Here is a 52,818-nt window from a genome sequence, read left to right as displayed (position 1 = left end):
AGCTACACCCGCATGGTGTGTGGCGCGGTTTTTAGCAGTCACCCCCTAAGGGCGCAAGCGGTTTTTGACCCGAAATTCAAATTAATTTTCCGATTTTCGCATGGGTAGAAACCGCGCCGGATTTCAGAGCGTCAAGGTTCTGGTTTCGGGTGTGAAAGCACAGCAGCCGAGCGCGCAAACGGGGCGCGTGAACCGGCGGGGCTGTGATCACAATAAACGATGAGAAGGGGGCAGGGAGAGGGCGGAAACGCACGAGATGTATGCTGCGTTTCCGTTCCGGGTGCGCGGATTTATTCGCGGGGCAGCTCGTAGCGTTCTGCCAGTTTGGTCAGGGCGGCAACGGTTGCCTGTTCGACGGTCGAGCCAAAACCGGTGACGCGGCCAGCCAGAATGACATAGAGAGAGTCAATGTGAAGCTGGATCACCAGAAGCTGCTTTTCATTGGCGGTGGTACGGTCGGCGACAAAGCTTTCCATTGATTTGGCAATCTGGGTCATCAACGGATATTGGAACGTACCGCCAAGCGCCTTGACCGAATAGGCGAGGTCGGAGCTGGTTTCAACAGCAGCGCCGCGTTTGGTCTTGTCGCCAAGTGCGCCAATGATCAGGCGGCGACAATCCATCAGATCCTTGCCGATATCACGGACAAAGGTTTCCGAGCTGCGCTGCACGACCATTTCCAGCTCTTCGAGCTGTTCGGGCGACAGATTGATGTCAAAGCCTTTGACGAAGTTCACGGCCCGGCGCTTCAGGTCGGTTTGGGCCGGAATGATCTGTACATTCTTTTTTTTGGGCTCGTTCGGCTTCACGATGGCTCCGCTTCCCCAGTCAAAATGGCTCATTCGTCAAGGCTCCTACGGTCAGGGCCATCAAACTGGACCTGCCTGCGGCGTCGGTCGGGGCCAAAATACGTTCCGGTATTAATGAAACGTCTTGGACGGGCGATGACCGAAACCAGTCGACTATAAAGTGCCTTGGCATTGAACGGTTTTGCAAGGAATTCTGTAATGCCAAGATCGCGGGCCGTCGTCACATACCGGTGTTCGGAATGCGCAGTCAGCATAATCACAGGAATGAACCTGTTGGGCGAATTGGTCGAATTGCGCATGACGTCAAGGAATTCAAGGCCGTCCATGCCGCGGAGTCGCCATTCGCAAACAACGATATCAATCTTTTCAGTGCGCAAGACGTCGAACGCGTCATTCGGCGTTTTGACACGCTGAATGTGACTGGCTCCGAGATAGGCCAATGTGTCGTAGACTACTTGAGCTGAAATCTTGTCCCCGTCAACGATCAGAAAACTGATTTTACTAAAGTCGATTTTCGCGTTCATCCGGCCTCGTTTCCTGAGCATCATCACGAAATGGGTCGCTGTTCAGGGACTCACAGCAGCAATTCATCTCGGTTGCTGGTGTTAAATCCTTATACCTTTGTCTGGTTTCCAGCAAGGTCTAACCGCCTCATTCATGGCCTGGAAATCTGACAAATACTGACGCGGGGCCAGTGGTTAGGCACAAACAGATAGCATTTCGATCATTATTCTTATTGGTGCTCGTGTCCGAGAGACAATCCAACCATATTGGGGATGTCGGGCAATAGTAAAGGGCCTGATAGATTATTTCATGAGTTCGGTTGTGCCGTCATCATCAATGACTTGTACGGCAACACCGGATTCCTCGAACATTTCGGTGGAAATTTTCATGTCCTGTTCCCAACGTTCGAGAAAATCTGCGGTCAGTTTGGTCTTGTCGACAAAGACCTCTGCGATGCCGGCCTGAATGATGGCGCGTGCGCAATCGCAGCACGGGAAATGCGTCACATAAAGCGAACAGCCGTCAAGCGATGTGCCGGTATAGCTGGCATTGTAAATGGCATTACGTTCGGCATGTTCGGTATAGGCGTATTTTTCAGGGCGCTGATGGCGGCTTTCGACTTCGTCATCAACGCCGCGTGGAAAGCCGTTATAGCCAACCGCACGGATTTCCTTTTTGGGGCCAATGACAACCGCGCCCACCTGGGTGCTGCGATCTTTTGACCAGTCGGCGATATGGGCCGCAAGACCCAGAAAGCGGTGGTGCCATTTGCTCATTGGATAAAGCCCCGTTTGCGTCGATGTAATCAGAAGACCCGCATGCCGTCGGGCAGGGGCAATTATATTTCCTGTACCCTTTTAAGAGGGGGCTTCTTGTAATTGTCCAGAGAAAAATCACATTTTTGTAAAGGCATTTAGTGAAAAGTCCCTGTTCAAATAGGGGCTGATTGACTATTAAGGGGTTACCCCCAGAAAAATATCAGGACGCCTTGGCGCCTCGCCGCAGATGCAGGCCGAAGCGGCAGGGCTCACGTGTAAACCAAATAACAAGAGGTAGTAGCCGATGCGCCGTCAACGTAAGGCGAAAATCATCGCGACCCTGGGGCCGGCGAGTTCCAAGCCAGAAATCCTCGAGAAAATTGTAAAAACGGGCGTCGACGTATTTCGCCTGAATTTCTCGCATGGGGAACACTCAGAACATCTGGCCCGTTTTGAAGCTATCCGCGCTGTTGAAGAAAAGCTTGGTCGTCCGATCGGGATTTTGATGGACCTTCAGGGTCCGAAAATCCGCGTCGGCACCTTTGCTGATGAGCAGATTACGCTGGAAGCCGGTGATACGTTCAAGTTCGATATGGACAAGACGCCCGGCGATAACAAGCGCGTTGCCCTTCCGCATCCGGAAGTTTATGCAGCCCTTAAGCCGGGTGCGAACCTGTTGCTTGATGATGGCAAGCTGCGTATGCGCGTTGAAAAATGCGATGACAAGTCGGCTGAATGTACCGTTATCACCGGTGGTCCGCTGTCGAACCGCAAGGGTGTGAACCTTCCTGACGTGATGCTGCCTTTGTCGCCGCTGACCGATAAGGACCGTGCCGATCTGGTTTATGGTCTGGAAATGGGCGTTGATTTCGTCGCCCTGTCCTTCGTACAGCGTCCGGAAGACGTCGCCGAAGCCCGCAAGATCATTCAGGGCCGTGCGGCCATCGTTTCCAAACTGGAAAAGCCGCAGGCAATTGAACATCTTGATGAAATCGTCGAGCTGTCGGATATGGTGATGGTTGCCCGTGGTGACCTTGGTGTCGAATGCCCGCCGGAAGATGTTCCGATTCTGCAGAAGCGGATCATCAAGGCCTGCCGCGAAGCTGGCAAGCCGGTGATTGTTGCGACCCAGATGCTTGATTCGATGGTATCGAACCCGGCACCGACCCGCGCAGAAGCATCCGACGTCGCGACCGCCATTTATGACGGTGCCGATGCGGTGATGCTGTCAGCGGAAAGTGCGGTTGGTAAATACCCGCTTGAAACCGTTTCGATCATGGATCGCATTCTGGTCCGTGTTGAACAGGACGAGCTTTATTACCGCATGCGTGACGCCAACCGTCCTGATCCGGAACATAACGCACCGGATGCGATCAGTGCTGCTGCCCGTCAGGTGGCAACCACGATCGGCTCCAAGGCGGTTGTTAACTATACCACGTCCGGTTCGACCGCATTCCGTGCCGCGCGCGAGCGTCCGGAAGTGCAGATTCTTGGTCTTACGCCGCGTATTCAGACCGCACGTCGCCTTGCACTTTGCTGGGGCGTTCATCCGGTCTTTACCCGTGATGCGACCAACTTTGCCGAGATGGTCGGGATTGCCTGTGAAGTTGCCCAGCGCGAAGAATTCGCGAACCCGGGTGATTCGCTTGTGATTACCGCTGGTGTGCCGTTCGGTACGCCGGGTGCGACCAACATCCTGCGCATCGCATGGGTGAGCAATTAATTTGCAGGCAATCTGATTGCCAGACACGATGAATGGCGGGCGGCCTTGATGGTCGCCCGTTTTTTTTTGTGTTTTCCGGGCCGAACCGGGAAGGTGCAGGGGGCTGTTTGGAGGGCGAATATCAGCGGATTGCATAGGTCTCTGTATTGTTAATGTTTTTTTGAGTCTTTGCGTCGATAGTCTATCTGTAATCAAGGCTTTGTCTGATGGCATAGGTTTTGGTCGTTGGGGTTAAGATTTTTAGACGTCTTGTCAGGTTGTGTATCGTTGTCAGTTCTGATTAAACTGTTCTGACAAAACATAAAAATACAGGGATCACTCATTGTTGATTCCGGATATGCCGCCAGGCAAGGGACCAGGGGAATAGCTGCGATAATGCTGAGTTGGATGTTCAATCGGCAGAAAAACACGGGTGACGGGGGGCTTGATGACAAGGCCTCTGCGAAGCTTCGTGATCTTGCTGAAACTGTCCGTACAGTCGCACCCGATGCATTTTCTGCAGATGCAGGTCATGCGCGTGGGCGGTCGATCCCGCGCAAAAACGCCAGCGAAGAATTTTCAGAACAAAGCGCGCTTGAACATGCGGCCCGCCTTTCATCGGAAATGGCGCATGTTGATGATGACGATGATGCACCGGATTTTGACAGCGATGTCCGTATGGATGTTGCACGCCGTTTGCGCCGGCATCTTCATGATGTCAGCCCGTCCGAGCGCCTTGAAATGGTCGAGGAATTTGTCGCGGCCATTGCCAATATGGGGGAATGCTATCGCCCGCAGGTGATTAATCTGATCGAACAGGAACTGGGGCATACCCCCTATATGACCCGTCAGGCGGCAAGCCGCCTGCGTCAGGATATTCAGTCGATTGGCCGGGTGTCCATCGGGGAATATATCGAACTTCTGAGTGATTCCGATTTCCTTGATATCATGCGCGGTCGTGGCGAGTTCGTTTTGACCGCGGCCGAGCGTGTGCGCGAAGAACAGGAAGCCGCAGCCAAGGCGCGCCTGATCGCGCTGCAGGCCGAAAAAGAAAAAAGCAGCCTTTTGAACCGGTTGCTGTCATCGGATGATGCGCCACGCAATGTTGTCGCGATGGCGCCGCAATTCACCGAACGCAAGCCCGATGCACCGAAATCCCCGGCCAATGATCTTTTGGGTGGCCAAAGCCGGATTTCGCGTCAGGCCCAGCGTCGTATTGCCCATTTCATTATGGCGTCGCTGTTCGATACCCTGGTTGAACAGGGGCGGATGCGCACCGAGGTTGCCCGTGCACTTCGTCAGTCTGTGCGCCAGCGCATTGAAAAGGCCCGGTTCGAAAACCGGATGCCTGCTTATGCATCTGATAGTGCTGCTGCAATCGATGTGACTGACGACGTGATGCTGGAACATGAAAGCGACACGTCTTCGCATCAGAAGATGACAATTGATCAGTATATCCTTGATGCGGTGTCACGTAATGATGACGCGCTTGTGGTGCAGTCACTTGCCCATTATGCACAAATACCGGTGAATGCGGTTTCCAAAATCCTTGATTCGGGCAGTGCCCGTGCGATCACCGCACTGGCATGGCGCGCAGGCATGACGGCACCGTCATCGGTGGTCCTGCAAATCAGCAATGGCATCCCGGAAGCCAGTATCGAAAGCCCGGCTGCGGGTGGTCGTTACGCCATGGCGTCGACGGATATGGATTGGTATATCGACTTCTTTAACGATACCAAGCCCGCCGTATCGCGCCCGCGCAATGACAAAGAAAATGTTGCACCGTCGGCGGCGACAAAGCGCACGACAAATCCGAATATCCGCCCGCGCGAAGGCCGCAACAATGGTGGCCTTGAAGGTCTGGTCTCTGACAGACGATCTATTAAGGATCGAAAAGGGGACTGAGGGCCATGAGCAGCAATCACGGCATCTCGTATGACGCGTTGAAATATGCGCTGACGATCAAGCAGAGCTATCAAAGTGGCGAACCCTTGACCGTGACCGGTGCTGCCAAGCAGCAGCGTTTGCTGATGCCTGAGCATTTGCTGAGCAATGATCTTGCCCTGATGCAGTATGACGATCCGCTTGCCCTTGCGGTGATTGCGACACGCGACCCGGAAAGCCCGATGGCGCTTGCAGCAGCCATTCGTATGGGGCCGCATGCCAAATGCAAGGAACTGATTACCGGCGTGTTTGAAGTCGTTGCTGACGCAACCAAGCACGAACTGGTCGCCGATTGCGCCAAGCTTCTGTCCAAGAATGCCTTTAGTCCGGATGCCTTCCATCTGGTTCGTACGCGTGCATCCAATCACGTTGTCGAAATCCGCGAAGCATATCGTCGGGCAATGGCCGAAAATCTGCGTGCGCTTCTGGATGGCAAGATGGCGGCACGTGAATTTGTCGAGGAATTCATCGAGCTTGCGTCAAACGGCAATCTGCGGATTGATATTTATCGCCGTCTGGTGATGAAACTGATGCGGTCCGATGCTGTGCGCCCAAGCGTGAAATTTATGCTGCTGGAACGGCTTGATCGTTTTCCGCAGATGGTCAAGCTTCAGATTGTTAACGAAGTTAACTCGGCCCCAGATACGCCGGAATATCAGACCCTGAAGCAGGAATTGCGCTGGATCTACGAGACCAAGCAAAAGCAGCAGGCACCGCAAGTTCCGATCAATGCCAGCAAGCCGCAGCCCACAGCAGCCGAACTTGTTGCACGTTCACAGATTGATTTCGGTGCCGCCGCAGGTCTGCATCAGCGTAACAGCATCATCAAACCGGCCGAGCCGACACTTCGTCGCAACAGCAATCCACTGACCATGCGCAGTGGCGGTTTCAGCACCCGCGAACTTTCATCCTGGCTGAACTAGGGGAGCCGGTTGCCCGGGCAATGCCCTAGCTGACCAGCCGGGAAGTTGTCTGTGCTGTTTCATGCGGGCCATGAAGGCCAAGCTGCTTTTCCAGATAAACTGTGCTGATCACTCGTAACAGGGATGCGAAGTTTGGGATGTCACCGCGTTGTGCCACCACTTCGTCGTAAATCTTGCCCAGAAATTGCGGCGTGGTGAAACCTTCGCCAGACGAGATTTCATCAAGGATTTGCCAGAAGCGCAATTCAAGACGCAGACTGGTGACAACACCGTTGATCCTTACCGAGCGGCTGACAGACTGGTAAAGTTCGGGTTCTGTCCCGGAATAGATTTGACACATTTGGACGGCCTTTCCTGTGGTGTTTGATGCTCCGTTTATTATCGGTGTTATGTCCGGGGCTTTATCCGCCCGGCAAAGCATCTTTCAGCAGAAGTCCATGGTCAGGTAAAAATCGCCCAAACGCAATTGGCGATTGGGCGATTTGTCGTCACAACGAGATTTCAGTGCCAAGAGCCGCAAGGAATGCCGCCATCCATTTCGGATGGGCAGGCCATGCCGGGGCGGTCACCAGATTGCCATCGGTAACGGCATCATCAATGGCGATATCGGCATAGGTGCCGCCCGCCAGTTTGACTTCGGGTGCACATGCCGGATAGGCCGACACAGTGCGGCCCTTGATGATGTCCGCTGCGGCAAGAAGCTGGGCACCATGGCAGACCGCAGCAATCGGTTTGCCAGCATCATTGAAGTCACGCACCAGTCGAATGACATCTTCGTTCAGGCGCAGATATTCAGGGGCACGGCCGCCCGGGATCAAAAGGGCGTCATAATTTTCGGCGCGTGCCGATGCAAAGTCCGCATTCAGTGCGAAATTGTGACCGCGTTTTTCAGTATAGGTCTGATCGCCTTCGAAATCGTGGATGGCGGTTGCGACGGTATCGCCAGCCTTCTTGTCGGGGCAGACCGCATCAACCTTGTGCCCGACGGCAAGCAGGGTCTGGAACGGCACCATGGTTTCGTAATCCTCGGCGAAGTCGCCAGTGATCATCAGGATGTTCTTGGCAGACATTTTGTATCCTCCCGGTTGGTTTGTATCCGTCTTTCAAGGATACAAACCATACGCCTGCAACGGGCGTGACGGGTAACAGCGGGCTACTACACGGTTCACAACGGACCGCGTCGGAAGGGCACACAAAAAAAGGAGGCCCGAAAAATCGGGCCTCCTTTCAGAGATGCGGATATTGATCCGATCAGCTTTTGCTTTCCGGTGCCTTTTTGGCAGCAGCGGTTTTTGCCGCCGGCTTTGCCGCAGTTGCACGGGTGCGGGTTGCCGGTTTCTTGGCCGGTGCCTTTGCCGCCGCCGGTTTGGCTGCTGCGAGCTTGGCAACGCTTGCCGTTTCCGGTGATTCGATGACGTGCAGGTCGCGCTGCGGGAACGGGATCGAGAAACCGGCTGCTTCAAGTTCGGTTTTCGATTTGCGGGTCAGATCAAAGAAGGTCGGCCAGAAGTCCGCCGTTGCGACCCAGCCGCGCGCGGTCAGATCGACCGAGCTTTCGCCGAGGGTTGCCACAAAGCTCATCGGGGCCGGGTCCTTGAGAACGCGTTCGTCCGAAGCAACAAGGTTCTTGAGGAATTCCAGCGCGCCATCAACATCGTCGTCATAGGAAATGCCAACCTTGATATCCATGCGGCGGGTCGGGTTGCGCGAATAGTTCTTGATCGAGCTGTTCCAGATCTGCGAGTTCGGCGCAGAGATGAAAACACCATCCGGAGTCTTGAGCAGGGTGGTGAACAGCGAAATTTCAACCACCGTACCCGAAACAGACCCGGCCTCGATGAACTCATCAATCTTGAGCGGACGCAGGATCAGGATCATCACGCCGGCTGCGATGTTTGACAGCGTTCCCTGCAAGGCAAGGCCGATGGCCAGGCCAGCGGCACCAAGAACAGCGATGATGCTGGTGGTTTCAACGCCGAAGTTTGACAGGATGGCGATCAGGACAAAGATCAGGATCGCATAGCGCACAATGCTGGCTGCCAGCGGCTTAAGCGTGGCGTCTACGAATTTCGCATTTTTAAGAGAATGGCGGACAAGTGCCGATGCGCGACCGGCAAGCCACCAGCCAACTGCAAGAATGACAATTGCGCCCAACAGATCCATGCCAAAGCCGAGCGCGAACTCCTTTAGCATCAGTGTGATCTTGGATACATCGGTTTCGATCATTTAATCCTCGTCCGCTCTGTGTCTTGTTGTATTGATTGATAGTCATACGTCTGTATGAAAGAATAAGCATTACAGGTTTATGTGTTCTTGAAAAGTGTGTAGAGAAATACAATTCTTTCTACAGGTATGGAACAAATCGCGTTTTCGGTCGTTTTGAGACATAATGTCACCATCTTTGGTGATAAAGTATTATCTGAATAACAACCTTCACGACAGGGGTAAGACATGCAGCTTCGTCCGTCTCTTCTTTGTGCACTTGGTGGCGTTGCGCTTCTGAGTGCATGTAGCAGCGTAGATAATTCCGGTACTTCTGTAATGTATGGCGGTAACCCGCTTACCTACAGCAGCTCCGTATCTTCCGCGATTTCCGGTGCTGAACCGACCACCGCTTTTGGCAAGGCGCTTAAGGCAGAATATATTGCCTATGCACAGCGTGAAGCTGACGAGTGGTATGACTTCTTTGATGCTGACTTCTTTGCGAAGAAAGCAGGCAAAGTTGTCGAAGACGAAAATATTCTTCCGGAAGACCCGGCCAACTGGCGTTTCTCGGACGAGGAAATCGCCCAGAAACGTGCAGTTCGCGATGAACTGATTGCGTTGCTCGATAGCGGCAAACGCGAAGAAAAGCCTGATACCGCAGCTGTTGCGCAGGCCCGATTCGACTGCTGGGTCGAGGAAAGCGAAGAAGGCTGGCAGGATGATCTGATCAGCCAGTGCTGGAAAGACTTCGAAGCTGCGATGGCAGAACTTCGCGCCGTAGAACCGGCACCGATGGCAGCACCGGTTGCTGCCAAGGAAGCACGTCTGTTCACGATCTTCTTCGATTTCGATAGCGTTGCAATCACCCCGGTTTCCGAGCGTGTTCTTGATGCGGCTGCGGAACAGTGGGCATCGTCGATGGGCAATGTTGCAATCGTCGGTCACACCGATTCCTCGGGTTCGGCTGCCTATAACCTGAAACTGTCCGAGCGTCGTGCAAAAGCGGCTCTTGATCAGCTGACCGGTCGTGGCATCAAAACCGACATGATCGATAGCGATGCGGTTGGTGAAGGCGAACTTCTGATCCCGACTCCGGATGGTGTTCGTGAGCCGCGTAACCGTCGTGTGACAATTTCTGTCGACTAAGTACGGTCATTTACCAAATCTTTGGCAACGAGGTGGCAATATGCCACCTCGTTGTTTTTATATGTGCTTTTATCTGCTCGATGAAAATTGCAGGAATTACAGTTGTAATTTGGATTAATCTGCATAATCTCAGCGAGAGATTTCGACACGTAAAAGTGAGAGGCGGGGATAGATGCTGAAGGCCATCAAGGCGGTCTTTTCGCGACGCTCGGGGGGCGTGACACTTGCACTGGCGATTGCGTCAGTTTCATTTGCTCCGGCTGCTGTTGCAGCGGATAAAACCCCAATCGTTCCATTCGAAAAATATTACGCAGATCAGCGCGGTGACGGAAAATACCTGCGCTTTAATGCATTTTCCGGCGAAATTCCGGGTAAGCGGATCAAAGCATTGTTGCGATCCGGACAAGTTATCGGGGACCGCATCCTTCTTTCAGAAGATGTCGCGGTCTATTTCCCGGATGGCTATATCGTTCAGTCGCAAGCCAGATTCGGCAAATATGTTCCCAAAGCAAACATCAAGACGGAAGGCGTTTCCAAACGCGATCATTTGACGGAAAACCCGCGTTACGCGCTGGTTGAGCGTTTTGATACGATTCTCGGACGTGAATGTGCGCGTACGGAATATGCCAATGGTTTTGCCGCCTTGCGGATCAAGCCGGACGGGGTGATGTCGCTGGTTCTCGAAACGTCGGGTCTTTATGACCAGATCGTTGATGAGAAAACGACCACCTATAGCGTGACCAGCGCCGTGCAGCCGGACTTTATCGGCAACCAGGGGCTTATGCCCGAATTGATGGCGCAATGCCGCCGCGGTTAAGTGCGCGGTAACAGAATATAGAATTAAGCAAAAGGCACCGGAACACCGGTGCCTTTTTGTTTTGGGTCCCGATCGGAAGGCGGGATCGGAGCCTGATCGCGCCGGGCCTTAAAACAGCCTGGGAATTTCGATGGCGGGGCAGCGGTCCATTACCGCGACCAGGCCATTTTCCTGGGCCTTCAGGGCTGCTTCCGGGGCGATGACGTCAAGCTGCATCCAGACCGACTTGGCGCCGATGGCAATGGCCTCGTCGATCACACCCGGCGCGTCATCACTGTTGCGGAAAATATCGACCATATCGACCGGTTCGTTGATATCGGCAAGGGTCGCGGCAACTGTTTGTCCGTGAATTTGCCCGCCTGCCTGACCGGGATTGACCGGGATAACGTGATAACCGCGATCAAGCAGGAATTTCATCACCCGGTTTGACGGACGTTCTGCCTTGGGGCTGGCGCCGACCAGGGCAATGGTTTTGGTGGTTTCAAGCAGGGTCTTGATGGCGGTATCGTCGGGATTGGCAAACTGGGGCATTTGATCGATCTTTCATCGCGGCTTTGTTGGTATCTATCTGATGATAGTTATATCTTCGGGATTGCTATGCAACTGTTTGGCGTCGGGTATTGCGTTTTAGGCGGCTTCTTTTGCATCCTCGCGGAAAGTTGATGGCAAGTTTAAATGACGCGGGACTTCAAATGGGGTTTGACTGGGATAGAACCACATAACAACAGGCGTTGCTTGCATGTATCCATGGCTTGATCCGTCCGGGCGTTTTTCCGCATTCAAACTGGCAGTCTTTGTTGCCCTCCTTGTTCCGGGGGCTTGGTTGCTTTGGCCCGTGGTTTCACAGGCCGGGGCTACGATCCCGGTCAAGGAAGCGATCCTGCAAAGTGGTGACTGGACGATCCGGATTTTGCTGATATCGCTTTTGATTACGCCGTTGCGCCGGATTACCCGTTTTTCCAAGCTGGTACAGGTTCGTCGCCAGATCGGCGTTGGCGCGTTTTGCTATGCGATTATTCATCTTGGCCTTTATGCCATAAGCCAAAATCTTGATGTTGGCCGGATCGCAAGCGAGATCGTGTTGCGGATTTATCTGACCATCGGGTTTGTCGCCATTATTGGTTTGGCCGTCCTTGCCGCAACCTCGACCAAGGCCGCGATGCGCAAACTTGGCGCAAAATGGGGACGGTTGCACAAACTGGTTTATCCGATTGCCGTTTTAGGCGCAGTGCATTTCTTCATGCAGTCCAAGGTCGATGTCAGCGAGGCAACCCTGATGGCGGGCCTGTTCGTGGCCTTGATGCTGTATCGCTTTGCGCATTGGCGGGGATGGTCTTTGCGTTCGGCAACCACCCTGATTGGCATTGCGATAGTATCCGGGCTGGCGACGGCGGGGATTGAATATGCCTGGTATGCGCTGGCAACCGGCATCCCGGCAGAACGGGTCGCAGCAGCCAATCTTGAATGGATGTGGCCGCTGCGTCCGGCATGGAATGTTTTGTTGGCGGCCCTTGGAATGGTGGTGATCTATCCGTTCGGGCGTGACGGGTTTGCGCGGGTTGCAATCGCCAACATATGGAACAGCTTGCGCCTTAAACCGCAGCACTCGCGCGGCGGGTAAGGGCGGTCAGCAAGCCGGCACCGATCATCACACCACCCCCGACACGGGTCAGGCGGCGCATGGCATCGGGATTGCGGAAACGTTCGCGCAACGCACCGGCCATAGTCGCCCAGATCGCCACATTGATGGCGGCCAATGTGACAAAGGTCGCGGTCATGACAATAAACTGCGGCAGGACCGGGCTGCCGGCGGTTACGAATTGCGGGACAAAGGCGATAAAGAAAACGATGCCCTTCGGGTTCAGCGCGGTGACGATATAGGCCTGAAGGAACATGCGTGACGGGCGGTTGCGTTTGGCATCCGGATTGTCGTGCAGGGCTTCGGGTTTTTCGCGCCACATTTTGATGCCGAGATAAATCAGATATCCGGCACCGCAAAGCTTCAGAACCGTAAAGGCCTCGGCCGAGGCGGCAAGAAGCGCACCGGCCCCGGCAAGGGAGATGGTCATTGCTGTCAAATCACCAAGGGCAACACCGGGAACTGTTGCCCAAGCGGTTTGACGGCCTTTGCCAAGCGCATAGCTGACAACCAGCATAATGGTCGGGCCGGGAATGGCCAGAACAACGGCACAGGCAAAAGCAAAGGCAAACCAGATTTCAAGCGACATCAGAATTCTCCATCGGATAGTGGCCCCGCATGGTTCAATGGCGGGTCACATATAAGCAAACGCAGAGATCAAATACATTTGCAACCCTTCTTGAACGGGCTGTTTATTCGTGCCGCCATTCGGGGTGACGTTTTTCCACAAAGGCCCCGATCCCTTCGCGGGCATCGTGTTTTTGCATGTTGGTGGTCATGACCCCGGACGCATAGTCATAGGCATCCGAAAGCGGCATTTCGAGTTGCTTGTAAAAGGCCTGTTTACCCAGCCGGACTGTCATGCCGGACCGTGCCGCAATCCCGGCGGCAAGTGCGTCGGTTGCCGGTTCGAGATCGGCATCATCAACCACATCGGAAACCAGCCCCATCGAAAAGGCCATCTGTGCCGGAACCGGATCGCCGGTCAGAAGCATCCGCATGGCATGTTTACGGGCGATATTGCGGCTGAGTGCGACCATCGGGGTCGAACAAAACAGGCCGATATTGACACCCGGTGTTGCGAATTTGGCCGTGGCGGCGGCGACGGCAAGATCGCAACTTGCGACCAGTTGGCAACCCGCCGCCGTGGCCATGCCCCGAACGCGGGCAATGACAGGTTGGGGCAGGGTGACGATCCGCATCATCAATTGGCTGCACTGGGCAAACAGACGGGCATGTTGTTCGCAGTCGGAAATACAGCCCATTTCCTTGAGATCATGACCAGCGCAAAATACCGGGCCATCGGCAGCCAGAATGACACAGCGAATGTCAGGCGAACTGGCAATTTCATCGAACGCATCATGCAGGGCGGACATCATTGCCGATGAAAGCGCATTGCGTCGTGCCGGATTGGACAGGATAAGGGTTACATATCCGTCGTGATCCTGGCGGGTGACGAGGGGCGTATCTGTTGATTCTTTGGGGGTTTCGGACGTCATGATGTTCCTCCGTGATGCCGGTTGGTGGCGTGTTTTTGATTTTCTTCTACATGTGATCGTAGTAGAATTGCACGTAATGGGTCATCAATAAAACCCTTCTGAAGCGCCGCGTTGATTGGTGCCGGGACAATAAGTGAAACGGTAAATAAGCCGTAAGGTTGTGGATGAGTGATAATCAGAGACGGCGTCCAGGCTTGGCGCCGACCCGCTTCGTGTCCAGCCGTCAAAGGCAAGAGGCCGTTGTAACGGGTAAACCGGTTCGACAGACGCCGATCAAAAGATTTGATCGCAAGGACGTGATGGAGCGCGATCTTGAACGATATCGCGCCGAAGCGCGTGCGCGTCTTCTGCGTAACGGGTTTGATATTCCACCCTTCCTGATGCCAAAGCCAAAAATTACCGAGGACGAGGAAGAAACCGGCAAGCCGCAGGACATTGATTATGTCGATGCGGTCGAGTTCCGGACACCGGCCTTGGTCGGGCCCAAGCCGACCCCGATGGTCAGCGACAAGGAAATCGCTGAAATCGCGGCCAAGCGCGCCGAGACTGCGCAAAGACTTAAGCCAAAGCGCCATGTGCATGTTCAAAACAGATTGTCGGGTGCGGCTGCGTTGCACGGCAAGGGCGGGGCACCGGCGGCGCCGGATGCCAATCATGCGCACGCACAGGCTGCTGCGATCGCACGGGAAAAATCGGCATATGACGAATATGTCGAAAGCCTGAATGGCGGTGCGACGCTTCTGGATCATGCGCGCCAGGATGATGGCCGGATGGCCGCGGCGACCGCAAATGATATCGAAGGACGTGTTGACGACTTCAAGGAAGCAGAAGCCCGTCAGTCACGGATTGATCTGCCTGACAATACTGTCAATTGGGCGGCACAGGATGAACTTGCCCGAAAACGCAAGGCAGCCCTTTTGAAACAGGAAAGTTCCAAGGCGCAGAATGGCCGGGCGCGGGGCAAGGAACGCCGTGCAATGAGCTGGAACACGTTCCTGCCGCGTGCGGCGGCCTATATGATTGCCGCAATTGCCATTGGCTATGTGCTGGTGCTGACCTTTAACGAGTTTTCGGCAATCATCGGGAAATAGGCAACCATTGTCGGATTGGTGCCTTAATCCCCATATACAAAGTTGGAACGCGATCCCAAGCCCATAAAATGATTTGAGTTTTCAAAACTGCTCTCGGTTTGGGGGCGTATATAACAAGGATGGCGGCGCGGTTGTGGGAACTGTCCGCCCTTGCAAAGGTAAAAAGATTATCATCGTGGGGACTGTGCGATAGACCGTCGATAAGGGGGACCGTCATTCATGGGATGCAGCAATGCGGATCATGATGGCTGTGAAGTTTGAGTTCACCCTTGTTGCAGGAGGCAGCGAGTGACGCTGTAAAGTCGCCATGGCACATGACGAGACTGGTCAGGAAGACCGTCGCCCTGTTTATCTTCCCGAGAACCGCCATCATTGGGCGTCCAATGACGAGGTCAACAAGCCTGTTGTTGATTTGTCCCGCGGTCCCGTCCGGGCGCGTTTCAAACGCAAGGACCCCACAACCCCGGCTTTGTCCCCTGCGGAATGGATGCGCGAAAACCTGCCACAGATCGGGGCAACTGCCATTGTCGCCATCGTTATCGGTTGTGTGGTGGTGGCGGCCTATACCGATCTGGCGGGCATTGTTCTGCGATAATATCAGTGCGACTGACAGGGGCGGGGATATCCGGTGCCGGTTGGTCTGCTAAAATATTGACGTTAACGTAAACGTTATGTCAGGCTGTTGGTTGTGGATCAATAAAGCCAAATCAAAATTGGCAAACAGGGGAGGCCCGCAATCATGACCAGTTCCCAAAACAGGACCGGCATTACACCGGCGGACTTTGACGCAATCATGCGTGAAAAGGTGCCGTTTGTTGGCGATATGGGGGTGACGACCGAAAGTCTTGAAAATGATACCGCCATTTTGCGTCTGCCGTTCAGGGAACGGTATTTGCGTCCGGGGAATGTGGTGACGGGGCCTGCGATCTTTGCGCTGGCGGATATCGCCCTTTATACGGTGGCGTGGCTTGTTGTGCCCAAGGCCGATCTGGCGGTAACGACCGAGGCGACGGTGCATTTCCTGTCCGGGGCCAAACCGGGTGATCTGATTGCCGAGGCCAAGATCCTTAAGGCGGGCAGGCGGCTTTTGATTGCGGAATGCCATATTCGATCCGCAGTTGATGACAGTTTGTGTGCCCATGTGATCGGGACATATGCGATGCCGCCGGACCAAAAATAATCAAAATCGTTGTGGTAAAATAATACCACTGTACGTAAAGTATTGATTTTGAACGAAATATTCCTGTTGTTTTCCTGTTGAATGCTGGCATAATGCGCCGACTTTCAACGAGGGACGTTTCCCTCCGTGAAACCCAGTTTTCGAGTATAGATATATGAAAACCTTCACTGCGACACCGAGCGACATCGAGCGCAAATGGTTCGTGGTCGACGCTGAAGACGTCGTCCTTGGCCGCCTTGCTGCTGTTGTTGCCAACCGTCTTCGTGGTAAACACAAAGCTATGTTTACCCCGCACATGGATTGTGGCGATCACATCGTCATCGTCAATGCCGAAAAAGTCAAACTGACTGGCCGTAAACTTCAGAACAAGAAGTTCTATTGGCACACCGGTTACCCGGGCGGCATCAAAGAACGCACCATGGACAAGCTCCTGAATGGTGAGCATCCGGAACGTGTGATCATCAAAGCTGTTGAGCGTATGATGTCCCGTGGTCCGCTGCGCAGCCAGGTTCTTTCCAAACTGCACGTCTATGCTGGTACCGAGCACCCGCATGAAGCTCAGAAGCCGGAAGTCCTCGACGTTGCGGCGATGAACGAAAAGAACAAGCGGAGTGGCAAATAATGGCCGACACCAAAACTCTTGAAGATCTCAAGGATCTGGCACAGGGCGGTGAAACCGCAGCTGCTGAAGGCACCCTGCCGGAGCCGAAGATCGACGCACAGGGCCGTTCCTATGCAACTGGCCGTCGTAAGAACGCAATTGCACGCGTCTGGATTAAACCGGGCTCGGGTAAAGTCACCGTCAATGGCCGCGAATTCGAAGATTACTTCGCACGTCCGGTTCTGCGCATGGTGATCAACCAGCCGTTCGGCGTTACCAACCGTAAAGACCAGTTCGACGTCGTTTGCACCGTTTCCGGTGGCGGTCTGTCTGGTCAGGCTGGTGCCGTTCGTCACGGTATCTCCCGTGCTCTGACCCTGTTCGAACCGGCTCTGCGTGGTTCGCTCAAGGCTGGCGGGTTCCTTACCCGTGACTCGCGTGCTGTTGAACGTAAAAAATACGGTCGTGCAAAAGCTCGTCGTAGCTTCCAGTTCTCGAAACGTTAATACGTTTCCAGACATCTGGTACGATACAGTATTGGAAAAGCGCCACTTTCGAGTGGCGCTTTTTCTTTTGCCAATCGGCAGGTTCGACCAACAAAAAAACGGCGTCATTTCCAGGGAAAGACGCCGTTTTTGTATGTAGATATCGGGGCGCCTGAGGCACCATGTAATCTGTTGCGGTTACTGCCAGCGGTCCGAGAAGTCGCGCGGGATCATCAGGATGTCACGATCAACCGTGTTGATATCGGTGTGACCACAGAATGCCATCGAGACTTCAAGTTCTTTGTGAATGAGTTCGAGGGCCTTGGTGACGCCTGCTTCGCCCATTGCACCCAGTCCATAGACATAGGCGCGGCCGATATAGGTGCCTTTCGCACCCATGGCCAATGCCTTCAGCACGTCCTGACCGGAACGAATGCCACTATCAAGATGGACTTCGATCTTGTCGCCGACCGCATCCATGATGGCGGGTAGCGCGCGGATCGAGGACAGCGCACCGTCAAGCTGACGTCCGCCATGGTTTGAAACAACGATGGCGTCTGCGCCGACATTCAGGGCTTCGACCGCGTCGCGCGCATCAATGATCCCCTTGATGATCAGGGGGCCATCCCACATCTTGCGGAATTCACGAATGCGATCCCAATCAAGAGAGTCATCAAATGCCTGGGCGGTCCAGTCGCCGAGCGACGACGGATCGGCTACACCCTTGGCGTGACCGACAATATTGCCAAAGAAACGGCGCTTGGTGCCAAGCATGCCGAGGCCCCACTGGACCTTGGTCATCATATCGGCAACCGATTTTACGGTCAGCTTAGGCGGAGCCGACAGACCGTTTTTCAAATCCTTGTGGCGCTGACCCAGCATCTGAAGATCGACCGTGATGACGGCGGCCGAGCATTTGGCCGCCTTGGCGCGGTCAAACAGGCGCTGCATGAAGTCATCATCTTTCAGCGTGTAAACCTGTAGCCAGAACGGCTTGGAAGTGTGTTCGGCGACATCTTCGATCGAGCAGATCGACATGGTCGACAAGGTATATGGCACGCCAAACTTTTCCGCAGCACGGGCCGCCTTGATTTCACCATCTGCACATTGCATCCCGGTCAGTCCGACAGGGGCAAGTGCGACCGGCATGCTGACATCCTGGCCGATCATCTGGCTTTTGGTGGTGCGGCCCGACATATCGATTGCGACGCGCTGGCGCAAGTGAATGTCCTGAAAATCGGTGGTGTTTTCACGGAAGGTCTGTTCGGTCCAGCTTCCTGATTCGGCATAGTCGTAGAACATACGCGGCGTGCGCCGTTTGTAGATACGTTTAAGGTCCTCGACGCAGGTGATCACTGGCATAAGTTCAACTCCGAATAAAGTGCGCTTGGTAATGGTAATACCAGTTTCCGAGGTTATCGCAAACCGAATTGAAAAATCAGTGTCTTTCCAGCTTTTTTCACATGTCGGAATCAGGGGGCGGATGATCGTGCGCAAAGAATTTTAAAAAGAGGGATCGGAATTTCCCAACTGTGTGATAATAACAAATGCAGGAACGATAATTTCTGGATTCAAGGAGCCCTCCAATGGTTGGAACTATGCGACGAATTTTCACGACATAGCTGTTTGAACCTCTATTGGATATCCTTGCAATTTGTGAAGGGCCGCTGATGGAGCGGTCTTTTTTTATGCCAATTTGACATGTGGCAGCTTCCATAACCCCAATGAAAGGGACCACCGATATGCAGTACAGAAAGCTGCACGACGCCGATCTTGATGCCGCGAACGCATTTCTTGCCAAGCATGCTGCGACCAGCATGATTTTGCGTGGAAACTTGCGAACTGCCGGTATCGAGCGACGTCGTCATCCGCTTTCTGGAACCTATTTCGGTGCGGTCGACGCGGGCGGGGCGATCCATGCCGTCATGGCGCAATTTGGCAATGGCAATGTCTTTGTCCAGTCCGGGGACGCAACGCAGGTACCAGCCGGGCTTGTCGATGCCTTCCGGGCCGAAATGCCAACCCCGGTTGCCGGTGTGTTCGGGGATGCGGATCAGGCGGCGGATATTCTGGATCAGTTGGGGCTTTCCGATGCGGATTATGCGATCAATGCATCGGACATCCTTTATGGCCTTGATCTGTGTGATCTGATTGTGCCGGTCAATGCGCGGGCCGATGATTTTCAGATGGTCGATGCAGAAAAGGTCGAGCGCAGCACATTGTTAAGCTGGCTTCGGGCCTATGAGATCGAAGCCCTTGGGGCGGAAGATACCCCGGTTCTTGATAGCAAAATCGCATCGCGTCTTGTTCATGCCCTTGATGCCCGCAACATGTGGGCGCTGATTGTGGATGGCAAGCCGGTCAGTCTTTCGGGCTTTAATGCCCAGATGCCCGATATGGTGCAGGTGGGCCCGGTCTGGACACCACCGGAAAGCCGGTCAAATGGCTATGCCCGGATACTGGTTGCCAAGACGCTTTTGGCAGCACGTGCACGCGGGGTGATGCGCGCCATTCTGTCAACCGACAGCGAAGCCGCGGCAAAGGCCTATGAGGCGCTTGGTTTTACCAAGATCGGGCGCTATCGCTTGGCGCTGCTTAAAAGCCCGGTTAAGCTGGCGGCATAGTTTAAGCTCACCCTTAACCGGATTGAGGTCTGCTCTGAAACGCAGCCTGTTATCTTGTGCGATCCCGAAATTTATCCTGCCAGCGGCGATTATGTTGCTGGCAGGTGTTTTGGGTTTGCTGTCTGCGCAAGGCAGCGCGCAGGCCCAAAACCTTGCACAGGTTTTATACCGGTTTGAAAACCGCGCCCTGACACTTGGCCGATACGGATCGGTTGCGACATTTCAACAACGTCTATTTGCGCAGGCGGCCAATTGTGCGGGCAAACCTGCGAGCAGTTATGGCAAGGCCGACGGCGTTGTCGGGGCCAAAACCAGACAGGCAATTGTCGATTTGCAGCCTTGCCTGAATTCTGTCGTTCGCGGGGCTGTCGGGGCGGAAAATTACGGGGCGATCACGGTCGGACTGTGGCGGCTTTTGATGCCGTCACAATTACCGCCACCGGGTGCGATTGAACGTGCCAATCAGCTTACTTTCGCGCTTGAAGGCACGGATTACGACGTTATCCAGTTCAATTTCTGTCAGTCACCCAACCCGCGCAGTGGCAAGCGGTTTCTGGAAGGTGATCCATATTGCTTTACCAATGATCCGCGGGCCTATCTGACCTGGGGCCCACGCGGTGCAACAGCCGGGGCAGGGGCGGAAATTCAGCAAATCCTGTTTGCAACTGAACGGGCCAAGCCGGGATTGCTGCGCGATATCTTTGGGCCGTTTACCGAGGATATGCACAGGCTTGCACTTGGCAATAATGATGCGGCCTTTGATTTGCTGTGCGCGATCTGGGTTAATGATCGCGAACGCAATGATTTTACCCGGCGGTTTGCCGCCTATGGCGCGCATCCGGATGTGCAGGAATCCTATCGCCGGGTCTATGATGCAGCCAATGCCGATGGCGGCAAAATTGCGCGATTCTTCAAATTGTATAAGTCAATAAAACCGTTGATCAAACGTGATCCGACCGAGGTTGATCTGGCGTTTTTCATCGACCGCGCAACCCATGGATCGGTGCCGCCCGGGGATATCAGTCAGCTTGTCGATCAGATGAGCCGGTTTATTACCCGCACACGCAATTTGCCCAGCCCGGGCGAGTTGCGCAAGCAGTTGGCGGCGTGGCTTCCAAGCCATCACAAATATAATGACCGTCTGGCCCGTGATGCGATTTTCCTGGTCGATGATCCGGGCGTTGTGGTGTCGGACGCCCATCGGCGGATGTGGTTGCAACGTTCCGGATTAAAGGCCAGTGACTTTGGTCTTTCCGATCAACGGTTTGTTGCCGATTACCCGGTTGCCGCCCCCACCGGGTACGAGAAGATTGAAAAATTCTATACCGTTTTGCCGCAGGACAAGCGCGCCTGTCCGTCAACGGTCCGCCGTGCGCGCAAGAAGTAAGGCATTTCTGGTATATTCCCATGTCAAAACTGCATGGGGATATTGCGGTTTATCAGGGATATTTGTCGCCTAATTGCTTGCATCTGATGGGCTTGTTTGACAACATCCGCACGTTATCAATACCTGCATGTTTGCAGGCACGCCTTTAGGAGCAAGATTTGAAATGAGTGACGTTAAGGTCAAAGTCGGAATTCTCGGTGCCAGTGGCTATACCGGGGCAGAGCTGGTTCGCATTCTTGCGCATCATGCTGCCGCGGAAATTACCCTGTTGACCGCTGACCGACGAGCCGGACGTCCGTTCGGGGAAGTTTTCCCGCATCTTGCCCATATCAAATTGCCGACCATGATTTCGATTGCCGAAGCAGACTGGTCCACCGTCGACATGATTTTCTGTGCGCTGCCCCATGGTACGACGCAGGAAGTGATTGCCGGTCTTCCGGAACATGTAAAGGTTGTCGATCTGTCGGCCGATTTCCGTCTGTTTGATCCGGCGACCTATAAGGAATGGTACGGCGCGGAACATGCCGCCCAGGATTTGCAGAAAGAGGTGGTCTATGGCCTGACCGAACTGCATCGCGACAAGATCAAAAAGGCACGCGTTGTTGCCAATCCGGGGTGCTATCCGACCCCGGTGCAGTTGGCATTGACGCCGCTTCTTGAAGGCAAACTGGTCCATGCCGATGACATCATCATTGATGCCAAATCCGGTGTGACAGGTGCCGGCCGTGCACCGAAGGAAGGTACGCTTTATGCCGAGGTGACCGAAGGCATTCACGCCTATGGCACCGGCGGGCATCGCCATGCCCCGGAAATCGAGCAGGGCCTTGCATGGGCATCGGGTCAGGATGTTGTGGTGAACTTTTCGCCGCATCTGATGCCGATGAGCCGCGGTATCCTTGAAAGCATCTATCTCAAAATGACCGATGGCACCACGGCCGAAGACATTCAGGCAGCACTTGAAAAGCGTTTCGCCGATGAGCCGTTTGTCCGCGTTCTGCCGTTCGGTGTGACACCGCAGACCCGCCACGTGCGTGGTTCGAACTATGTCCTGATGGGCGTGGTCAAGGACCGTGTGCCGGGCCGTGTGATCATTGTCGCGGTTGAAGACAACCTGGTCAAAGGCGCATCGGGTCAGGCCGTTCAGAACATGAATGTGATGCTGGGCCTGCCGGAAACCATGGGTCTTGAGATCGAGCCGCTGTTCCCGTAAGCGACCCGTATCCAACACGCTGCAAAGTTACAAAAGGCGCATCCATCCGGGTGCGCCTTTTTGCTTTGGGTCGCTACGAGCGCATGGCGCGTTCAAGGACCTCAAAGATTTTGGGGTGCTGACATTGCGCGACGTTAAAGCGCATCAGGTTGCCAGCCGATTGCGACATGCTGAACACATTGCCCGGTGCCAGAACCACACCATCGGCAAGGGCGTTACGTGCCGTTTGTGCGGCATCAATGCCGTCTGGTAACGCACACCACAGGAATATCCCTGCCTTGGGTGCAAGAACCGGGTGAATGCCAAGGGATGCCAGATTGTTCGCCGTCTGGGTCATGGTGCGCGACAGCCGGTCGCGCAGGCCATCCATATGTTTGCGATAGGTGCCGTCTTTCAGAACCGTATGGACCAGTTCCGGGGCAAGGTTGCTGCTTGAAAAGCCGGTTGCGACCTTAAGATCAATCAATTGGTCAATCCAGTCCGGCCGGGTGGCGATATAGCCACAGCGCATTGACGCCGAGAGGGTTTTGGAAAAACTGCCGATATGGATCACCCGTTCCATCCCGCCAAGGGCGGTCAGGCGCGGTGCGGGTGTGGTTTCAAAATCGGCAAAAATGTCGTCCTCGATAATGATCAGATCGTGCTGTTCGGCAAGGTTAAGGAGCTTGTGCGCGGTTTGCGGCGAAAGTGACGCGCCTGTCGGGTTGTGAAGGCCGGAATTGGTGATGTAAAGGCGCGGCTTATGGGTTGCGAGGACATTGGCAAAGGCATCAATATCCGGGCCATTCGGACCAAAAGGCACACTGACAATATTGGCGCGATGCGCGCGCAACAGGGCGCAGAAATTGAAATAGCACGGATCATCAATCAGAACCGTATCGCCGGGCCCGATCAGGAAGCGACATAGCATATCAATGGCCTGTGTCCCCGATTCCGTCAAAAGAACCTGATCGGGTTCGGCCATGATGCCATAACCGGCCAAGCGCCGTGACAGCAATTGCCGCAAGGGGGCAAGTCCAAGCGGGGTGCCATATTCAACCAGAACATCATCAGAGGCCCGCGCAAGCGTGCGCAGTGCGCGTCTGATCGATTGTTCGGGCATCCAGTCGGGCGGCAACCAGCCACAACCGGGTTTGAGCATATCGGGTCGGGCATCAAGCGATTGGCGCGATACCCAGAACGGATCAATTGCCCGATCAAGTTTCGGGCCAATTTGCGCAATCGAAAGCGGGGCGGTGTGACCCGCCACATAAAACCCCGACCCACGGCGCGACTGTATGATGCCTTCGGCAACCAAACGATCATAGGCCTCGACCACCGTCGAATTTGATACCGCCATCTGGCGGGCACAGGACCGGATTGAGGGCAGTTTGTCACCACTAACCAGATTGCGCGTGGCAATCCGGTCGCGGATGGTTGCCATGACTTTGGCGACAAGGGTGTTGTCCTTGCCGTTCCGGTCATCCGTGCCGGGAATGTGATCTTTTGGCGGTTTGTGAAAGGTCACTGTATTGCCTTTGTGATCAGTACAGTTTGTTGAAATTGTACTGTATTGTGTCTGGTGTGCCGCGCGATGACAAGTCAAAGATGGTGCCATCATTTTGAAGGAGGGCATCTTGACGCAGGTAATCACCCAAACCGCATCGCAATCCCGAGCAGGCTGGCTAAGCGGATTGGTCGGGGTTGTGATTTTCAGCGGGTCATTGCCAGCAACCAGAGTGGCGGTTATGGATTTTGACCCGGCCTTTTTGACCGTGGCCCGTGCGGCAATTGCCGGTATCCTTGCCCTTGCGATCCTGTTGGTGTCCAAGCCGATCCGTCCGAAACGTTCGGAATGGGTATCGCTAGTGATTGTTGCAGGCGGGGTGGTGGTAGGCTTTCCGCTTTTGACGGCCCTTGCGCTTGAACATATCAGTTCGGCCAGATCGATTGTGTTTATCGGGTTGCTGCCATTGGCAACCGCGATATTCGGGTTGCTGCGCGGTGGGGAGCGTCCGCGTCCGGTATTCTGGCTGTTTTCGGTGCTGGGCAGTACACTCGTTGCCGGGTTTGCCGCGATGGGCAGTGAAACCGGGGCGCTTTCGGGGGATCTTTACATGCTGGGCGCGATCATTGTCTGTGGCCTTGGCTATGCCGAGGGTGGCAAGCTTTCGCGTCATCTTGGCGGCTGGCAGGTGATTTGTTGGGCGCTGGTGATATCGCTTGTGCCGATGGTGGTGCTTTGCGCCGTAACCATGCCAACAAGTGCGGATACCATTGGTGTTTCGGCCTGGATCGGGCTTGGCTATGTGTCGCTGTTTAGCATGCTGATCGGGTTTTTCTTCTGGTATCGGGGCTTGGCACTGGGCGGGATTGCAACTGTCGGGCAGCTTCAACTTTTGCAGCCGTTTATGGGATTGGTGCTGGCAGCCCTTATTTTGGCCGAGCCGGTAAGCTGGGCGATGATCGGAGTTACAGTTGCGGTTGTTCTGTGTGTGGCCGGGGCAAAGAAGTTTGCTTAGAGGCTCCATCGCGCCGGGTGACTGATTACTGATTGGGTTGTTTGGTCTGCGTGCCGGATTGGCGCGGGCCGGGACCCTTGTCGGGCCAATATTGTTGATGAAGCTGGTCAATGAAACCTTCATCAAACAGGTCCTGCATGATTTGCGAAATTTCCCCGACACGCGCCATCAGCGGTGATTTGCGTGAGACAACCATATGGATGTCGTTATGGATGCCTGACCTGAAGGGGGCCTTGATGATGGTGCCTTCAAGATGGTTGCGACGGATTTCGAAATCAGCGTTGGAATCTGATCCGACGATGGTATCAATCCGTTTCGCATTGAGCATGCGTAACAGGATCATCTCACTGCCGGCTTCGAATTTATCAAGCGAACTGTCGCTATCGAACGGTTCGAAATAACGCGAATCAACGACTGATCCGATCATCAGATTCCGCAGATCGCCATATTCCTCAATCGGGACCGGATTGTCGCGGTTCACATAGAAAACCGGCGTCACCTGGCTATAGGGCGGGGTGATGTAATGGGCAAACTTGGCGCGTTCATCGGTATAGGCAAAGCTGGTCAATACATCGATTTGCCCGTCTTCCAGCGTTTTAAGGCAGCGCCGCCACGGGCAGGGATAGAATTCAAGTATCAGTCCAAGGCGATTGGCGATTTCTGCAAGCAACGCAACGTCAATGCCTTGTTTTGTGCCGTCTTCACCTTCGATAACGAAGGGTTCCCACACGGAGAAAGCGGCGATCAGATATCCATGATTACCCCGATTGAAGGTCTGGTCATATGCCCTGGCCGGACCATTTGCCAACATCACAACACATAATCCGATCATAACCGCGCAGATGACCCCGGTCAGGCGGCGCGGCGATTTTCGACGTGTGATGACGGATGCAGTGAATATGACCATGAGCAAGATTTGTGACGACAGGGTTTTCTTCTTCTCATGTTAGAATTTAAACTGCCAAATCAAGAGAGACCGCACTGCAAGATTCCCATCTTTGACCAGTTTGCGATGTCTGAACACCAGTTACGAAAGGTCATTTGACCATGCGCCTGTCCTATCGCGGGGTAATGCCCACCATTGATGAAACTGCGTTTATTGCCCCCAATGCGACGATCATTGGCGATGTTGAAATCGGTGCAGAAACCGGTATCTGGTTTGGGTGTGTCATTCGTGGTGACGTGCATGAAATCCGCATCGGATCGCGCACCAATATTCAGGACCTGACCATGGTCCATGTCGCCAAGGGCAAGTTCGGGACCTATATCGGCGATGACGTGACGATCGGACATGCGGCCATCATTCATGCCTGTACGCTTGAAGATCGAAGCTTTGTCGGCATGGGGGCCACCGTCATGGATGGCTGCGTGATCGAGCAGGGCGGGATGCTTGGCGCGAATGCGTTGCTGTCACCGGGGAAACGTATCCCGGCGGGCGAGCTTTGGGCAGGTGTCCCGGCGCGCAAGGTGCGCGATCTCACACAGGAAGAGATCGAATTTTTCAAGGTTTCTGCCGATCGATATGCCGATCTGGCGCAGGAATATGTCAAATCCATCCCGGAAGATTTGAAATAGTCGCGTCTGAAAGCTGCGATTTATGAAAGATCCTTGCGCGGGAAAGTTGCAAAGTACTTTGACTGCGCAAGGATTTTCTGCATCATGCTTCCCGGGTGCGAAAATGGGAAGCGTTCGCAGGGATTGAACAGGCATATCCGATAACAAAACAACAGGATATGCTGTGGCTTAGAAGGCGTGGGGAAAATGGCGGCTCGGCATTTGGTGCCAGGTATCGCGCTGTTGCTTGTTCTGTATTTCGGGGGAATGCAGGCAGGCAGGGCAGAACCAATCAACGAGTGTTCACGCCCGTTGGTGATACGTGCCTCCGAGACATATAGTCCGTTCAGCATGAAAGATGCGAATGGCATGGCGGCAGGCATCGATAATCAGTTCATCGCACGGGTGATGCGCGCGACGGGATGTAAATTCAAGTTCGAATTCATGCCCTGGAAACGTGCGCTTTATGCCATCGAACATGGCGATATTGATGTCCTGCCATCGGCATCCTTTACCGAGGAACGGGCAAAATACGGCCTGTTTTCAGTGCCGTATCGAAATGACGTCATCGGGTTCGTGGTCCGCAAGGGTGATGCACGGCGCATCCGGTTAAACAGCCTGGATGATGTTGCGCGTCAGCATCTTGTGATCGGGCATGTGCGCGGTGCCTATCGCGGTGAGGCGTTCAAGGCGTTTAGTGAAAACCCCGATAACGCCCCCTATATATCCGATGTGTCGATGGCACCGCTTGGCGTACAGCTTTTGATGGCCCGCCGGATTGATTTGTTGTTGGGCATACCGACGGCCTATGTCGCGCAGGCAGATGAACTTGGATTTGAAGGCGGGGTTGAAGAACATCCGCTTATCCTTGCCAAGGAACCGGTGCGATTGATGTTCTCGGCAAAGACCATTTCACCGTTGCTGGCACAAAAACTGTCAAACGCGATAGAGCGGGAAACTTTAACAGACACCTATCACAGTATTTATGGAAATCAGAGTGTTAGCACAAATTAGCTAAGATGATCTGGCAAGTTGGGTGACATGTGCAATGCAACATCAATTGATCTGTGTTGCGAAGGCGACAGACTTGGTTTAGCAAGTCACGACATTCGAATTTAAATTGCCGCGCGCCACCACGCCCGGCCACAAGAAATGGAACCGGGAAATGACGCGTTGGCAGGCAAATGCCGTTATTGTCTTTGTGGCCCTAATCTGGGGCACCACCTTTGTCGTCCAGCACACCAGCATGGAAAATATCGGCCCGCAATATTTTACGGGTGTGCGGTTCCTTTTGGGGACTGTTGCGGTATTGCCGTTTGCCTTGCGTGAATTGCGTAAGATGAGCCGTGCAGGACGTCCGCTTGATCGCCTTGATATTCTTGGCATGATCGCGACCGGCATTTCGATGTATCTTGCCAGCATCTTCCAGCAGATCGGCATTATGGGCACCACGGTGACCAATGCGGCGTTCCTGACCGCGTTTTATGTACCGACGGTGCCGGTTCTGGCATTTCTGGTATTTCGCAATCGCCCGCACTGGTCGGTCTGGCCGGGTGGGGCGATGTGCGTTTATGGCACCTACCTTCTGAGCGGTGGCGATCTTTCAGGGCTTGGCACCGGTGATTTCTGGGTGATGGGCAGTGCGGCCTTCTGGGCGGTCCAGGTGGTGATGATCGGGGTGATGGTGACGCGCACCAATGCACCGGCGCTTGTTGCCGCGACCCAGTTCTTTATCACCGGCATTCTCGGCATGGCGATGGGGGCAATGACCGAAACCTTCAGCTTTGCCGACATTTACAATGCCGGGTTTGAAATCCTCTATGCCGGGATTATGTCAGCCGGGATCGCCTTCACCCTTCAGGCCGTGGCCCAGAACTATACCGAGGCATCCGATGCCGCGATCATCATGAGTGCCGAGGCGGTCTTTGCCGCGATTGCCGGGGCATGGTTCCTTGGCGAACGTCTGGCACCGGCGGAATATGCCGGATGTGGTGTGATCCTTGCCGCGATTATCGGGGTTCAGTTGTTGCCGATGATGCGACGCAGGCCATCGGTGGCGATTTAGCGGTATCGCACTCTTACCCGTATGAATTCAGGAAATGGCAGGTCGGACTTTCGACCTGCCATTGACTTTTATCAAGGCAAGGTTCAAGTCTGTAGGCGTAAATGATTTGCGTTCGCGGGTGTTGCGCGACCAAGCATTGCACGAGTTTCCGGGATCAGATCAAAGTGCCTTCCATGCGTTATCAGAACAGCCACCCATTCCGTATTGCCGTGATCGCATCCGTGATCAGTGCCGGTTTTATCCTGCCTTTTGCCAAGCCGGTACAGGCTGAAGAGCCATCCCACTTGTTGCACCGTTTGGCAGGCCAAACTGCGAATGTGGCGGAAGTGGCAAGTGCGGCAAACAGTCCCTTTGCCGACAAGGCCACATTGGGCGAGGCGCTTTATTTCGATACCAATCTTTCGGCCAATCGTACGCAGGCCTGTGCGACCTGTCATGAGCCATCGATGGGGTTCAAGGACCCGCGCATTGATGTGGCCAATGGTGCCTTTTCACAAGGTGATGATGGCAAAAGCCTTGGTGATCGTAACGCGCCAACGGCGGCCTATGCGAAGTTTTCGCCGAAATTCCATGTCGGAGATGATGGCATTGCCGTCGGCGGACAATTCTGGGACGGACGTGCAGCCGATCTGGCCGAACAGGCCGGTGGCCCGCCGCTTAATCCCATTGAAATGGGCATGCCCGATAAGGCCAGTGTTGTTGCACGCCTGATGGAAGACGACGATTATGTCGCCGGGTTCAAGGCGCTGTTTGGCGATGATGTCTGGACTGATAGTGAAACCGCCTATGGGGCAATGACCCAGGCGATTGCCGCCTTTGAACAGGGCGATGATTTCGCACCATTTGATTCGAAATATGACCGGTTCCTGCGCGGTGAATATAAAATGACGCCGCAGGAAGAATTGGGCAGGGTCCTGTTCTTTTCGCAGCAATTTACCAACTGCAATACCTGCCACATGCTGAAAACCAGCCCGACGGCCGAAGGCGAAACCTTCACCAATTATCAGTTCCACAATATCGGTGTACCGCGCAACATCGCGACCCGTGAGGCCACTGGCAAGGATGCCGGTTTTACCGATAACGGGCTTCTGGATAATCCGGCGATTGATGATCCGGCCTATCGCGGTAAATACAAAACCCCGTCACTGCGCAATGTCGCTGTAACGGGGCCTTATATGCATAACGGCGTGTTTGCCGATCTGGAAACCGTGGTCCGGTTCTATAACAAGTACAACAGCAAATCCAAAGCCAACCAGACCAACCCGGAAACTGGAAAGCCGTGGGGTGATGCCGAAATCCCCGACACCATTTCCCTTAAGGAACTGGAGCAGGGTGACGCCCTTGACAGCAAACGCATCAGGGCAATCGTTGCCTTCCTTAAAACCCTGACCGATGCGCGGTATGAACCGTTGCTGGCGAAACAGGCCAAAGTAGCGAATTAGGATTTAAGCGTTTCGATCACCGCACTTTGGGCAAGGTCGCCAAGGCCATCCTTTGTAGCGGTCTCAAAAACATCAGATGCGGCTTGTCCAACCGGAACGAACGGACAAGCCGTATTCTTTTGTCATGGCAAGGGCATAGGCCGCGTCCTTTGCCCGCAAGGCAGTGGTGAAGTGGATACCTTCGTTGTGATTGCCACTGATCATGCCGGGCACGGTCATAAGGCCGGACGCACTGGCATTGGCGCCAATTGAAAATATTTCGGCAACCGTTGCACCATCCAGCCCGGCCTTTTTGGCAACGGCAACAAGTTCTGCGGCGGCGGCAATGTGAACGGCCCCCAAAAGATTGTGCATCAGTTTGTAAACCGTACCTGATCCGACCGGGCCAAAATGCACGGTGCGGTTTCCGGTATCAGTTAGGATCGGGCGGATACGATCAAGGTCAGCCGGTTCCGCGCCAATCAGAAAGATCGTATTGCCGGCTTCGATATCGGCGGGAATGCCGGTGACAGGTGCATCGATATAGGTATGTCCGGCGGCTGAAATTGCCTTGGCAAGATCAAGGACAAAGCCATGCGACAAGGTGGAACATTCAATGGCGACGGTTCCGGGGTGCATCGCAGCCAGTGCACCATTTTCGCCCAGCCACACGGCCTTTGCGGCATTGTCATCTGCCATGAACGAGATGATGGTATCAACATCGGTTGCGGCCATGGCGGGGCTGACACAGGCAACAGCGCCCAGTGCGACAAGCGGGTCAAGCTTGTCCGGGCTGCGGTTCCAGACCTGTACCTGATATCCCTTGGAAAGAAGGCGTTTGATCATGGCCGTTGCCATGCGACCTGCGCCGAGAAAACCGATTTTCTTTGTCATGTGCGTTGCTTTTAACTGGTAAATGTTTTCCGATTGTTTCGCAAAGATCGTGCGCAGTCAATTGATTACCCGGCGGAAAACGGACGTGAAAAGAAATACTGCCTGTCTAAATGTGATGTTCGCCCTTGGTGCATTTCTGGTGTCCGGATGTAGTGCGGTGTCAAACCATGTCGATATTGCAGCTTATCGAATGATCCCGCTCGTCACAGACCCGGGTGGAGAAAAGCATTGTTCGCAGGATCAAAAATGGTGCGTGCAGCTTGACCCGAATGCTGACAGCGGTGTCATGGTTTCTGTCACACAGGATGATAAACAGGCCCGTGAAAGAACACTGGGTTCGGGTATGTTGGCCGATGCCGATGCCGATGCCTTTGGCGCGACGGATCATGACATATGGCCGTTTCTGATCATGGGTGATGATGCGTCGGGCAATGTTCTGGTCGGGATCACCAGCACGATCAGTACCGGTTATTCCGGCGGTGGGGCCGAGGCGCATTTTCTTGATTTGATCGGGCTTGAAGCAGGGGGCATCCCATCAGGGGCGACAAGCCCGGTTGTCCTGTCTGTGCCGCTTGGGGCGATGAAAATGATCCGCGCCTGTTTTGACGAGGACGATATTCAAAAACGCCGCGATGTCTGCCATGACGAATATCGATTTGAAGCCGATATTCGTTTGGAAAATCACGGGACGGCGGGGCTGCCCGACGTTCTTTATACAAGCACGGCAACGGCATTCCCCGCGACCGTATCGCTTGATCAGGATTCGACGCAATTGCCTGCTTTGCGCGATGAAGACCTTGTGGAAAGGGTTGATGAAAGATGCAGTTTTGAACGCGTCTTTCGGTTTGATGTCACAAGCGGGCGTTATCAGCCCGATGCGCCGTTGCCCGCCTGCGACGACTATCTGATCCCCTAGGGGCAAATAGCCGTCGCCGGGGCGTATGCCGGTTTTGGATTACGACAGGGTGACTTTCACATATTCACCCGGTGCCGGACCCAAGACCTTAAGATCGCCATCCCCTTCCTTGCGGGCAGGGACTTTCCCGCCGGAGCGACGGCTGATCCAGTTTTGCCAATCAACCCACCATGATCCTTCATGCTGGGTGGCCTTGGTCATCCACTCATCCGGGTCGGCGGGCGTGCGGTTATAGGTCCAGTAGCAATATTTCTTGGCAGCAGGCGGATTGACCACACCGGCAATATGCCCGGATGCCGACAGCACGAACTTCACCTGACCTGACATCAATTGCGTTCCGGCATAGGTCGCCTGCCAGGGGGCAATATGGTCTTCGCGGGTCGACAGGAAATAGACCGGGATTTTGATATCACGCAGGTCAATTGGTTCGCCGAGAATCGAAATGCCGCCCGGTTCGCGCAACAGGTTCTTGTTATACATGTTGCGCAGATAGAAGCTGTGCATTGCCTTGGGCATGCGGGTGGAATCGGAATTCCAGTACAAAAGATCGAACGGGAAAGGATCCTTGCCCAGCATGTAGTTCGATACGACAAACGACCAGATCAGGTCATTGGCGCGCAGCATATTGAACGACATCGACATGTCGCGGCCATCAAGATAGCCCTCCTTGGACATGTTGCGTTCAAGGCTTTCGATCTGTTCATCATCAACAAACACCGAAAGTTCGCCGGGTTTTTCAAAATCGGTCAGGGTCGTAAAGAAGGTTGCCGATTTGATGCGTTCGTCCCCGACCTTGGCCATATAGGCAAGAGTGGAGCTTAGAAGCGTGCCACCAAGGCAATAGCCGATGGCATTGATTTCGTTTTCGCCGGTGGCCTGTTCGATCATATCAAGAGCGGAAAGGATGCCTTCCTTGGCGTAATTCTCGAACGATTTTTCGGCAAGTTCGCTGTCGGGGTTGACCCAGGACAGGACAAAGACCGTGTGGCCCTGATCCACGGCCCATTTGATGAACGAGTTTTCCGGGCGCAGATCAAGAATGTAGTATTTGTTGATCCATGGCGGCACGATCATCAACGGGCGTTTGGCGACCTGATCGGTGCTTGGCTTATATTGCAGCAATTCCATCAAGGCCGTTCTGCCGACAACCGACCCCTGGGTGGTTGCGACATTCTCGCCGATCTTGAAGGCATCAAGGTCGGTCATGCGGATTTGCAATTTGCCCTTGCCGCGTTCGAGATCACCCAAAAGATTCTGCAAGCCCTTAAGCAGGTTCTCGCCGCCTGTTTCAATTGTGGTGCGCAGAACTTCCGGATTGGTCATCAGGAAGTTGGTCGGCGAAATCGCATCAACGAACTGGCGGGTATAGAATTCGACCTTTTGGGATGTTTTCTCGTCCAGGCCGTCAACATCATGGACCAGGTTCTGCATCCATTGTGACGACAACAAATATGACTGCTTGATGAAATCAAACAGTTCATTGTTTTCCCACGCCTCGTCGCGGAAACGACGATCCCCCTTTTGCGGGGTGACAACCGGTTCGGATTCTTCGCCCAGCATCCGCAAGGTCGTGTTGTGCCAAAGCGTGTAATATTGCTGCCAGAGTTCCATCTGGGCTTCGACCAGTTTGACCGGGTTCTGCATGATCTGGCTGGTCAGTTCGGCGAAAGCAGAGCCGATATTAAGCGGGTCCGGGTCGGAAATTTCCGGATCTTCTGCCTGTCTTGCAAGAAAGTCAGATACAAGTCGTTGACTTCTTTCGGCAATTTCTGCCATTGCTGCTGACAGTTTTTCGGGATCCGGGTGGGTGATTTCGGTTTCGATGGCCTGTTGATCGCTCATGGGGCATTCCCTTATGATACCGCCGCAGATACTTTGTTACTTCAAAACGTTTTGGGCTTCTTTGCAATATCGCAATACTTTTGACGTTTTATGTGTTCGGTATCTTAATGGCGCTCCGGGTTGAAACTCTGCTTGATCCCAAGCTTATCATGGTCTTAGCCTAGCGCGTCGCCAAGGGGTAGTACAAGAATTATAAGGTGACGTTTGTGCGGATATTTTAACGCAAAGGTCATCCAACTGAATTTGGAGCAGCGAAAACAAATGGGCGTTCTGAAATCGACGACAGAGCAGTGGTCGTGGCAGGAAACTGCAAGGGGGAAGCTGCGGATGGTTCTGCAGACCGGCTCTGCGCTGGCGGTGGTGCTGGCATTGGGCGCTTGTTCTTCTGTTCCTGATGCAATCAATCCGGTCGAATGGGGGAAGTCGGTCGGTGACATGTTTGACGGCGATGATGAAACCGCCGGCGCAAAATCCGAACAGCCGATTCCCGGTGAAGATGGTGAATATCCCAGCCTTGCCGATACCCCGAGCAAGCCGATTGTCACCGGTGACCAGGAACGCGATGCGTTGATCGCAGGTCTTGCTGCGGACCGCGCCAATGCGCAATACAGCCAGTCCGGTCGCCGTCAAAGCAGTGCACCGGTTAACGCGCTTCAAAATGCACCGGAAGTCCCGGTTGCCCAGCCGATTGTGACGCCTGCGCCGACGACCCCGGTCACCACAAGCGCGATGGCAGCACCGACCTCGGCGGCAACGACGTCGGCGACGGCTGCTGCAACGGCGGCAACAGCAGCGGCAACCACAAGTGCGGTGACTTCGGCGCCGACCGGTTCGTCAATTGCCGATGAATGGAATGCCAAGTCTGCGGCGTCCGGTACTGTGCCGACCCCGGTAGCAGCACCGGCCGAACCAAACCTTGATGAACAAGCCGCCATCGCCGAGGCGCAGGCTGCACTTGATGCAGCAAACAGTAATGTCGCGCGCCAGCAACAGCTTGCCGCGTATGAAGCATCGCAGGCCGCACCGGTTTCAACCGGCGATCCGGTGATGGATCAGTATCAGCGCCGTCTTGCCGAAGGGCAGGGCGTTTTTGCCAATGAACCGGCCGCGACCATCGATTCCGGTCTGGGTTTTGATTATTCCATGTATTCCGATGATGGTTCGGTTGTCGTCGATCAAAGCCAGCTTGGCGGTGGTTCGGCGGGGTATGACGAATCCGGTATGATGGATCAGACCGCCAGCAACAGCGGACTTGCATCGCGTCTTGGTGTTGGTTCGGTAGATCAGCTGCCACCGGCAATCAATGGCATGCAGATCGCGCAGATCCAGTTTGGTCACGGCTCGACAAATCTTGGCGGTTCGGATTATTCGGTTCTGCAGCAGGTCGCCAGCACCTGGCAGCAGACCGGTGGCGTTTTGCGTGTAATCGGTCATGCCTCAATGCGGACCGGTAATATGTCGCTTGAACATCATATGGCGGTGAACCGTCGCGTATCCGAAGGCCGTGCATCGGCCGTTGTGTCGCGCCTGTTGTCACTTGGTGTTGCACCGGATGCGATCTTTGTCGGTGCCGACGGATCGGCGGACCCGCGCTATTACGAAGGCGTTCCGGCAGGTGAAGCCGGCAACCGCCGCGTCGAGATTTATCTGGATTACTGATCCGGTCTATTCGGGGCGGTTTGACCCGAAACAGATTTCAGCAGCGCGAAGGGAGCAATCCTTTCGCGCTGTTCTCGTTCCGGCAGATTTTTTGAAAGCGCAGTGAATAATCCTGAATTACGGGAATTTTGCCGAATTCGCGCCGTGCGCTTGCCGCAAATGCGAATTATGCATGGATCAGGCGCATTAATTCGTTGAGTATGATTTCCATAAAAGGTACATCCTTCGAATTGTTCGCTGCTTCGGGCCAATTTTAGTGGCTCAAACGCAATTTTCGTGAATTCGAGGATGTGCTTTTCACATAAAATTCGAAATTCGGCAATTTGATGAGGATGTAGGATAATGTCCCAAGACTTCCACCGCATAAAACGTCTCCCCCCTTACGTATTCGCAGAAGTAAATGCGATGAAGGCGGCGGCACGGCGAGCGGGTGAGGACATTATTGATTTCGGCATGGGCAACCCGGACCCGGCCACCCCGCAACATATTGTCGATAAACTGGTTGAAACGGTTCAGAACCCGCGCACGCATGGCTATTCGATGTCGCGTGGTATTCCCGGCTTGCGCAAGGCGTTGGCAGCCTATTACGGGCGCCGCTTTGGTGTTGATATCGATCCGGAAACCGAAACTGTTGTGACCATCGGTTCCAAGGAAGGTCTGGCCAACCTGGCTGCCGCGATCACCAGCCCGGGTGATATTTTCCTGGTGCCGAACCCGTCCTATCCGATCCATGCATTCGGCTTCATCATTGCCGGTGCAGCATTGCGCCATATTCCAATTGGCGATGACGATCAGGGCACGTTCAATACCGAAAGCTTCATGGAACAGCTGCACCGTGCGGTCAAGCACTCGGTCCCGAAACCAAGTGCGGTTGTCCTGAACTTCCCGGCCAACCCGACATCGCTTGTGGTTGATCTGGATTTCTATCAGGAAGTTGTCGATTTCTGCCGCAAGCATGAAATCTATGTGCTGTCTGATATTGCCTATTCCGAGATTTACTTTGATGGCAATCCGCCGCCCTCGATCCTTCAGTGCAAGGGCGCGAAGGACATTGCCGTTGAATTCTATTCGCTGTCGAAAACCTATTCGATGGCGGGCTGGCGTATCGGTTTTGCCACCGGCAACAAAAAGCTGATCAACGCGCTGACCCGGATCAAGTCATATCTTGATTACGGGGCCTTCACCCCCGTTCAGGTGGCGGCAACCGCGGCCCTTAACGGTCCGCAGGATTGTGTTGAAGGGTTCCGTAATCTGTACCGCGAACGCCGCGATATCTTTATCGAAGGCGCACAAAGTGCGGGTTGGGAAATTCCAAGCCCGGCGGCAACCATGTTTGCCTGGGCCCCGATCCCGGAACCGTTTGCCGAGCTGGGTTCGCTTGATTTCTCCAAGCTGCTTTTGCAGGAAGCAGGGGTTGCTGTGGCACCGGGTCTTGGCTTTGGGGAATATGGCGATCGCCATGTGCGTATTGCACTGGTCGAGAACAAACACCGCATCCGTCAGGCCAACCGGAACATCAAACAGTTCTTTGCCAAATGTCCGGATGCAGAATCTGCACGTGAACTGTTGAAGAAATCTTTCTGATATCCGATAAAGCATTCTGTGTTTCGCCCGGGACATGTCCCGGGCGTAATTTTATCAGGACGCGATAACCGGTTTCGGTTATATGCGCGCTTGCGAAACGAACCACGTGCTTAAGGAGTTATCGTGAAAGACGTCGTAAAAATCGGTGTGGCAGGCCTTGGTACGGTCGGTGCCGGAACCGTTAAACTGCTGAGTGAACATCGCGACATTCTGGCTGACCGTTCGGGCACCCAGATTGTTGTTACAGCGGTATCGGCGCGTGATCGAACTCGTGATCGTGGTTTTTCGACTGATGGTCTGACCTGGTACGATGATGCACGTGATCTTGCCGCAGATGCCGAGATCGACATTCTGGTCGAGCTGATCGGTGGATCCGAAGGCATCGCCTATGATGTCTGCAAGACCGCCCTTGAAAATGGCAAGCATGTCGTTACCGCCAACAAGGCGCTGATTGCGCTTAAGGGTGTTGAACTGGCCCAGATTGCCGATGCCAACAATGTCACCATTGCCTATGAGGCCGCAGTGGCCGGCGGTATCCCGGTGATCAAGGCGCTGCGTGAAGGTCTGGCAGGCAATGCGATCACGCGTGTGACCGGCATCCTGAACGGTACGTGCAACTATATCCTGACCACCATGCGTGAACAGGGCCGTGACTTTGCCGACGTTCTGGCCGAAGCACAGAAACTTGGCTATGCCGAGGCTGATCCGACCTTTGACGTAGATGGTATTGATGCCGCGCACAAGCTGGCGATCCTTGCCAGCCTGGCATTCGGCACCGAGGTTGATTTCGATGCGGTTGCAGTTGAAGGCATCCGCAGCGTTTCCGCCCTTGATATTCAACTGGCCGAAGAGCTTGGCTATCGCATCAAGTTGCTGGGCATTGCCAAACAGACCGCCGAAGGCATCGAACAGCGCGTTTCCCCGGTAATGGTGGATCGTGCAACCCAGATTTCCAAGGTCGAAGGCGTGTTTAACGCGGTTGCCCTTGAAGGTGATTATGTTGGTCCGGTGGTTCTACAGGGCTGCGGGGCGGGCGAACGTCCGACTGCATCGGCGGTTGTTGCCGATATCGTCGATATCGCAGCAGGGCGCAGCGCCCCGGTCTTTGGTGTGCCTGCTGAACGTCTTAAGAAAAACGTGCGCGCGTCACTCGAAAAGCATACTGGTGCCTATTATCTGCGCCTGATGGTGTGGGATCGCCCGGGTGTGATGGCCGAAGTAACCGCGACCCTTGCCAAACATGGCGTGTCGATGGCCTCCATGATCCAGCATGGCCGCGCGGAAACCGAAGGCGGGGTTGTGCCGGTGGTGATCGTCGCCCACGAAACGACCGAGTCCGCGATGTCGGGGGCCGTCAATGATATTGCCGCCTTCGAAAGCAATTCGCAGCCGCCGGTATTGATGCGCATCGAAAGCTTCGCATCTTAAAACTTTAAAGCTCAAAGCGCCTCGCACCTGTCATGATGCGGGGCGCTGTTGTAAGGTCCGAACAAAGATTCGGAAAAAAGACAACAACGAGACAGGGCCCCCAGACCCTGCACATCAGACAAGGAAGACAAAATGGATCGAAATCTTGCGCTTGAAACGGTTCGCGTAACCGAGGCGGCAGCACTGGCGTGCTCGGGCCTTATGGGGCGTGGCGATGAAAAGGCAGCTGACCAAGCTGCTGTCGACGCGATGCGCAATGCGCTGAACAGCATGGATATCAAAGGTACGGTCGTGATCGGCGAAGGCGAACGCGACGAGGCCCCGATGCTGTTTATTGGCGAGGAAGTCGGTTCGGGCAATGGCCCGGAGATCGATATTGCGCTTGATCCGCTTGAAGGCACGACCATCTGTGCGACCGGTGGCCCGAACTCTTTGGCGGTTGTTGCCATGGCCGAAAAGGGTGGCTTCCTGAATGCGCCGGACACCTATATGGACAAGATCGCGGTTGGCGGTGGCCTTCCCGATGATGTGGTTGATCTTGATGCGACCCCGCTTGAGAACCTTAAAAGCCTAGCCCTTGCCAAGGGCTGCGATGTTGCTGACCTTGTAGTTTGCATTCTGGATCGTCCGCGCCATCAGGAAATCATTGCCAAAACCCGCGAAGCAGGTGCGCGCATCATGCTGATCGGTGATGGTGACGTTGCCGGTGTGATCGCGACTTCGCAGAAAACCTCGGGCATTGATCTTTACATGGGCACCGGCGGCGCACCGGAAGGTGTTCTTGCCGCGGCAGCACTTCGTTGCATCGGTGGTCAGTTCCAGGGCCGTCTTGTGTTCCGCAATGATGACGAAATTGCCCGCGCCAAGAAATGGGGCATCGAAGACCTGACCCGCAAATACAAGCTCGGCGAGCTTGCCAAGGGCAATGTCATGTTTGCAGCTACCGGTGTTACCGATGGCGCGATGCTGCGCGGTGTGCGTCGTTTTGCCAATGGTGCCGAAACCGAAAGCATCGTGATGCGTTCGCAGTCCGGTACGGTACGTTATGTCCGCGCTGTTCACGATTTCAGCCGGAAAATCTGGTACAAATAAGCGACCGGAATTCTGACCTTCGAAAAGGGAGTGCCTCGTTATCAATTCGGGCGCTCCCTTTTTTCGTTTAATTGCTTGCAGGGCAGGGCGGTCTGGGTTACATCCTCCGCCCCCTTCCAATACGCCTTTATCGGAGCCTGCCTGATGTCTGAAATTATCGCCCTTGATTTCGGTACGACCAATTCTGTTCTTGCGGTCGCAGACAGCGCAGGCAATGTGCAATCGGCGAAGTTTGAAGTCGGTGCCAACAGCTTTGATACATACCGCACCATCCTCTATTTCTGGGAGGAGCAGGAACTTACAGCACCGGGTGCACCGACCCATTCCAAAAGCTGCTCCGGCCCGTTCGCAATCGCCGAATATCTTAAGGAAAGCCATGATTGCCGACTGATCCAGTCGATGAAATCATATCTGGCGACCAAGGATTTCGAAGGAACCGATATTTTCGGCACGACCTATTCGATCGAGGATTTGATCGGAACGTTCCTGACGCAAATTCATCACTTTGCGCAGCACAGCCTTGGCTGGCTGGGTCATCGGGTGATTTCCGGGCGTCCGGTTGCCTTTGCAGGTAACAATCCCGACAACGACTTTGCCGAAATGCGCCTGCGTGGTGCCTATGAGCAGGCCGGTTTTGATGTCGAGGCAATGGTGTTTGAACCGCTTGCGGCATCCTATTATTACGGGCGCGAGCTTGATAAACCCGAAACCGTTCTTGTGGCCGACTTTGGCGGTGGTACCAGTGACTTTTCGCTGATCCGCTTTACGCCGGGTCTTGGCATTCGTGGTGTGCAGCCACTTGCCCATACCGGTCTTGGCATCGCAGGCGACAGGTTTGACTATCGCATCATCCAGCAGGCCGTTTGGCCGCGCCTTGGCTTTGGATCGGATTACAAATCAATGGGTGCGACCCTTCCGGTGCCGCGTCAATATTACACGGCCTTTTCGCGCTGGCACGAACTTGCCATGATGAACCAGCCCAAAACCATCAACGAAATCAAAAGCCTGATCCGTTCGGCAACCCGCCCCGACGACATCGAAGATCTGGTGGCGATCATTGAAGATGAAATGGGCTTCCACCTCTATCAGACGGTTTCCAAGGCCAAGGCAGAGCTTTCCGATAACGACAGCACCATTTTGCAGTTCTCCCACGGCGGGGTGGAAATCGAAGAAAAACTGACCCGTGCCGATTTCGAAACCGCCATCGCACCGGACCTTGCCGAGATCGAACTTGCGGCCAAGAACTGCCTTGAACAGTCCGGTGTCGATGCAAAAGACGTTTCAAAGGTCTTCATGACCGGCGGCACATCCTATGTCCCGGCAGTGCGCAAAATCTTTGAAGACGGCTTTGGCAAGGACCGCATCGAAATTGGCCAGCCATTCCTTTCGGTTGCGCATGGTCTTGCGCTTATTGCCGCAGACGAAGGCATTGTGTGATTAGCAACTGAAATCCCCGCTGCACGCGACTTCCAGTAAGGTCACAGCGCTTATCAGCAACAGGATGCCAAGGCCGGTCAGGCCGTAAAGCCAGATCGATTTAGGGTGGCGTTTGAACATCCAGGGCAGGATGCCACCCATCAGGCAAAGCAGCGGAAACGCCAGAACGCTGAAGAACAGGAACTGGGCGAGGGGATTTTCGTCTGAGCCCGGGGCGTCAAACATCATTGGTGAAAACATTACCAATGGCATCGACATTACTGCACCAAGCACGGACAGGATGGTCAATCCGATCCGCAGACCTTTTTTGTGGGGCATTGCTCGTATCCTTTATGGTTGTAGCGCCAAGGTCACATAACGAATGGTTGCAGGCAATAGCCTTGCTTATGGCAAAGATTGCCAATCTTTTTGACAAAGATCGTCAAGAGTAGATAATCTGAGGCAGGAGGAATTTGCCATGGCGACAATGAATGTTTCCCTGCCCGATACCATGAAGCAATGGGTTGAAAAACGTGCTGATACTGGCCGTTACAGCAATGCCAGCGACTATGTGCGCGACTTGATCCGCAAGGATCAGGAACGGCAAGAAGCTATTGATGTTCTTCAGGCTGCCGTTGCCGAAGGGCTTGAGAGTGGTGATGCACAAAAGTTTGATGCCGGCGACTTCAAACTGAAAATGCGTCAGCGTCATGTCATCGGATAAGCTGACAGGGTATCTGTTAACTCCGAAGGCAATCGAGGACCTTGAAAATATTTGGCGGTATTCGGCCGAAACCTGGTCGGTTGATCAGGCAGATATCTATATCGACGGGTTGGTGCAGTTGTTTGACGGGCTTGTGCAAACACCATTGATGGCGCGCGAACGTCCAGAGTTCTTTCCACCGGTTCGCATCCAGATACATCAAAGCCATCTGGTCATATACAAAGTCGAAGCCGACCACATTTTGATTGTGCGTGTCTTGGGTGGAAAGCAGAACTGGTTTGATGTCCTGCACAGTACCGAACTGTGAACTTTTCCACAATGCGCAATCACATCTTCTTTTCGGTTTGAGAAATCACACCTATCTTGAATCCATAAATGCCCGAACAACAAGGAAACAACGGGCCGGATATTTCAGGGATGAGTTTGAATGAATACCGAAAGCGAAGCGCATGTGATCGAACGACTGACCGGGCAGATGTTGCCAGCCTTGCCGCTTGGTGCGACCGATGATCAGATGGTTGATCTTTCTGACCTGGCCGGGCGCACAGTCGTTTATGCCTATCCCCGCACGGCCGAGCCCGGTGTGCCGTCACCCGAAGGCTGGGATGAAATTCCCGGTGCCAAGGGCTGTACGCCACAATCCTGTTCGTTCCGCGATCATGCGGCGGAACTTCGTGCGGTTGGTGTTGCAAACCTTTACGGGCTTTCCAGCCAGACCACCGATTACCAAAAAGAAGCCGCAGAGCGTCTTCACCTGCCATTCCTGTTGCTGTCTGATGCCGATCATCGGTTTAAGGAAGCAATGGCGATGCCTGATTTCGAAGCAGACGGAATGCGCCTGTTCAAGCGTCTGACCATGGTCATTGACGATGGCAAAATCACCAAGGTTTTCTATCCCGTCGCTGATCCGGCAGCCGATGCCGAGAACGTCCTTAATTGGTGTCGTGAAAATCCGCAGGGCTAAAATTGCGTACCCATGAAGGAAGTTTTCAGATCGGTTCATTATCCGGTTTAAGCGGGCCCAAGATTGCGCTATTTCATAGGGCATGACAGAGCACGCAAAAGAAACGACCTTCATGGGCATCGAGCGTTCCGTTACCGGGAAATGGTGGCGGGAACGCGCAAGCGATGAACGATTGGCAACCACGATTTCGCAACGCTTTGGCGTGCCTGAAATCGTTGGCAGGGTGATGGCCAATCGCGGTGTCGGGCTTGATGATGCCGAAAGTTTCCTGTCGCCGACCTTGCGTGATCTGATGCCTGATCCGTCATCCTTGCAGGATATGGACAAGGCGGCCGCGCGTATTGCCGATGCCATTCAAAACGGCGAACAGATTGCCGTTTTTGGCGATTATGATGTTGATGGCGCGACCAGCACGGCACTTTTGAAACGCTTCTTCCGTGCCCTTGGTGCCGATGTTCCGGTACATATTCCCGATCGCATGACAGAGGGGTATGGCCCCAATGCGCCGGCATTGCTTGAGCTGCAGCGCAAGGGTGCCAAGCTTATCCTGACCGTGGATTGCGGTGTGACGGCCTATGGCCCGTTGCAGGAAGCCAGGGATGCCGGGATCGAAATTATTGTGGTGGATCATCATGCGGCCGAGCCGGAATTGCCCGCCGCCGTTGCGGTGGTCAACCCGAACCGTCTTGATGATGAAAGTGGCCTTGGACATCTGTGTGCAGCGGGTGTCGCATTTTTGCTGTGTGTGGCGATGTTGCGCGAATTGCGCAATCGCGGCTGGCTTGAAAAGGCCGGTGTTCGCGCGCCTGATTTGCGTGGCTGGCTTGATCTGGTGGCGCTAGGCACGGTGTGCGATGTGGTGCCGTTGCGCGGGCTAAACCGGGCCTTTGTTACCCAGGGGCTTAAGGTGATGAAGCACCGTTCAAACGTCGGTATGACGTCGCTTGCCGATGTGGCTGGCGTCAATGAAACACCCAGTGCCTATCATCTTGGCTATGTCCTGGGGCCGCGCGTGAATGCCGGTGGCCGCGTTGGCGAAAGTTTCCTCGGGACGACCCTGCTTTCGGGGGAGAACCCGGCACAGGCGCAGGATATCGCACGCAAGCTTGATGAATATAACCGTGAACGCAAAGCCATCGAGGATATCGTCCTTGATCAGGCCATCAGTGCGGTCGAGGGCAAGACAAAAGTCGGCTCCATGGTGCTGGTTGGCGGGGAGGACTGGCATCCCGGTGTGATCGGTATTGTCGCAAGCAGGCTTAAGGATCGTTACCACGTGCCATCCCTGGTGATGGGGATGGTTGACGGGGTCTATAAGGGGTCGGCGCGTTCGGTGCGCGGGATTGATCTTGGTGCGGCGATCATCGCCGCCCGGCAGGCCGGGCTTTTGATCAATGGGGGCGGTCATGGCATGGCGGCGGGCTTTACCCTTGATCCTGAAAAGCGCGATGCGTTTGAAACATTCCTTGAAGAACGCTTTGCCAAGATCATTGAAGAAAATGACATTCGCCCGACCATCACGGTCGATGGCGCGCTTCATGCCCATGGGGCAACGATCGAGCTGATCAATGCGCTTGAGAAACTTGGACCGTTCGGGGCGGGGAATGCCGAGCCCCGGTTTGTGTTCGTGGATTGCCGGGCGGTAAAGGCCGATGTGGTCGGGGCTGATCATGTGCGCTGTATCCTGACCGGGGCCAATGGCAAGGGGCGGCTTAAGGCGATTGCATTCCGATGCCTTGATAACGATATGGGCCAGACCCTGATCAAGCATGGTGGCCGTCCGTTGCATATTCTGGGGCATTTGCGCCGGGATAGCTGGCAGGGGAATGACGGCGTTCAGCTGATCATTGATGACGTGGCACTGCCTGTTTGAATGGTTGTGTATATACCATCGTTTAGTGTTGGGCGTTGAAACAGGCGGGAATTGCTGGTAAATCAGGTTACAGGCCATTGTCGTGACAAGCTGTGACCGTAGCCCTGATGAAGTTATGCGCTCCTGTTGCTTTTAGGCTTATATCCCCGACGGTCGATGGCCGGGGGCAAGGTCGCGTGCCAAACGCGATTGGACGCGCATTGGGACGTCTTGTGATTCCCGGTTTTGCCAAGACATTAAAGCCGGGCTTGATTGCGGGCATGGTCCTGTCGGCACTGAGCGGTGCCATGACTGTCGCCAAGGCAGATGGTGTGTCGTTTGGCGATCCTGCGGATTTTGTCCGTTCTCTCGATGTCACCTTGTTAACCGAAGAATACCCGCCGTTTAACTATCTCGATGAAACCGGGAAGTTGCGCGGGATCGGGGCCGAAGTTGTTCAGGCCATGGCCGCCCGTCTGGGATACGCCAAACGCATTGAAGTCATGGCCTGGAAGCGGGCCCTTCAACAGATCGATACCGAAAGCAATATCGGTGTGTTTTCGATGACACGCACCCCGCAACGCGAAGACCTTTATCGCTGGGTCGGGCCACTTGTCCCGACCAATGCCGGGATATTTCAGTTGGTGGATACGCCAAACCTGGCAAGATCGCTTGACGATTTGCGTCATTCCGGCCTGATCGGTGTTCAGGCGGGTGGGGCGGATGAAACGGCGCTTCGATCATACGGCTTTGAAAATCTGGAACCTTTGCATAATCCCCGGGTTGGTGTGCAGATGCTTGCCGCCGGGCGGATTTCCATGATTGTTTCGTCCGATATCGAGTTGTTTGAACAGCTTCGCAACAGCCCGCTTGAGCGTGACGACCTTGAGATGGTCTATGCTTTTTCCAGTGGTGACCTGTATCTGGCTTTTTTAAAAACAACACCGGATGCCGTGATCAGGGCATGGCAACACGCATATGACCACATTATTGAAGATGGCCAGTTTGACCGGATAATGGCCGAATATGGTGTGATCGAAGGCCAGTCGCCGCGTATCTCCGGAAGCCTTTCCCACAGCCAATAGGCCAAACCTCATTGCGGGTTTTGATGCTTGCGCGGAAATCGGGCCAATAGGCAAATCTGTTGCGCATATTTGCCATGTGACGCAAAGACTTGCCGTTCTGTCATGATGGGATTATCCCAGATGACATCATGACAGAACACATCAAACACTCGCCCCCAAAAGCACGGACCAGTCATTTTATTCTGGTTCTTGCGCCGATCCTTCTGGCTTTTTCACTAAGCCAGTTTTTCCGCTCGGCCCAGGCCCTGTTGGCAGAGCCGCTGCGCGGTGAGCTTGCAGTTACGCCCGAACAGCTTGGCTTGATTTCCGGCAGCTTCCATTTTGCCTTTGCCCTGATGCAAATTCCGGTCGGGGTGATGCTTGATCGCTATGGCCCGCGTCTGACCAATGGCCTTTTGATGATGGCAACCGTGGTCGGCGTCATTATCTTTGCCAATGCGCAAAGTGTGCTTGGTCTGATGATCGGGCAGGCGATTATCGGTCTTGGCTGCTCGGCGGCCTTTATGGCGGCCCTTGTCCTTGCCGCACGTTGGACCGCACCGGAAAAGTTTGCAGCTGCGTCGGGGCTTATTGTGTCCTTTAGCCTGCTTGGTGTGTTGGCGTCATCAACACCGCTTGCCGCCCTTGTGGAAACGCATGGCTGGCGGACGGTCTATTACGGTCTTGCCGGGATCAGTTTGCTTGCCGTGGTGCTTGATCTTTTGTTTGTGCGTGACAACCCGCCGGGCTATGTCGCGCCAGATCACAAGGGCGAAACGGTTTTTGAAGCTTTGAAGGGCATGGTCTCGGTCTGGAAGAATCGGCAGGTCTGGTTGCTTTCAGGTGTCGCTTTCTTCAGCTATCCAGCGATCCTGACCGTGCGCGGATTGTGGGGCGGACCTTATCTGCATGATGTCTTTAGCCTTAATGCGGTTGAGGTCGGCAATGTTTTGCTGATCATGACGATTGGTATGATCCTGGGCCCGCCTTCCTATGGGCAGTTGTCGCGCAAGATGCCGGGCAAAATTCATGGTCTGATTGTCTTTGCTGTACTGGTCGGGGCAGGGGCGTGTCTTCTGCAGGCCTTTATCGGGCCGTGGGGCGTGGGTGTGGCTGCTGTGCTGATGCTGATCCATGGCTTTATCGGATCAAGTGCGACGCTTAGTTATGCGGCCTCCCGTCAGGCTGTGGCGGAACATCAGATCGGGCGTGCCCTGACGACGGTCAATCTTGCGACCTTTGCCGGTCTGTTTGTTCTTCAGGGGATTGCAGGGCTGATCATCGGGCAATTCGATGCAGGGTCGCCGGGTGGCTATCAGGCGATGTTTATGTTCCTTGGAATCGGTCTGGCGGTAGCGGGAATCAGCTTTTGGTTCGGGGCGAAGCGTAAAAGGGACTGATCTGAAAATATTTTTTCCATCCATTTCGACTTTTGTGGGGCATCAGTTGGCCTTCATTTGGCGAATGGATGGAAGAAATAAACCATCTGGTTAAACAATGAGCTGTGGTTTTTGCGGGATTGGGTGAGATATGGCCCTATTTTCGGTGGGGGATTAAAAAAAACGTCATAAGGGCGAAAAAGCCGCTTGACCTGACCCGACCCAATCGCTAAAAACCGGCCTCGTTAACGCGCTGCGTCCCCTTCGTCTAGAGGCCTAGGACACTGCCCTTTCACGGCGGCAACAGGGGTTCGAATCCCCTAGGGGACGCCACCAACCGAAAGTCATACGACATTGGCACTTGTGCTTGTGTCCCCTTCGTCTAGAGGCCTAGGACACTGCCCTTTCACGGCGGCAACAGGGGTTCGAATCCCCTAGGGGACGCCACCAACCGAAAGTCATACGACATTGGCACTTGTGCTTGTGTCCCCTTCGTCTAGAGGCCTAGGACACTGCCCTTTCACGGCGGCAACAGGGGTTCGAATCCCCTAGGGGACGCCATCTTTCTTACGAAAGATTTGGCCAAATGAAAAAATGCCCGCAGCTTCGCGCTGACGGGCATTTTTCGTTTTCGGGTCGTTTTTCCTAAAACCTGAAACGTTGTTGACGCACGATCTTTTTCTTGTGCAGGCGATAGCGCCTTGTCAGGCTTTCGCGCAGTTGTTCGGCGGTCGGGCGGGGGAGCTCGATTGCGACGCGTGCGGTTTCTTCGGTTTCTTGCTGTTTCGTGGTGCGGGCGGGTTCATTTGCCGACGGGGTTTCGGCGAACAGATCAACCGGATCGGCCTGGTCAGCGGCAAACAGGTCTGCGACGCCAACACCCAGCAGGCGGTACTTGGTGCCGTCGATTTCTTTTCTCAGCAATGTCAGGGCGGTGTCGAGGATAACATCTTCGCGCAATGTCGGGTGGGTCAGGCGCATATTGCGGGTACGTGTTTTGAAATCCGATGATTTCAGTTTCAGTACAACCGTATGTCCGGCTATTTCCTTGCGGGCCAGATCACTGGCAACCCGGGCGGTCAGGCGGGTGGCAATGTCTGTAAGTTCCGACAGGCTTGAGATGTCTTTGTCAAAGGTGGTTTCCGAAGACAGGCTTTTGCGTTCGCTGCTTTGTTCGACCCGGCGATTATCCTGTCCGCGCGAAAAGTAATAGAATCGCTTGCCGATACTGCCGTAACGTCCCTGAAGAGTATGGATATCAAGTTCCTGAAGCTGTCCTATGCGGGTGATGCCATCGTCATGGAGTTTGCGTTCCATCGCCGGGCCAACGCCCCACATCATGCGAACCGGCTTGTCGGCAAGGAAATCGACGGATTCTTGTGCGCCAATCATTGAAAAGCCGAATGGCTTGTTCAGGTCCGAGGCGATCTTGGCCAGGAATTTGTTGTAGGAAAGCCCGATGGAAACCGTGATGCCGACTTCCTTGCGGATGGTTGATTGCAACTCGGCCAGACATTCGGCCGGGGATTTGCCATGCGATTCCCGAGCGTTTGACAGATCCATAAAGGCCTCGTCAATCGATAGAGGTTCGATGTCGGGGGTCAGGGCGCGCATCATGTCGCGTACGCGATAACCTTCGCGCTGATACTTCTTCATATCAGGGGGCAGGAATATGCCGTCCGGGCAGAGTTCACGCGCCTTGAAGGCCGGCATGGCCGAACGTACGCCGAATTTGCGCGCCACATAGCAGCAGGTTGAAACAACGCCGCGATGGCCGCCACCAATGATCACAGGAAGGTCTGCCAGTTCCGGCCGGTCACGCTTTTCAATCGAGGCATAAAAGGCATCGCAATCAAGATGGCCGATAAACAGATCGGGCAGCTCGGCATGGGCGAGGGCGCGTTGGTTGTTGCAGGCCGGACAAGGCACATAGGATCCCGCACCGCTTTTGGGGAGCGGTCGATCATGATGCAATCGCCATTTATGATGGCATTCCGGGCACAGTGCGTACAACATGGCTATTTGTACTCTTTTTGTTCCAAATATGCCAAGGGTGGAAATGCAGCTGCGGGCACAATCTGCCAAGGTTCCTGTCAGGAATTGTCAGGATGAAATGCAAAAAGGCCGGGGATACCCCGACCTTTGAGAATGGTTTTGGGATGGCCCACGCGTGCAACCGGATTATTTCGGCTTTTGGGCGGCTTTCTGGGCCTGCTTCGCACGACGTTGGCGGGCAACCATATTGTCGATATAGCGCCCCTGGAACAGGGTAATGCCGAGCGACTGACCGAATTTGATTGCGGTTGGCGTATCGCAGCGACAAAGGATCACGCGTTCGCGACCGGAGTTCTTCACAAGGCTATCCATTTCGCCGTATTTTTTACGGATAACGTTGTCGGTCATTTCTTCACGCCAAGCGACCTTGATGAAGTCGGCCTTCAGGCTTTTGCGATCCACAAATGACAGCGATTCCACCGTCAGGTTATCGATCAGAATGCGATAGCCGCGTTTGTGGAAGTCGTCCCGAAGACTGAGATAGGTTTCAAGGTTCGAGAACAGGTCAACCTGGTTCAGTTCGAGGATGACGTTGCCCGGCCATTTACGGCGCACGGTTTCGTCAAATTTGTCGAAATCCCGCGACGTCAGGGTACCAAGATTAAGGTTGATCGAGAACGAACTGGCGTGCGTCTTGAACGTCCGCTTGCACAGATAGTTCAGCATCCTTTTATCAAGGACTTCTGTCATGTGCTGAAACAGCCAGCGATTTGATGCCAGATCAATATTGGGCATCAGGGCATTACGCAGATCGGTAATCGATACAAAAAACTCGTCAAAGACCGGGTGCAGTTCCCGGGAGCCACTTTGCGTAAAGACGCACACGGGCTGCTGACGGATATGTTCCGATAGATCGGCGGAATGGATGGTTTCTTCAAGCTGGGCAAGGTTTTCCGCGTTAATCGGGTTAAGCGGTTCATCCTTTTCGCGTTGCATCGCGGTGCGCATCTTGCTGCTTTGCTGCACCTTCTTGGCGCGTTCATCAAGGTGCTGGCACAGCAAAAGGAATTCCTGGAACTCGGTATTGAGGTTGTACCAAGTGCAAAAACCGGTTTCTTCGCTTTCATCCTGGGAAAGCGGATCATCGCGGAAAAGGTAGCGCAGGGTATCAACGGCCGGTTCGACATCGGCGATGGATTTGTCTTTCCAGACAAAAATCAGATCATTGTTGGTCAGGACAAAAATGCGTCCAACATACAGTTTGACATAGCTTTCAAAGGTATTGGTCGCGACGCGAATGTGATAGTCGCGGCGATGGAACGGCTTCATACGTGACAAATGGATATGCACGGCGCGATGCCCGTATTTACGGGTTTCAAGCCGTTGGACATAATCCAGCAACAGGTATTCTTGAAGGGCCTGTTGGCCAAATTGTTGCGGTTCGATCACGCGGGACCCCTGAAAGATAGCTATTTTTGTCGTTTATGCGTGCGTTGCATATACCCAAGAACGATGTCTAATCAAATCATAATGTTCTGAAGCACAGGTTAATGGCTCTAAACCTGTCTTCTTTATATGAACTATACATATGGTAGGGCAAGGCCATGAAAAACAATCAAATTGAATTAATCCGCGAAAATAATCCATAACTTGTCCTGGTTGGCGGCTTTAACGAATTCTTGGCAAGCAGGGTGCAAAATCAATGCGGTATGGGAAATGTCGCTGGTTTTTGCTGGTATAGGGCAAAGGGATGCAGCATGATTTCCGGAAATAGGTTTTAGAAAATAGGGGATTGGCGCGATGCAGCTATCCGCAAAGCGGACCGGAAACTGGCTGAAGATCGGCAAGGGAGTTGCTGTGATCGGTATGGTTTCGTGGGTGTCGGCCTGTGCGCCGTTGCTGGATCAGGATTTCTGGGACGAAGCAACATCCTTTGCCGATGACAATTATACCGCTCTTGGTCTTCAGCAACTTGCATCTGGTGATTATGCATCGGCCGAACGTCTGTTTGACGAAGCATTACGCAAAAATCCGCAAGACGGTCACGCGATGCTGTGGCGGTCGGTTCTTTATCAAAATACCAATCGCCCTGATCGTGCACGCGATGGCTATCACACCTTGATGGCCATGAACCCGCCGGGCACGGTTTTGATGTCCTCTGCTACGGGAACCCAGCCGCGGCCCTTGCGGGATGCGGCGGAATTTAACCTCAATCGTCTGGAACGCGGGCTTCCCGGATCGCTGAGCATCAATGACCAGATCGTCACCAGCCCGTCGGGGCTTGGCAATGTGACCGGTACGGGTATGGCAAGTACCCCGATGACAGCCGCACCCCAGCCGATGATGACAAGTGGTGCCACCAAGGCGATGGATATTCCTGCCGGTGCTGCTTTGAATGGCGGGGACGAAGCGGTTGCAAAACGTTTTTCGATTTTGCGCAATCTGCAATCTTCCGGGCTGATCACGCCCGAAGAATATTCGGCACGCCGTTCGGCCAATCTTGGCGCGCTTTTGCCCATGAGCCAACAGGCACCCGCCGCATTCCTGAATACTGCGCCACCTGATGGCACGCAGGTCGAACAACGGTTGAACCAGCTGAACCGTTCCTTGCAGATCGGTGCCATTACCGTGCAGGAACATGTTAACGAGCGTACGGCAATTCTTGATGCCTTGTTGCCCGCACAGCCGCGTCAGCGCGCCGTGCCGCCACCCGCGCCACAGGGACTGATGGATGCTGCCCGCCAGATTGCCCGGATCGAAGATCTGCAAAGCATGAAGCTGGTAACGCCCGACGAATTCAAACGCGAACGTGATGCGATCGAGGCTGCGATTGTTGAACCGGCCAAGGGAACAGCCATGACCCTGAATGCAGGGGAGCCTGTTCGTCGGGTCGCAACCGGGGAAAGCCGTCCGGTACAGGCCAGTGACAATGCTACAAGCGCGCCAGCACAGCCTGCAATGGCCAGTGGCACGAAGTCGGTCCATTTGGCGTCCTATCGCAATCAGGCGCAGGCCGAACGAGGTTGGCAGATTTTAACCGGGCGTTATGGACAGTTGGCATCCCTGCAACATGGTGTGACCACGGCCAATATTCCGGGCAAGGGCACCTATTATCGCCTGATGGCGACAGGGTTAAGTGACAGTGCCGCAAATTCGTTGTGTGCGGATTTGAAGCGTCGCGGCCAGTTCTGCGAAGTCAAGTAACCTGCGGGGAAATCCCCATATAAAGATCAGGATAACGCCGGTGGGGATGATGTATGTGCCACCGGCGTTGTCGTTCCTGACGGGATTGCGTCGGGCGATGATTGGCAAAGAAGTTCGGCACAGATGATTTTTATTTTTAGCGATTTTGGTGTGAACGGTCCCTATAGCGGGACAATGCGGTCGGTTGTGATGCGCACCGCACCGGATGTTGCTGTTTGTGATCTGATGGTCGATGCGCCTGATCGAAACCCAAAGGCAGCAAGTTATTTGCTAGCAGCTTTGGCGCGTGAATTTCAGCCCGGTGATGTGGTTTTGGCGGTGGTTGATCCCGGTGTCGGGAGTACCCGCAAAGCATTGGTGGTCGAGGCGGATGGTGTGTCGTATGTCGGACCGGATAACGGTTTGTTTGAAATGATCATTCGTCGGTCTGAAAACGTCACTTTGTCTTTGATTGACTGGCAACCGGCAAATCTGTCGGCAAGTTTTCATGGACGCGATATTTTCGCGCCGATTGCAGCAAAAATCGCGATTGGACAGGATTTTGACACGCACCCGCTAAGCCTTGATCAACGGTGTGTTGAGGCAAAATCATGGCCCGACGAATTGGCCGAAGTCATTTATATCGATACATACGGTAATCTGATGACTGGATTGCGCGTACAAGATCGTGGCGCAAGTCTGATTGTCGGGGATCACAATATTTTGGGGGCACGGACATTTTCCGATGTACCGGCGGGATC

50 protein-coding genes and 3 tRNA genes (1 of these 53 running past the window's edge) are annotated in these 52,818 nt (G+C 54.4%); 36 read left to right on the top strand and 17 right to left on the bottom strand.

Annotated elements, in window-relative coordinates; translation table 11 throughout:
* Window positions 1-290: 290 nt before the first annotated feature.
* From TH19_RS12755 to TH19_RS12745, 3 genes are all read right to left on the bottom strand, one after another.
* Window positions 291-842, bottom strand: coding sequence for a transcriptional regulator (locus tag TH19_RS12755; protein WP_114102710.1), 552 nt, complete (start codon window positions 840-842; stop codon window positions 291-293).
* Window positions 839-1,333: a response regulator gene (locus TH19_RS12750; protein ID WP_114102709.1), complete on the bottom strand. Its 495-nt coding sequence runs from the start codon at window positions 1,331-1,333 to the stop codon at window positions 839-841. Before TH19_RS12750 ends, TH19_RS12755 begins: the two co-directional genes overlap by 4 nt.
* Before the next feature lie 282 nt (window positions 1,334-1,615).
* Window positions 1,616-2,089: a deoxycytidylate deaminase gene (locus tag TH19_RS12745; protein WP_114102708.1), complete on the bottom strand. Its 474-nt coding sequence runs from the start codon at window positions 2,087-2,089 to the stop codon at window positions 1,616-1,618.
* A gap of 286 nt (window positions 2,090-2,375) precedes the next feature.
* On the opposite strand from TH19_RS12745, the gene pyk reads away from it, so the two are divergent.
* The 3 genes from pyk (at window position 2,376) to TH19_RS12730 (ending at window position 6,640) form a co-directional block, all read left to right on the top strand.
* Complete coding sequence (gene pyk, locus TH19_RS12740) at window positions 2,376-3,794, top strand: pyruvate kinase (RefSeq protein WP_114102707.1); 1,419 nt, start codon at window positions 2,376-2,378, stop codon at window positions 3,792-3,794.
* A 375-nt stretch (window positions 3,795-4,169) separates the two neighbouring features.
* A complete protein-coding gene (locus tag TH19_RS12735; protein ID WP_114102706.1) occupies window positions 4,170-5,678 on the top strand; it encodes a DUF2336 domain-containing protein in 1,509 nt (502 codons plus the stop codon).
* 5 nt (window positions 5,679-5,683) lie between these two features.
* A complete protein-coding gene (locus tag TH19_RS12730) occupies window positions 5,684-6,640 on the top strand; it encodes a hypothetical protein (RefSeq protein WP_114102705.1) in 957 nt (318 codons plus the stop codon).
* Between the two features lie 25 nt (window positions 6,641-6,665).
* Here the strand turns inward: TH19_RS12730 and TH19_RS12725 are convergent, their stop codons facing one another.
* From TH19_RS12725 to TH19_RS12715, 3 genes are all read right to left on the bottom strand, one after another.
* A complete protein-coding gene (locus tag TH19_RS12725) occupies window positions 6,666-6,980 on the bottom strand; it encodes a ribbon-helix-helix domain-containing protein (protein WP_114102704.1) in 315 nt (104 codons plus the stop codon).
* Window positions 6,981-7,128: 148 nt separating this feature from the next.
* Complete coding sequence (locus TH19_RS12720; protein WP_114102703.1) at window positions 7,129-7,710, bottom strand: DJ-1/PfpI family protein; 582 nt, start codon at window positions 7,708-7,710, stop codon at window positions 7,129-7,131.
* Window positions 7,711-7,891: 181 nt separating this feature from the next.
* Window positions 7,892-8,866, bottom strand: a complete 975-nt coding sequence (locus tag TH19_RS12715) for a mechanosensitive ion channel family protein (RefSeq protein WP_114102702.1) — start codon at window positions 8,864-8,866, stop codon at window positions 7,892-7,894.
* A 225-nt stretch (window positions 8,867-9,091) separates the two neighbouring features.
* Between TH19_RS12715 and TH19_RS12710 the strand changes: the two genes are divergently transcribed.
* Both TH19_RS12710 and TH19_RS12705 read left to right on the top strand, forming a co-directional pair.
* Window positions 9,092-9,991 carry an OmpA family protein gene (locus tag TH19_RS12710; protein ID WP_114102701.1) on the top strand — a complete coding sequence of 300 codons (900 nt, stop codon included), beginning with the start codon at window positions 9,092-9,094 and terminating at the stop codon, window positions 9,989-9,991.
* Window positions 9,992-10,163: 172 nt separating this feature from the next.
* The gene (locus TH19_RS12705; RefSeq protein WP_114102700.1) at window positions 10,164-10,808 is read left to right on the top strand and encodes a hypothetical protein; all 645 of its coding nucleotides are present in this window, start codon (window positions 10,164-10,166) and stop codon (window positions 10,806-10,808) included.
* Window positions 10,809-10,916: 108 nt separating this feature from the next.
* Here the strand turns inward: TH19_RS12705 and TH19_RS12700 are convergent, their stop codons facing one another.
* A complete protein-coding gene (locus tag TH19_RS12700) occupies window positions 10,917-11,339 on the bottom strand; it encodes a CoA-binding protein (protein ID WP_114102699.1) in 423 nt (140 codons plus the stop codon).
* A 208-nt stretch (window positions 11,340-11,547) separates the two neighbouring features.
* Between TH19_RS12700 and TH19_RS12695 the strand changes: the two genes are divergently transcribed.
* The gene (locus TH19_RS12695; RefSeq protein WP_114102698.1) at window positions 11,548-12,429 is read left to right on the top strand and encodes a protein-methionine-sulfoxide reductase heme-binding subunit MsrQ; all 882 of its coding nucleotides are present in this window, start codon (window positions 11,548-11,550) and stop codon (window positions 12,427-12,429) included.
* Here TH19_RS12695 and TH19_RS12690 read toward each other — a convergent pair.
* A complete protein-coding gene (locus TH19_RS12690; protein ID WP_114102697.1) occupies window positions 12,401-13,036 on the bottom strand; it encodes a LysE family translocator in 636 nt (211 codons plus the stop codon). The genes TH19_RS12695 and TH19_RS12690 overlap by 29 nt on opposite strands.
* A gap of 103 nt (window positions 13,037-13,139) precedes the next feature.
* Window positions 13,140-13,946, bottom strand: a complete 807-nt coding sequence (locus TH19_RS12685) for an enoyl-CoA hydratase (RefSeq protein ID WP_114102696.1) — start codon at window positions 13,944-13,946, stop codon at window positions 13,140-13,142.
* Between the two features lie 212 nt (window positions 13,947-14,158).
* Between TH19_RS12685 and TH19_RS12680 the strand changes: the two genes are divergently transcribed.
* The 5 genes from TH19_RS12680 to rpsI all read left to right on the top strand — a co-directional run bounded on the left by TH19_RS12680 (window position 14,159) and on the right by rpsI (window position 17,324).
* Window positions 14,159-15,037: a hypothetical protein gene (locus TH19_RS12680; RefSeq protein ID WP_147250763.1), complete on the top strand. Its 879-nt coding sequence runs from the start codon at window positions 14,159-14,161 to the stop codon at window positions 15,035-15,037.
* Window positions 15,038-15,344: 307 nt separating this feature from the next.
* Window positions 15,345-15,632 (top strand): hypothetical protein, encoded by a 288-nt coding sequence (locus TH19_RS12675; RefSeq protein WP_114102694.1) that lies wholly within the window; start codon window positions 15,345-15,347, stop codon window positions 15,630-15,632.
* A 144-nt stretch (window positions 15,633-15,776) separates the two neighbouring features.
* Complete coding sequence (locus TH19_RS12670; protein WP_114102693.1) at window positions 15,777-16,217, top strand: PaaI family thioesterase; 441 nt, start codon at window positions 15,777-15,779, stop codon at window positions 16,215-16,217.
* 154 nt (window positions 16,218-16,371) lie between these two features.
* A complete protein-coding gene (gene rplM / locus TH19_RS12665; RefSeq protein WP_008890948.1) occupies window positions 16,372-16,839 on the top strand; it encodes a 50S ribosomal protein L13 in 468 nt (155 codons plus the stop codon).
* Entirely contained in the window at window positions 16,839-17,324 is a 486-nt protein-coding gene (rpsI, locus tag TH19_RS12660) for a 30S ribosomal protein S9 (protein WP_114102692.1), read from the top strand. The genes rplM and rpsI overlap by 1 nt, the downstream gene beginning before the upstream one ends.
* A gap of 177 nt (window positions 17,325-17,501) precedes the next feature.
* Here rpsI and TH19_RS12655 read toward each other — a convergent pair whose 3' ends face one another.
* A complete protein-coding gene (locus tag TH19_RS12655; protein WP_114102753.1) occupies window positions 17,502-18,665 on the bottom strand; it encodes an alpha-hydroxy acid oxidase in 1,164 nt (387 codons plus the stop codon).
* A gap of 380 nt (window positions 18,666-19,045) precedes the next feature.
* Here TH19_RS12655 and TH19_RS12650 point away from each other — a divergent pair, with 380 nt between their 5' ends.
* From TH19_RS12650 to argC, 3 genes are all read left to right on the top strand, one after another.
* Window positions 19,046-19,927, top strand: a complete 882-nt coding sequence (locus tag TH19_RS12650) for a GNAT family N-acetyltransferase (RefSeq protein WP_114102752.1) — start codon at window positions 19,046-19,048, stop codon at window positions 19,925-19,927.
* 91 nt (window positions 19,928-20,018) lie between these two features.
* Window positions 20,019-21,314: a hypothetical protein gene (locus tag TH19_RS12645; RefSeq protein ID WP_114102691.1), complete on the top strand. Its 1,296-nt coding sequence runs from the start codon at window positions 20,019-20,021 to the stop codon at window positions 21,312-21,314.
* Between the two features lie 163 nt (window positions 21,315-21,477).
* Window positions 21,478-22,524 carry an N-acetyl-gamma-glutamyl-phosphate reductase gene (gene argC, locus TH19_RS12640; protein WP_114102690.1) on the top strand — a complete coding sequence of 349 codons (1,047 nt, stop codon included), beginning with the start codon at window positions 21,478-21,480 and terminating at the stop codon, window positions 22,522-22,524.
* 73 nt (window positions 22,525-22,597) lie between these two features.
* On the opposite strand, the gene TH19_RS12635 is transcribed toward argC, so the two are convergent.
* Complete coding sequence (locus TH19_RS12635) at window positions 22,598-24,031, bottom strand: aminotransferase-like domain-containing protein (protein ID WP_437128969.1); 1,434 nt, start codon at window positions 24,029-24,031, stop codon at window positions 22,598-22,600.
* A gap of 109 nt (window positions 24,032-24,140) precedes the next feature.
* Between TH19_RS12635 and TH19_RS12630 the strand changes: the two genes are divergently transcribed.
* On the top strand, window positions 24,141-25,025 hold the full coding sequence (locus TH19_RS12630; RefSeq protein WP_258547949.1) for a DMT family transporter: 885 nt from the start codon (window positions 24,141-24,143) through the stop codon (window positions 25,023-25,025).
* Window positions 25,026-25,050: 25 nt separating this feature from the next.
* Here TH19_RS12630 and TH19_RS12625 read toward each other — a convergent pair whose 3' ends face one another.
* On the bottom strand, window positions 25,051-25,932 hold the full coding sequence (locus TH19_RS12625) for a substrate-binding periplasmic protein (RefSeq protein WP_114102689.1): 882 nt from the start codon (window positions 25,930-25,932) through the stop codon (window positions 25,051-25,053).
* A 140-nt stretch (window positions 25,933-26,072) separates the two neighbouring features.
* Here TH19_RS12625 and TH19_RS12620 point away from each other — a divergent pair, with 140 nt between their 5' ends.
* From TH19_RS12620 to TH19_RS12605, 4 genes are all read left to right on the top strand, one after another.
* A complete protein-coding gene (locus tag TH19_RS12620) occupies window positions 26,073-26,600 on the top strand; it encodes a gamma carbonic anhydrase family protein (RefSeq protein WP_114102688.1) in 528 nt (175 codons plus the stop codon).
* A 186-nt stretch (window positions 26,601-26,786) separates the two neighbouring features.
* Complete coding sequence (locus TH19_RS12615) at window positions 26,787-27,593, top strand: substrate-binding periplasmic protein (RefSeq protein ID WP_114102687.1); 807 nt, start codon at window positions 26,787-26,789, stop codon at window positions 27,591-27,593.
* Between the two features lie 151 nt (window positions 27,594-27,744).
* On the top strand, window positions 27,745-28,644 hold the full coding sequence (locus TH19_RS12610) for a DMT family transporter (RefSeq protein WP_114102750.1): 900 nt from the start codon (window positions 27,745-27,747) through the stop codon (window positions 28,642-28,644).
* 173 nt (window positions 28,645-28,817) lie between these two features.
* Window positions 28,818-30,086 (top strand): cytochrome-c peroxidase, encoded by a 1,269-nt coding sequence (locus TH19_RS12605; RefSeq protein ID WP_220151730.1) that lies wholly within the window; start codon window positions 28,818-28,820, stop codon window positions 30,084-30,086.
* 72 nt (window positions 30,087-30,158) lie between these two features.
* On the opposite strand, the gene TH19_RS12600 is transcribed toward TH19_RS12605, so the two are convergent.
* Complete coding sequence (locus TH19_RS12600; protein WP_258547948.1) at window positions 30,159-30,959, bottom strand: NAD(P)-dependent oxidoreductase; 801 nt, start codon at window positions 30,957-30,959, stop codon at window positions 30,159-30,161.
* A gap of 85 nt (window positions 30,960-31,044) precedes the next feature.
* Here TH19_RS12600 and TH19_RS12595 point away from each other — a divergent pair, with 85 nt between their 5' ends.
* A complete protein-coding gene (locus tag TH19_RS12595; RefSeq protein WP_147250762.1) occupies window positions 31,045-31,875 on the top strand; it encodes a hypothetical protein in 831 nt (276 codons plus the stop codon).
* A 39-nt stretch (window positions 31,876-31,914) separates the two neighbouring features.
* On the opposite strand, the gene TH19_RS12590 is transcribed toward TH19_RS12595, so the two are convergent.
* Complete coding sequence (locus TH19_RS12590; protein WP_114102685.1) at window positions 31,915-33,717, bottom strand: PHA/PHB synthase family protein; 1,803 nt, start codon at window positions 33,715-33,717, stop codon at window positions 31,915-31,917.
* Between the two features lie 327 nt (window positions 33,718-34,044).
* On the opposite strand from TH19_RS12590, the gene TH19_RS12585 reads away from it, so the two are divergent.
* The 5 genes from TH19_RS12585 (at window position 34,045) to TH19_RS12565 (ending at window position 40,917) form a co-directional block, all read left to right on the top strand.
* Window positions 34,045-35,376 carry an OmpA family protein gene (locus TH19_RS12585; protein WP_258547947.1) on the top strand — a complete coding sequence of 444 codons (1,332 nt, stop codon included), beginning with the start codon at window positions 34,045-34,047 and terminating at the stop codon, window positions 35,374-35,376.
* A gap of 342 nt (window positions 35,377-35,718) precedes the next feature.
* Window positions 35,719-36,960: an LL-diaminopimelate aminotransferase gene (locus TH19_RS12580; protein ID WP_114102683.1), complete on the top strand. Its 1,242-nt coding sequence runs from the start codon at window positions 35,719-35,721 to the stop codon at window positions 36,958-36,960.
* Window positions 36,961-37,083: 123 nt separating this feature from the next.
* Window positions 37,084-38,388 carry a homoserine dehydrogenase gene (locus TH19_RS12575; protein ID WP_114102682.1) on the top strand — a complete coding sequence of 435 codons (1,305 nt, stop codon included), beginning with the start codon at window positions 37,084-37,086 and terminating at the stop codon, window positions 38,386-38,388.
* A gap of 132 nt (window positions 38,389-38,520) precedes the next feature.
* Window positions 38,521-39,480, top strand: coding sequence for a class II fructose-bisphosphatase (gene glpX, locus TH19_RS12570; RefSeq protein WP_114102681.1), 960 nt, complete (start codon window positions 38,521-38,523; stop codon window positions 39,478-39,480).
* A 144-nt stretch (window positions 39,481-39,624) separates the two neighbouring features.
* Entirely contained in the window at window positions 39,625-40,917 is a 1,293-nt protein-coding gene (locus TH19_RS12565) for an Hsp70 family protein (protein ID WP_114102680.1), read from the top strand.
* Here TH19_RS12565 and TH19_RS12560 read toward each other — a convergent pair whose 3' ends face one another.
* Window positions 40,918-41,235: a hypothetical protein gene (locus TH19_RS12560; protein ID WP_258547946.1), complete on the bottom strand. Its 318-nt coding sequence runs from the start codon at window positions 41,233-41,235 to the stop codon at window positions 40,918-40,920.
* A 139-nt stretch (window positions 41,236-41,374) separates the two neighbouring features.
* Between TH19_RS12560 and TH19_RS12555 the strand changes: the two genes are divergently transcribed.
* The 9 genes from TH19_RS12555 (at window position 41,375) to TH19_RS12515 (ending at window position 47,440) form a co-directional block, all read left to right on the top strand.
* Window positions 41,375-41,620: a type II toxin-antitoxin system ParD family antitoxin gene (locus TH19_RS12555; RefSeq protein ID WP_114102679.1), complete on the top strand. Its 246-nt coding sequence runs from the start codon at window positions 41,375-41,377 to the stop codon at window positions 41,618-41,620.
* Window positions 41,607-41,927, top strand: coding sequence for a type II toxin-antitoxin system RelE/ParE family toxin (locus TH19_RS12550; protein ID WP_114102678.1), 321 nt, complete (start codon window positions 41,607-41,609; stop codon window positions 41,925-41,927). The genes TH19_RS12555 and TH19_RS12550 overlap by 14 nt, the downstream gene beginning before the upstream one ends.
* A gap of 120 nt (window positions 41,928-42,047) precedes the next feature.
* On the top strand, window positions 42,048-42,584 hold the full coding sequence (locus TH19_RS12545; RefSeq protein ID WP_114102677.1) for a peroxiredoxin: 537 nt from the start codon (window positions 42,048-42,050) through the stop codon (window positions 42,582-42,584).
* Window positions 42,585-42,666: 82 nt separating this feature from the next.
* A complete protein-coding gene (recJ, locus tag TH19_RS12540; protein ID WP_258547945.1) occupies window positions 42,667-44,457 on the top strand; it encodes a single-stranded-DNA-specific exonuclease RecJ in 1,791 nt (596 codons plus the stop codon).
* 176 nt (window positions 44,458-44,633) lie between these two features.
* Window positions 44,634-45,521 carry a substrate-binding periplasmic protein gene (locus tag TH19_RS12535; RefSeq protein WP_181846403.1) on the top strand — a complete coding sequence of 296 codons (888 nt, stop codon included), beginning with the start codon at window positions 44,634-44,636 and terminating at the stop codon, window positions 45,519-45,521.
* Window positions 45,522-45,649: 128 nt separating this feature from the next.
* Window positions 45,650-46,900: an MFS transporter gene (locus TH19_RS12530; RefSeq protein WP_114102746.1), complete on the top strand. Its 1,251-nt coding sequence runs from the start codon at window positions 45,650-45,652 to the stop codon at window positions 46,898-46,900.
* 236 nt (window positions 46,901-47,136) lie between these two features.
* A tRNA-Glu gene (locus TH19_RS12525) sits at window positions 47,137-47,212 on the top strand.
* Between the two features lie 38 nt (window positions 47,213-47,250).
* Window positions 47,251-47,326: transfer RNA gene (locus TH19_RS12520), tRNA-Glu, on the top strand.
* 38 nt (window positions 47,327-47,364) lie between these two features.
* Window positions 47,365-47,440, top strand: a tRNA-Glu gene (locus tag TH19_RS12515).
* Between the two features lie 84 nt (window positions 47,441-47,524).
* Here TH19_RS12515 and TH19_RS12510 read toward each other — a convergent pair.
* Window positions 47,525-48,895, bottom strand: coding sequence for a DNA polymerase IV (locus tag TH19_RS12510; protein WP_114102675.1), 1,371 nt, complete (start codon window positions 48,893-48,895; stop codon window positions 47,525-47,527).
* Between the two features lie 165 nt (window positions 48,896-49,060).
* Entirely contained in the window at window positions 49,061-50,323 is a 1,263-nt protein-coding gene (locus tag TH19_RS12505) for an EAL domain-containing protein (protein WP_114102674.1), read from the bottom strand.
* A gap of 351 nt (window positions 50,324-50,674) precedes the next feature.
* Here TH19_RS12505 and TH19_RS12500 point away from each other — a divergent pair, with 351 nt between their 5' ends.
* Both TH19_RS12500 and TH19_RS12495 read left to right on the top strand, forming a co-directional pair.
* Window positions 50,675-52,078: an SPOR domain-containing protein gene (locus TH19_RS12500; RefSeq protein ID WP_114102673.1), complete on the top strand. Its 1,404-nt coding sequence runs from the start codon at window positions 50,675-50,677 to the stop codon at window positions 52,076-52,078.
* Between the two features lie 123 nt (window positions 52,079-52,201).
* Window positions 52,202-52,818, top strand: partial view of an SAM hydrolase/SAM-dependent halogenase family protein gene (locus tag TH19_RS12495; protein ID WP_114102672.1) — the 5' portion only. Its footprint extends 130 nt past the window's final position; 617 of the gene's 747 nt are visible here — the first part of the coding sequence; its start codon is at window positions 52,202-52,204; the stop codon falls past the right edge of the window.

This window comes from Thalassospira profundimaris (assembly GCF_003326675.1).
Classification (GTDB): domain Bacteria; phylum Pseudomonadota; class Alphaproteobacteria; order Rhodospirillales; family Thalassospiraceae; genus Thalassospira; species Thalassospira aquimaris.
The sequence above is the reverse complement of the archived record's forward strand: the minus strand, read 5'-3'. Positions and strand labels throughout refer to the sequence as shown.

Excerpts from the sequence above, each read along its gene's own strand:
- TH19_RS12755 (WP_114102710.1), bottom strand. The coding sequence starts at position 842 with ATGAGCCATTTTGACTGGGGAAGCGGAGCCATCGTGAAGCCGAACGAG.
- TH19_RS12750 (WP_114102709.1), bottom strand. The coding sequence starts at position 1,333 with ATGAACGCGAAAATCGACTTTAGTAAAATCAGTTTTCTGATCGTTGAC.
- TH19_RS12745 (WP_114102708.1), bottom strand. The coding sequence starts at position 2,089 with ATGAGCAAATGGCACCACCGCTTTCTGGGTCTTGCGGCCCATATCGCC.
- pyk (WP_114102707.1), top strand. The coding sequence starts at position 2,376 with ATGCGCCGTCAACGTAAGGCGAAAATCATCGCGACCCTGGGGCCGGCG.
- TH19_RS12735 (WP_114102706.1), top strand. The coding sequence starts at position 4,170 with ATGCTGAGTTGGATGTTCAATCGGCAGAAAAACACGGGTGACGGGGGG.
- TH19_RS12730 (WP_114102705.1), top strand. The coding sequence starts at position 5,684 with ATGAGCAGCAATCACGGCATCTCGTATGACGCGTTGAAATATGCGCTG.
- TH19_RS12725 (WP_114102704.1), bottom strand. The coding sequence starts at position 6,980 with ATGTGTCAAATCTATTCCGGGACAGAACCCGAACTTTACCAGTCTGTC.
- TH19_RS12720 (WP_114102703.1), bottom strand. The coding sequence starts at position 7,710 with ATGTCTGCCAAGAACATCCTGATGATCACTGGCGACTTCGCCGAGGAT.
- TH19_RS12715 (WP_114102702.1), bottom strand. The coding sequence starts at position 8,866 with ATGATCGAAACCGATGTATCCAAGATCACACTGATGCTAAAGGAGTTC.
- TH19_RS12710 (WP_114102701.1), top strand. The coding sequence starts at position 9,092 with ATGCAGCTTCGTCCGTCTCTTCTTTGTGCACTTGGTGGCGTTGCGCTT.
- TH19_RS12705 (WP_114102700.1), top strand. The coding sequence starts at position 10,164 with ATGCTGAAGGCCATCAAGGCGGTCTTTTCGCGACGCTCGGGGGGCGTG.
- TH19_RS12700 (WP_114102699.1), bottom strand. The coding sequence starts at position 11,339 with ATGCCCCAGTTTGCCAATCCCGACGATACCGCCATCAAGACCCTGCTT.
- TH19_RS12695 (WP_114102698.1), top strand. The coding sequence starts at position 11,548 with ATGTATCCATGGCTTGATCCGTCCGGGCGTTTTTCCGCATTCAAACTG.
- TH19_RS12690 (WP_114102697.1), bottom strand. The coding sequence starts at position 13,036 with ATGTCGCTTGAAATCTGGTTTGCCTTTGCTTTTGCCTGTGCCGTTGTT.
- TH19_RS12685 (WP_114102696.1), bottom strand. The coding sequence starts at position 13,946 with ATGACGTCCGAAACCCCCAAAGAATCAACAGATACGCCCCTCGTCACC.
- TH19_RS12675 (WP_114102694.1), top strand. The coding sequence starts at position 15,345 with ATGGCACATGACGAGACTGGTCAGGAAGACCGTCGCCCTGTTTATCTT.
- TH19_RS12670 (WP_114102693.1), top strand. The coding sequence starts at position 15,777 with ATGACCAGTTCCCAAAACAGGACCGGCATTACACCGGCGGACTTTGAC.
- rplM (WP_008890948.1), top strand. The coding sequence starts at position 16,372 with ATGAAAACCTTCACTGCGACACCGAGCGACATCGAGCGCAAATGGTTC.
- rpsI (WP_114102692.1), top strand. The coding sequence starts at position 16,839 with ATGGCCGACACCAAAACTCTTGAAGATCTCAAGGATCTGGCACAGGGC.
- TH19_RS12655 (WP_114102753.1), bottom strand. The coding sequence starts at position 18,665 with ATGCCAGTGATCACCTGCGTCGAGGACCTTAAACGTATCTACAAACGG.
- TH19_RS12650 (WP_114102752.1), top strand. The coding sequence starts at position 19,046 with ATGCAGTACAGAAAGCTGCACGACGCCGATCTTGATGCCGCGAACGCA.
- TH19_RS12645 (WP_114102691.1), top strand. The coding sequence starts at position 20,019 with ATGTTGCTGGCAGGTGTTTTGGGTTTGCTGTCTGCGCAAGGCAGCGCG.
- argC (WP_114102690.1), top strand. The coding sequence starts at position 21,478 with ATGAGTGACGTTAAGGTCAAAGTCGGAATTCTCGGTGCCAGTGGCTAT.
- TH19_RS12625 (WP_114102689.1), bottom strand. The coding sequence starts at position 25,932 with ATGGTCATATTCACTGCATCCGTCATCACACGTCGAAAATCGCCGCGC.
- TH19_RS12620 (WP_114102688.1), top strand. The coding sequence starts at position 26,073 with ATGCGCCTGTCCTATCGCGGGGTAATGCCCACCATTGATGAAACTGCG.
- TH19_RS12615 (WP_114102687.1), top strand. The coding sequence starts at position 26,787 with ATGGCGGCTCGGCATTTGGTGCCAGGTATCGCGCTGTTGCTTGTTCTG.
- TH19_RS12610 (WP_114102750.1), top strand. The coding sequence starts at position 27,745 with ATGACGCGTTGGCAGGCAAATGCCGTTATTGTCTTTGTGGCCCTAATC.
- TH19_RS12605 (WP_220151730.1), top strand. The coding sequence starts at position 28,818 with ATGCGTTATCAGAACAGCCACCCATTCCGTATTGCCGTGATCGCATCC.
- TH19_RS12600 (WP_258547948.1), bottom strand. The coding sequence starts at position 30,959 with ATGACAAAGAAAATCGGTTTTCTCGGCGCAGGTCGCATGGCAACGGCC.
- TH19_RS12590 (WP_114102685.1), bottom strand. The coding sequence starts at position 33,717 with ATGAGCGATCAACAGGCCATCGAAACCGAAATCACCCACCCGGATCCC.
- TH19_RS12585 (WP_258547947.1), top strand. The coding sequence starts at position 34,045 with ATGGTTCTGCAGACCGGCTCTGCGCTGGCGGTGGTGCTGGCATTGGGC.
- TH19_RS12580 (WP_114102683.1), top strand. The coding sequence starts at position 35,719 with ATGTCCCAAGACTTCCACCGCATAAAACGTCTCCCCCCTTACGTATTC.
- glpX (WP_114102681.1), top strand. The coding sequence starts at position 38,521 with ATGGATCGAAATCTTGCGCTTGAAACGGTTCGCGTAACCGAGGCGGCA.
- TH19_RS12565 (WP_114102680.1), top strand. The coding sequence starts at position 39,625 with ATGTCTGAAATTATCGCCCTTGATTTCGGTACGACCAATTCTGTTCTT.
- TH19_RS12560 (WP_258547946.1), bottom strand. The coding sequence starts at position 41,235 with ATGCCCCACAAAAAAGGTCTGCGGATCGGATTGACCATCCTGTCCGTG.
- TH19_RS12555 (WP_114102679.1), top strand. The coding sequence starts at position 41,375 with ATGGCGACAATGAATGTTTCCCTGCCCGATACCATGAAGCAATGGGTT.
- TH19_RS12550 (WP_114102678.1), top strand. The coding sequence starts at position 41,607 with ATGTCATCGGATAAGCTGACAGGGTATCTGTTAACTCCGAAGGCAATC.
- TH19_RS12545 (WP_114102677.1), top strand. The coding sequence starts at position 42,048 with ATGAATACCGAAAGCGAAGCGCATGTGATCGAACGACTGACCGGGCAG.
- recJ (WP_258547945.1), top strand. The coding sequence starts at position 42,667 with ATGACAGAGCACGCAAAAGAAACGACCTTCATGGGCATCGAGCGTTCC.
- TH19_RS12530 (WP_114102746.1), top strand. The coding sequence starts at position 45,650 with ATGACAGAACACATCAAACACTCGCCCCCAAAAGCACGGACCAGTCAT.
- TH19_RS12510 (WP_114102675.1), bottom strand. The coding sequence starts at position 48,895 with ATGTTGTACGCACTGTGCCCGGAATGCCATCATAAATGGCGATTGCAT.
- TH19_RS12500 (WP_114102673.1), top strand. The coding sequence starts at position 50,675 with ATGCAGCTATCCGCAAAGCGGACCGGAAACTGGCTGAAGATCGGCAAG.